The 57671-nt window shown below is 30.6% G+C and carries 55 protein-coding genes and 1 pseudogene (2 of these 56 running past the window's edge); 13 read left to right on the top strand and 43 right to left on the bottom strand.

Annotation, left to right across the window (positions count from 1 at the left end):
- Nucleotides 1-2312, top strand: partial view of a carbohydrate-binding protein gene (locus tag Q1A73_RS19440; RefSeq protein WP_299608988.1) — the 3' portion only. 328 nt of this gene lie to the left of the window's left edge; only the last 2312 of its 2640 coding nucleotides appear in the window; the start codon falls outside the window, past its left edge; the stop codon is at nucleotides 2310-2312.
- A 69-nt stretch (nucleotides 2313-2381) separates the two neighbouring features.
- On the opposite strand, the gene Q1A73_RS19445 is transcribed toward Q1A73_RS19440, so the two are convergent.
- From Q1A73_RS19445 to Q1A73_RS19470, 6 genes are all read right to left on the bottom strand, one after another.
- Entirely contained in the window at nucleotides 2382-3077 is a 696-nt protein-coding gene (locus Q1A73_RS19445; protein ID WP_299608990.1) for an ABC transporter ATP-binding protein, read from the bottom strand.
- 5 nt (nucleotides 3078-3082) lie between these two features.
- Entirely contained in the window at nucleotides 3083-4558 is a 1476-nt protein-coding gene (locus Q1A73_RS19450; RefSeq protein WP_299608992.1) for a DUF5687 family protein, read from the bottom strand.
- Nucleotides 4559-4650: 92 nt separating this feature from the next.
- Complete coding sequence (locus tag Q1A73_RS19455) at nucleotides 4651-5316, bottom strand: hypothetical protein (protein ID WP_299608994.1); 666 nt, start codon at nucleotides 5314-5316, stop codon at nucleotides 4651-4653.
- A 27-nt stretch (nucleotides 5317-5343) separates the two neighbouring features.
- Nucleotides 5344-5964 carry a hypothetical protein gene (locus Q1A73_RS19460; RefSeq protein WP_299608996.1) on the bottom strand — a complete coding sequence of 207 codons (621 nt, stop codon included), beginning with the start codon at nucleotides 5962-5964 and terminating at the stop codon, nucleotides 5344-5346.
- Nucleotides 5965-6002: 38 nt separating this feature from the next.
- Nucleotides 6003-6752 (bottom strand): hypothetical protein, encoded by a 750-nt coding sequence (locus tag Q1A73_RS19465; protein WP_299608999.1) that lies wholly within the window; start codon nucleotides 6750-6752, stop codon nucleotides 6003-6005.
- Nucleotides 6737-7075: a PadR family transcriptional regulator gene (locus tag Q1A73_RS19470; protein ID WP_299609002.1), complete on the bottom strand. Its 339-nt coding sequence runs from the start codon at nucleotides 7073-7075 to the stop codon at nucleotides 6737-6739. Before Q1A73_RS19470 ends, Q1A73_RS19465 begins: the two co-directional genes overlap by 16 nt.
- 201 nt (nucleotides 7076-7276) lie before the next feature.
- Between Q1A73_RS19470 and Q1A73_RS19475 the strand changes: the two genes are divergently transcribed.
- The 3 genes from Q1A73_RS19475 (at nucleotide 7277) to Q1A73_RS19485 (ending at nucleotide 9377) form a co-directional block, all read left to right on the top strand.
- Complete coding sequence (locus Q1A73_RS19475; RefSeq protein ID WP_299609005.1) at nucleotides 7277-8329, top strand: ferredoxin--NADP reductase; 1053 nt, start codon at nucleotides 7277-7279, stop codon at nucleotides 8327-8329.
- 70 nt (nucleotides 8330-8399) lie between these two features.
- Entirely contained in the window at nucleotides 8400-8849 is a 450-nt protein-coding gene (locus Q1A73_RS19480; RefSeq protein WP_299609007.1) for a BLUF domain-containing protein, read from the top strand.
- Nucleotides 8850-8969: 120 nt separating this feature from the next.
- Nucleotides 8970-9377, top strand: coding sequence for a hypothetical protein (locus Q1A73_RS19485; protein WP_299609009.1), 408 nt, complete (start codon nucleotides 8970-8972; stop codon nucleotides 9375-9377).
- 4 nt (nucleotides 9378-9381) lie between these two features.
- Here Q1A73_RS19485 and Q1A73_RS19490 read toward each other — a convergent pair whose 3' ends face one another.
- Complete coding sequence (locus Q1A73_RS19490; protein WP_299609011.1) at nucleotides 9382-9822, bottom strand: response regulator; 441 nt, start codon at nucleotides 9820-9822, stop codon at nucleotides 9382-9384.
- Nucleotides 9794-13849 carry a CheR family methyltransferase gene (locus tag Q1A73_RS19495; RefSeq protein WP_299609013.1) on the bottom strand — a complete coding sequence of 1352 codons (4056 nt, stop codon included), beginning with the start codon at nucleotides 13847-13849 and terminating at the stop codon, nucleotides 9794-9796. The genes Q1A73_RS19490 and Q1A73_RS19495 overlap by 29 nt, the downstream gene beginning before the upstream one ends.
- Nucleotides 13850-14129: 280 nt before the next feature.
- Between Q1A73_RS19495 and Q1A73_RS19500 the strand changes: the two genes are divergently transcribed.
- The 4 genes from Q1A73_RS19500 to Q1A73_RS19515 are packed head-to-tail and all read left to right on the top strand — an operon-like array spanning nucleotide 14130 to nucleotide 17893.
- Nucleotides 14130-16349, top strand: coding sequence for an ATP-binding protein (locus Q1A73_RS19500; protein ID WP_299609016.1), 2220 nt, complete (start codon nucleotides 14130-14132; stop codon nucleotides 16347-16349).
- The gene (locus Q1A73_RS19505; protein ID WP_299609019.1) at nucleotides 16339-16743 is read left to right on the top strand and encodes a response regulator; all 405 of its coding nucleotides are present in this window, start codon (nucleotides 16339-16341) and stop codon (nucleotides 16741-16743) included. The genes Q1A73_RS19500 and Q1A73_RS19505 overlap by 11 nt, the downstream gene beginning before the upstream one ends.
- A gap of 11 nt (nucleotides 16744-16754) precedes the next feature.
- Nucleotides 16755-17294 (top strand): response regulator, encoded by a 540-nt coding sequence (locus Q1A73_RS19510; RefSeq protein WP_299609022.1) that lies wholly within the window; start codon nucleotides 16755-16757, stop codon nucleotides 17292-17294.
- Complete coding sequence (locus tag Q1A73_RS19515; RefSeq protein ID WP_299609024.1) at nucleotides 17294-17893, top strand: biliverdin-producing heme oxygenase; 600 nt, start codon at nucleotides 17294-17296, stop codon at nucleotides 17891-17893. The genes Q1A73_RS19510 and Q1A73_RS19515 overlap by 1 nt, the downstream gene beginning before the upstream one ends.
- On the opposite strand, the gene Q1A73_RS19520 is transcribed toward Q1A73_RS19515, so the two are convergent.
- From Q1A73_RS19520 to Q1A73_RS19530, 3 genes are all read right to left on the bottom strand, one after another.
- Nucleotides 17880-18959, bottom strand: coding sequence for a glycosyltransferase family 9 protein (locus Q1A73_RS19520; RefSeq protein ID WP_366141477.1), 1080 nt, complete (start codon nucleotides 18957-18959; stop codon nucleotides 17880-17882). The genes Q1A73_RS19515 and Q1A73_RS19520 overlap by 14 nt on opposite strands.
- A 10-nt stretch (nucleotides 18960-18969) precedes the next feature.
- Entirely contained in the window at nucleotides 18970-19578 is a 609-nt protein-coding gene (locus tag Q1A73_RS19525; protein ID WP_299609026.1) for a DUF4254 domain-containing protein, read from the bottom strand.
- 514 nt (nucleotides 19579-20092) lie between these two features.
- Nucleotides 20093-21013 carry a DUF6427 family protein gene (locus Q1A73_RS19530; protein WP_299609028.1) on the bottom strand — a complete coding sequence of 307 codons (921 nt, stop codon included), beginning with the start codon at nucleotides 21011-21013 and terminating at the stop codon, nucleotides 20093-20095.
- Nucleotides 21014-21126: 113 nt separating this feature from the next.
- On the opposite strand from Q1A73_RS19530, the gene Q1A73_RS19535 reads away from it, so the two are divergent.
- Nucleotides 21127-21357, top strand: a complete 231-nt coding sequence (locus Q1A73_RS19535) for a uracil phosphoribosyltransferase (RefSeq protein WP_299609030.1) — start codon at nucleotides 21127-21129, stop codon at nucleotides 21355-21357.
- A 76-nt stretch (nucleotides 21358-21433) separates the two neighbouring features.
- Here the strand turns inward: Q1A73_RS19535 and purD are convergent, their stop codons facing one another.
- The 10 genes and pseudogenes from purD to Q1A73_RS19585 all read right to left on the bottom strand — a co-directional run bounded on the left by purD (nucleotide 21434) and on the right by Q1A73_RS19585 (nucleotide 32290).
- Nucleotides 21434-22705, bottom strand: a complete 1272-nt coding sequence (gene purD, locus Q1A73_RS19540; protein ID WP_299609032.1) for a phosphoribosylamine--glycine ligase — start codon at nucleotides 22703-22705, stop codon at nucleotides 21434-21436.
- A gap of 95 nt (nucleotides 22706-22800) precedes the next feature.
- A complete protein-coding gene (locus tag Q1A73_RS19545; RefSeq protein ID WP_299609035.1) occupies nucleotides 22801-24108 on the bottom strand; it encodes an O-antigen ligase family protein in 1308 nt (435 codons plus the stop codon).
- Between the two features lie 44 nt (nucleotides 24109-24152).
- Nucleotides 24153-24293: pseudogene (locus Q1A73_RS19550) on the bottom strand (sugar transferase); the annotation flags it as partial.
- Between the two features lie 150 nt (nucleotides 24294-24443).
- Nucleotides 24444-25424 (bottom strand): UDP-glucuronic acid decarboxylase family protein, encoded by a 981-nt coding sequence (locus Q1A73_RS19555; protein ID WP_299609038.1) that lies wholly within the window; start codon nucleotides 25422-25424, stop codon nucleotides 24444-24446.
- Nucleotides 25421-26740, bottom strand: a complete 1320-nt coding sequence (locus Q1A73_RS19560) for a UDP-glucose/GDP-mannose dehydrogenase family protein (RefSeq protein WP_299609041.1) — start codon at nucleotides 26738-26740, stop codon at nucleotides 25421-25423. The genes Q1A73_RS19555 and Q1A73_RS19560 overlap by 4 nt, the downstream gene beginning before the upstream one ends.
- Nucleotides 26741-26819: 79 nt before the next feature.
- Complete coding sequence (locus Q1A73_RS19565) at nucleotides 26820-28160, bottom strand: undecaprenyl-phosphate glucose phosphotransferase (RefSeq protein WP_299609044.1); 1341 nt, start codon at nucleotides 28158-28160, stop codon at nucleotides 26820-26822.
- A 76-nt stretch (nucleotides 28161-28236) separates the two neighbouring features.
- Entirely contained in the window at nucleotides 28237-29370 is a 1134-nt protein-coding gene (locus Q1A73_RS19570; RefSeq protein WP_299609047.1) for a glycosyltransferase, read from the bottom strand.
- Between the two features lie 10 nt (nucleotides 29371-29380).
- Nucleotides 29381-30559, bottom strand: coding sequence for an O-antigen ligase family protein (locus tag Q1A73_RS19575; protein ID WP_299609049.1), 1179 nt, complete (start codon nucleotides 30557-30559; stop codon nucleotides 29381-29383).
- A gap of 11 nt (nucleotides 30560-30570) precedes the next feature.
- Nucleotides 30571-31371 carry a glycosyltransferase gene (locus tag Q1A73_RS19580; RefSeq protein ID WP_299609051.1) on the bottom strand — a complete coding sequence of 267 codons (801 nt, stop codon included), beginning with the start codon at nucleotides 31369-31371 and terminating at the stop codon, nucleotides 30571-30573.
- Nucleotides 31361-32290 (bottom strand): O-antigen ligase family protein, encoded by a 930-nt coding sequence (locus tag Q1A73_RS19585; RefSeq protein WP_299609053.1) that lies wholly within the window; start codon nucleotides 32288-32290, stop codon nucleotides 31361-31363. Before Q1A73_RS19585 ends, Q1A73_RS19580 begins: the two co-directional genes overlap by 11 nt.
- Before the next feature lie 795 nt (nucleotides 32291-33085).
- Here Q1A73_RS19585 and Q1A73_RS19590 point away from each other — a divergent pair.
- From Q1A73_RS19590 to Q1A73_RS19600, 3 genes are all read left to right on the top strand, one after another.
- Nucleotides 33086-34420: a flippase gene (locus Q1A73_RS19590; protein ID WP_299609055.1), complete on the top strand. Its 1335-nt coding sequence runs from the start codon at nucleotides 33086-33088 to the stop codon at nucleotides 34418-34420.
- Complete coding sequence (locus Q1A73_RS19595) at nucleotides 34413-35117, top strand: hypothetical protein (RefSeq protein ID WP_299609057.1); 705 nt, start codon at nucleotides 34413-34415, stop codon at nucleotides 35115-35117. Before Q1A73_RS19590 ends, Q1A73_RS19595 begins: the two co-directional genes overlap by 8 nt.
- 109 nt (nucleotides 35118-35226) lie before the next feature.
- Entirely contained in the window at nucleotides 35227-36246 is a 1020-nt protein-coding gene (locus Q1A73_RS19600; protein WP_299609059.1) for a glycosyltransferase family 2 protein, read from the top strand.
- 7 nt (nucleotides 36247-36253) lie between these two features.
- On the opposite strand, the gene Q1A73_RS19605 is transcribed toward Q1A73_RS19600, so the two are convergent.
- The 5 genes from Q1A73_RS19605 to Q1A73_RS19625 all read right to left on the bottom strand — a co-directional run bounded on the left by Q1A73_RS19605 (nucleotide 36254) and on the right by Q1A73_RS19625 (nucleotide 41772).
- Nucleotides 36254-37600 (bottom strand): exopolysaccharide biosynthesis polyprenyl glycosylphosphotransferase, encoded by a 1347-nt coding sequence (locus Q1A73_RS19605; RefSeq protein ID WP_299609062.1) that lies wholly within the window; start codon nucleotides 37598-37600, stop codon nucleotides 36254-36256.
- A 117-nt stretch (nucleotides 37601-37717) separates the two neighbouring features.
- The gene (locus Q1A73_RS19610) at nucleotides 37718-38617 is read right to left on the bottom strand and encodes an NAD-dependent epimerase/dehydratase family protein (RefSeq protein ID WP_299609064.1); all 900 of its coding nucleotides are present in this window, start codon (nucleotides 38615-38617) and stop codon (nucleotides 37718-37720) included.
- Entirely contained in the window at nucleotides 38601-39635 is a 1035-nt protein-coding gene (gmd, locus tag Q1A73_RS19615; RefSeq protein WP_299609066.1) for a GDP-mannose 4,6-dehydratase, read from the bottom strand. Before gmd ends, Q1A73_RS19610 begins: the two co-directional genes overlap by 17 nt.
- Nucleotides 39632-40774: a glycosyltransferase gene (locus Q1A73_RS19620; protein ID WP_299609069.1), complete on the bottom strand. Its 1143-nt coding sequence runs from the start codon at nucleotides 40772-40774 to the stop codon at nucleotides 39632-39634. The genes gmd and Q1A73_RS19620 overlap by 4 nt, the downstream gene beginning before the upstream one ends.
- Nucleotides 40774-41772 (bottom strand): NAD(P)-dependent oxidoreductase, encoded by a 999-nt coding sequence (locus Q1A73_RS19625; protein ID WP_299609071.1) that lies wholly within the window; start codon nucleotides 41770-41772, stop codon nucleotides 40774-40776. Before Q1A73_RS19625 ends, Q1A73_RS19620 begins: the two co-directional genes overlap by 1 nt.
- Nucleotides 41773-42033: 261 nt before the next feature.
- Between Q1A73_RS19625 and Q1A73_RS19630 the strand changes: the two genes are divergently transcribed.
- Nucleotides 42034-42852 (top strand): alpha/beta hydrolase, encoded by an 819-nt coding sequence (locus Q1A73_RS19630; RefSeq protein ID WP_299609074.1) that lies wholly within the window; start codon nucleotides 42034-42036, stop codon nucleotides 42850-42852.
- On the opposite strand, the gene Q1A73_RS19635 is transcribed toward Q1A73_RS19630, so the two are convergent.
- The 17 genes from Q1A73_RS19635 to Q1A73_RS19715 all read right to left on the bottom strand — a co-directional run.
- A complete protein-coding gene (locus tag Q1A73_RS19635) occupies nucleotides 42849-44087 on the bottom strand; it encodes an O-antigen ligase family protein (protein WP_299609077.1) in 1239 nt (412 codons plus the stop codon). The two genes, Q1A73_RS19630 and Q1A73_RS19635, sit on opposite strands and share 4 nt — an antisense overlap.
- Nucleotides 44088-44137: 50 nt before the next feature.
- Nucleotides 44138-45196: an O-antigen ligase family protein gene (locus Q1A73_RS19640; protein ID WP_299609080.1), complete on the bottom strand. Its 1059-nt coding sequence runs from the start codon at nucleotides 45194-45196 to the stop codon at nucleotides 44138-44140.
- Nucleotides 45197-45314: 118 nt separating this feature from the next.
- Nucleotides 45315-46283 (bottom strand): polysialyltransferase family glycosyltransferase, encoded by a 969-nt coding sequence (locus tag Q1A73_RS19645; protein WP_299609083.1) that lies wholly within the window; start codon nucleotides 46281-46283, stop codon nucleotides 45315-45317.
- Nucleotides 46253-47503, bottom strand: coding sequence for a polysaccharide biosynthesis C-terminal domain-containing protein (locus tag Q1A73_RS19650; protein WP_299609086.1), 1251 nt, complete (start codon nucleotides 47501-47503; stop codon nucleotides 46253-46255). The genes Q1A73_RS19645 and Q1A73_RS19650 overlap by 31 nt, the downstream gene beginning before the upstream one ends.
- On the bottom strand, nucleotides 47496-48053 hold the full coding sequence (locus Q1A73_RS19655) for an acyltransferase (RefSeq protein WP_299609089.1): 558 nt from the start codon (nucleotides 48051-48053) through the stop codon (nucleotides 47496-47498). Before Q1A73_RS19655 ends, Q1A73_RS19650 begins: the two co-directional genes overlap by 8 nt.
- Nucleotides 48054-48068: 15 nt before the next feature.
- Nucleotides 48069-48626 (bottom strand): hypothetical protein, encoded by a 558-nt coding sequence (locus Q1A73_RS19660; protein ID WP_299609091.1) that lies wholly within the window; start codon nucleotides 48624-48626, stop codon nucleotides 48069-48071.
- Between the two features lie 171 nt (nucleotides 48627-48797).
- Complete coding sequence (locus Q1A73_RS19665) at nucleotides 48798-48977, bottom strand: hypothetical protein (RefSeq protein WP_299609093.1); 180 nt, start codon at nucleotides 48975-48977, stop codon at nucleotides 48798-48800.
- Between the two features lie 111 nt (nucleotides 48978-49088).
- Nucleotides 49089-49835, bottom strand: a complete 747-nt coding sequence (locus Q1A73_RS19670) for an oxidoreductase (RefSeq protein ID WP_299609095.1) — start codon at nucleotides 49833-49835, stop codon at nucleotides 49089-49091.
- The gene (locus Q1A73_RS19675; protein ID WP_299609097.1) at nucleotides 49817-50734 is read right to left on the bottom strand and encodes a Gfo/Idh/MocA family oxidoreductase; all 918 of its coding nucleotides are present in this window, start codon (nucleotides 50732-50734) and stop codon (nucleotides 49817-49819) included. Before Q1A73_RS19675 ends, Q1A73_RS19670 begins: the two co-directional genes overlap by 19 nt.
- Nucleotides 50731-51447 (bottom strand): acylneuraminate cytidylyltransferase family protein, encoded by a 717-nt coding sequence (locus Q1A73_RS19680; protein ID WP_299609100.1) that lies wholly within the window; start codon nucleotides 51445-51447, stop codon nucleotides 50731-50733. Before Q1A73_RS19680 ends, Q1A73_RS19675 begins: the two co-directional genes overlap by 4 nt.
- 2 nt (nucleotides 51448-51449) lie before the next feature.
- Nucleotides 51450-52496 carry a nucleotidyltransferase family protein gene (locus tag Q1A73_RS19685; protein WP_299609103.1) on the bottom strand — a complete coding sequence of 349 codons (1047 nt, stop codon included), beginning with the start codon at nucleotides 52494-52496 and terminating at the stop codon, nucleotides 51450-51452.
- A gap of 45 nt (nucleotides 52497-52541) precedes the next feature.
- Nucleotides 52542-53213, bottom strand: a complete 672-nt coding sequence (locus Q1A73_RS19690; protein ID WP_299609106.1) for a PIG-L family deacetylase — start codon at nucleotides 53211-53213, stop codon at nucleotides 52542-52544.
- Nucleotides 53214-53216: 3 nt separating this feature from the next.
- Nucleotides 53217-54098, bottom strand: coding sequence for a formyltransferase family protein (locus tag Q1A73_RS19695; RefSeq protein ID WP_299609108.1), 882 nt, complete (start codon nucleotides 54096-54098; stop codon nucleotides 53217-53219).
- The gene (gene neuC / locus Q1A73_RS19700; RefSeq protein WP_299609111.1) at nucleotides 54099-55271 is read right to left on the bottom strand and encodes a UDP-N-acetylglucosamine 2-epimerase; all 1173 of its coding nucleotides are present in this window, start codon (nucleotides 55269-55271) and stop codon (nucleotides 54099-54101) included.
- Between the two features lie 50 nt (nucleotides 55272-55321).
- Nucleotides 55322-56323 carry an N-acetylneuraminate synthase gene (gene neuB, locus Q1A73_RS19705; RefSeq protein ID WP_299609114.1) on the bottom strand — a complete coding sequence of 334 codons (1002 nt, stop codon included), beginning with the start codon at nucleotides 56321-56323 and terminating at the stop codon, nucleotides 55322-55324.
- The gene (locus Q1A73_RS19710) at nucleotides 56323-56964 is read right to left on the bottom strand and encodes an acetyltransferase (RefSeq protein ID WP_299609117.1); all 642 of its coding nucleotides are present in this window, start codon (nucleotides 56962-56964) and stop codon (nucleotides 56323-56325) included. The genes neuB and Q1A73_RS19710 overlap by 1 nt, the downstream gene beginning before the upstream one ends.
- A protein-coding gene (locus Q1A73_RS19715) for a LegC family aminotransferase (protein ID WP_299609120.1) crosses the window boundary here: on the bottom strand, nucleotides 56961-57671 show its 3' portion. It continues 429 nt past the right edge of the window; the window shows 711 of its 1140 coding nt (coding positions 430-1140); its start codon lies beyond the right edge, outside the window; it ends in the stop codon at nucleotides 56961-56963. The genes Q1A73_RS19710 and Q1A73_RS19715 overlap by 4 nt, the downstream gene beginning before the upstream one ends.

Consider the following 57671-nt stretch of genomic DNA (forward strand, 5'->3'; position numbering starts at 1 on the left):
AGATCAGGATGAAATCTAATGTAGCACTCATTGGAGAAAGTAGAAACGGAGTGAAATGCGTTATCAAAATCAATAACAAAAACGGATTTAGATTCGATCGCGTTAAAAATTCAGGGATCTATCGTCTAACTATCGAAGGAGGTTGGGGAACACCAAAATATAAATGGAACTATGGTATTTCCAAAAACGATGAACTCAGAAATGTAGACAATATTTCGATTAAAATTGTACGATCTGAAGACTGTTGGATAGATGAAGTAAACATCTACAATTCTGGTAGAGATCCTATTAGAGTTCCTTCGAACCATATAACCTTAAGAGATTTAGATGTTAAAGGTGCTCACAAAAAAGCAGGAGGTGCACAAGGATATTTCTTTATTCAAGGAGCTTATAATTTAATCACAGGTTGTAAAGTAACGCACCTGAGACATATATCGCTTCAAGGAAGTAATGTAGAATACAATGTGGTTTATGATAATGACTTTAGACAAGAAGTAAGCTTTCATAGTGGTGATGCTGGAAATAACCTTATCGAAAACAATAGAATTATACTTCCTAGTGACATGTCCCCAGTAAGCCGAGATGAACTGCAACCTAATGATCCTAGGGAAATTGCGACTAATAAACCTGTTTATTTTGCTATTATGGGACCTTGGTCTACTCAACATGATAATTCTAAGAAGCCTAATTATATTATCAATAATTCCTGCGAACAACGAAACCATAATTATGGATCTTCCACTCCTTGGTCAGAGAGAGGAGTTCTTTATAAAGGTCCTAAAAAACTAGGGTTATCTATTAATGAAAGGATTAACAACTTTCCAACAGTAAATCCTTCACTTAATCCAAAAGGTAAAACGTTATATCCAATTATCTTAGGAGATGAAAATGAAGCTCCTGATGTTGAAATTATATCACCATCTAATAATACAGTCTTTAGGAAAAATGAGAAAATTACTATAACTGCAACAGCTTCTGATGATAAAAAGATAGAAGGAGTAGAATTTTATGTGAATGGAAATGCAATTGGAAGCAAAAATAAAGCACCATTTCAAATAGAACATATCTTATCCGTTTCCGGAACATATACATTGACTGCAAAAGCTACAGATAATGATGGTTTAATGACAACTTCTGATGCTATTAAAATTACTGTAACAGAAAGTCCTGAAATAACAATTCCTGGAGCATTTGAAGCAGAAAACTATGATACTAAATCTGGAAGTGTTAAAATAGAAAACACGCCTGCATCAGATGGTCAAAATATTGGATTCATAAGAAACAATGATTATGTCGAATACAACGTAAATGTTACAGCATCTGGAGAGTACAATATCGATACCTATACTTCGAGTAATGGTAGAGGCGGAGAAATACAGATATATGAAGCAAATAAATTAGTTGGAAGTATAACTGTTCCTTTTAGTGGTGATTGGCACTCTTATAAAAAACAATCGACACAAATAAACCTTCAAAAAGGCACTAAAAAACTGAAATTATTATTTAAAGGAACTAATGGATATCTATTTAATGTTGATAAAATAAATACTACATTCTTAGAACCTTTAGAAACAACAATTGCCTTATCTCCTGTTGATGACGCCTATTTACAATACACTTCGCGCTTTAATAACAATATTATCAGAATCGAAAAAGGAAAAAGAATTGGTTATCTTAAATTTAATCTTTCTAGTATTGGTGGAAACATTAAAAATGTAAAATTAAAATTTAATGTAGCAGAAGATAGCGGTAAAGGAAATCTAAGAATATACAAAGGAACCTCTAATCAGTGGAGCGAAGAAACAATTTCTAACACTAATAAACCAAAGCTGTCAGACCCACTTGGTAGCATTAATGGAACTTTTGATATCAATACCTCTCATACCATTTCGTTAGATCCTGGAGCTTTTGACAAAGGTCCTATTTCATTGATTTTACTATTAGATTCAGGGAACGATTTTGCCTTTGCTTCTAAAGAAAATCAAACCAAAGGCAAGCCAGAACTGTTAATCACGTATATCAAAACATCCACAAATCATTCCAATACTATTTCAGAAGAAGACCAAAAAGGGAATACAGAAATCGAGGTATTTCCTAACCCCACACGAGATATGCTTACAATTTCGGGTGGTAAAACAAACAAGCTTATTAAAATATATAGTATGTCTGGTAAGATTGCTAAAGAAGTTGTACTTAGAGAAGATCGAAGAATAATAGACTTATATGGATTACCTTCTGGTTATTACCACATACATGTTGTTGACATAAATAAAGGCACATTACTTGCCAAATCAACTATCATAAAAAACTAAACTTTTAAACAAAAGATCCGTTTGGTTTATATAGATATTAAACCAAACGGATCTTATATATGAGGCTTTTTATTTATTAAAATGCTCTTCCAATTCTTTCAAAGTTTCTTCTGACGTCACCAAGTCCTTTACTACTTCTCCTTTATCTAACACAACAATACGTTCACATACCTCTGTAACATGCATTAAATCGTGACTAGAAACTAACACCGTTACATTAGGATCTGCTGCCAAGTCTTTAATTATTTTCTTTAAACGAATCTGTGTTGTCGGATCCAGATTCGCAAATGGTTCATCCAAAATAACTACTTCTGGATTCCCAATAAGCGCAGCAACAATTCCTGCCTTCTTTTGATTACCTTTGGATAGGTCTCTTAAATATTTTTTTTGACCTAGAATTTCTCCATGAAAAAAGTCTTCAAAATTAGCCAGTAAAGCATCTACATCTGCTTTATTTTGGCCTCTCAATTCTCCTATGAAATAAAAATATTCTTCGGCAGTAAGATATCCTATTAAAAAAGTTTCGTCGATAAAAGCAGCAGTATTAGATTTCCATTCTTCGCTCTCACTTACTTTAATTCCGCTATTTTCTATATATCCCGTTGTGGGTCTGATAAGATCCAATAAAGCACTAAACAAGGTAGTTTTTCCGGCTCCATTATTTCCTACTAATCCAAAACTGTCACCTTTAGGTATTTCTAAATTTTCGATATTCAATACGGTATTAGCTCCGTATTTTTTTGTTATATTATGTACTCCTATCATCTTCCTTATTTTTTTTGTTTATACGCCCAAATGGTTGCGTATTTTTCTGTTTTGTAAATTTTTTCGATTTTGTCAAAAACCATATTTCTAAAAGCAAAACCTGCTATCCCTGCTACGGCTACTAATGCATAACCCGCATAAGGATTATAAGCATAATGACCTATTGCATACAGAACTACAGGTAATGCCAACTTTGGTAATGAAAGCATCAATGTTTTCATATTAAAAGATTGCTTATCTCCAAACGCCTTTTTATTACTGGTAAGATCTATAGGTGTTTTTACATAAGCTCCAGCCAACAATACTACATGAGCATTCAATCCCATATTATAAATTCCACCAACAATAACCGCCAAATAGGCTTCCCATCCAAAATACAGGTAACCCGAAGCCAAAATGACAGAAACAAATGTTGCCATTACCATCAGCCACCATTTGGAGGATAAATATTCTCTATATTTAATATTCTGGCTCATCATCAATGGATAATAAGAACTATCCCAACTTGGAACAAATTGACCAAAACTCAATAAAAATCCACCAGACACAAATATTCCTGCAAATATTCTCCATACTGGACCATCGTATGCTTCTACGGCACCTGTAAAAAATAATAGCCCGTAAAAAAGAAATAGCACACTAACAATTACGGTAGATCGCGCTCTTTTATTCCTTTTGATCAATTTAATGTCATTTTTAAGAAATATAGCTGTTTTCCCAAAACGATCTAACCAATCCAGATTTTCTGTCTTTACATCTTTAGATTTTGTAGCCAAACCTTCATCTAAATATAAACCACTTACAAAAGATTTGAATGCTGTTATATAAAGAATGACTGCTGCAACTATCGGTAATATGAACAAGTACAAAGTATCAGATAATCCTTGGAAAAATGGTGCTGTATATACGGTGATATCAAAATATCCAAAATAATGCAATCCTCCTAAAATCGCCATAACGCTTCCTATCCCATAGATCAAATTATCCTTATTATTTAATAAGATATTTAGAAAGTTATTGGCGTAAACAAGTCCAATTAACCCTAGATTCCAGAGTAGTACATTAAGCACAGGAGCATCTCCTTTAGAGATTAGTAGTATGGAAAATGGAACAAAAAAGAATGCATGAATGATATTAAAAAAAGATAGCATCGTCTTGCCCATTCCAAAAGACACAATTTTACTTTTATTAAACGGCAAAATAAGTAGCGGTTTAATATTTATTACTGGCATTTTTTGTAATGCATACCTAAAAATAAGATCAAATGCCCACCAATAGATCAAAAATTTATTTACTACCGTAAGAGGATTTTGGCATAATTCCTTTTCGGCATATTTGTATACCAAAAAACTTCCACCCATCATCATAAGGATAAAGTATACTGCCCAAAATCCCATAAAGATTTTCATCCAAACTCCAGATGAAGCAGAAGCAGATCTCCAGAAAGATTTCCACTGTAAGGATATAAAGTGTTTAAACATAGTTGTATTAGTTTTAGAAGAAGTAGGAAATACTTCTTACATTATTTAGTAAACAAAAAGTAAATTTTGTTACAAGTTTGAAAGAAAAATCCTTAAGCTTTTACCATTGGATAGTCAGAAATCACCTCATTAACAAGGTGTTTCTTAAGCTTGGCGTATGCTAATATTGCTATCACAGAAAAGCTTAGTATACCACTCAATACTAGAACATTATTATATTTATTGAAAAATGTAATAATTACCCAAAAAGTTATTGTAGGAACCGCCATAATCATTTGAAGATATTCTAATATTTTGATAGTTAAAAAACTATAACCTTTATTATACATCTTTTTTAAATATCTATTAGTATTGTATGAACCTTGAAATATTAAAGAGATATTTAGTAGTTGTGCAATCAGGCTATAGGTGCTCTGTTCCACCTCAAAAGTTTGAAACGTAACCACAAATCCAATAAAAATACAAATGGTAAGAAGTATTTTCGGAAATGAAAAATAGTTTTTTAATCCATTCGTATAGATTCGAAAAAACTTTCTTAGCAACACTTTCTTCTTTTCAGAAGTAATCTGTTTTAATCCTTTTTTACCATCAAAACCTTCAAGAATTTCTTTTGTTTTTTCCTCAAAAGAAACAACGTTTTCTTCCTCCAAAGCAATAGCGAAATGATCCACTAACTCTGTCTGAACATCGTAATATTTGACTCCATTCTTTTTTATAATACGATACAATTCTTTTATATGATACTCTTCCAATTTCATATACTTACTTTTAGTCCTTTCTACTATCTATGCCAATTGCATACGTTTTTTATAAAAAATTACTAGTGAAATCATTGTTTTTAAACTTCCAACAAAAAATAGTGTTAGCACTCCAAGATAAATGTAGTAGAATGTTGAAGGTTCTTTTAAATGAGGAATAAATTGATAATTAAAAGAGAAGAATACCGTTATTAAAACTCCAAAATTTCCAATAAATGAAAACTTCTTTTTCCCAAATACTATCAGCGGTATAAATGCTACTAATACTAATAAAAATGTCGGAAATAAAGAACCCCAAACACTATCTATATAAAAATACGAGTAAATCTCATTAAAAATCCAAAAACAACCTATACTACCTAAAAGTACCTGCCATGTCACTAAATTCTTCAGGAGTTTTATAGAGACACTTTTAAATATCTTCCAATTAAATGGTTTGCTTCCTTCTTTCACCAACGATGCCTTATGTGCTACCATATATTCTTTAAAAATGTGATAGAAATCTCTGGTATCTCCCTCATTCATTCTATGCTCAATTTCTGAAGCGACGTGATCAACCATTTCAATTCTTACATCTTCATAATGTATATCCGAATTCCACAAATATGTATCTATAAATTGTATGTCTTCTAATGTTAGTTTTCCCATGTTTGTCAGTTTTTATTCTCTAAATACGATCAGTTTTCTTACGCTGCTGTTAACATTTGATATTGTTTGTCATATTGTTTTATGAATTTTCGATACCCTACAAGACTGATCCAAGTGTAAAACACAGCCATAAGTGTTAAACCAAGATATATACGTTGATATAGTAATGTTTTGACAAAATCTTCATCAAGTTGTTCTACTATGGTTAAAATATTAGGAAAATATAACATCAATCCTACCCAAGAAGAATAAACAACCAAGGCAAGTGATGTATTCTTTCTTCTTTTATATTGTTGTATCCAAACATAAATACAAGGGATTAAAGTTAATATCACTCCACCCAACATGATCCACTTTATTTCAAAGTATTCTGAGAAAGAAAAAAGTATTCCCGTACAAAGTAAGAATGGCAATACAATCTTATAGTTTCTTAGCACATCTTTTACCGTTTCTAAAGTTGTTCTTCTTATTTTTTTTGTGATATGCTTTCTTTTTTCAATTAGCAACTTTTTATAACCTCGACTATCTTCATAGATAGATTTCCCTGATTTGTTCGCTCCTATATCCCAAGCATAAAAAGACACTTTATTCCCAAAACTCTTATGTACTTGTTCCATTGCAGATTCAAAAGAAATACCTTCTTTCATTTTCTTTTCTACTTCGCAAACAATATGATCCAATAACTCTATCTGTACATCCCAATATTTAATTTTATGATGTACAAGATAATTCTCTATAAACTGAATTTGATTTTTTGTTAATCCTCCCATACTTAGCTTATACTCCACTTTGGGTTAATAATTGTTTGCATCGTACGAATGTACTCTTCTAATTCTGTTAACCGATTCGCCGTTTCTTTGGTTCCTTTTTCGGTTAATTTGTAATATTTGCGCAATCGATTATCTACTTTCTGCATTTCTACATCTAGTAAACCTTCTGCTTCTAACTTATGTAATGCTGGATATAATGCACCTTCGGTGATGTTTAATTCTCCCTTAGTAATTTCTTTTACTTTTTGTGTAATCTCATAGCCATACATCTTATCACTTTCTTCTAAAAGCTTTAAAATAATGGTGTTTAAACTACCTTTATATAATTTAGAATTGCCCATAACACTATTTATTAGGCATCAAATATATACATAATTTTCTTATGCATAAGTTTTTTAGGTATATAAATTTATCCCAAAACCACTCTATGGTGTTTTGCATTTAGTATTTTTGCGCAAAAATTAATATTGAGAAATTAGAATTCTAATATGCTCATCTGAAAAACCTTAAAAAGTTTTCGACTTACTATTTACTTTATTGCTATGTCAGATTTTCACACACTAACTATTAAAGATATTACTCGCGAAACTCCTAAAGCTGTTTCTATTGAATTTGATATTCCCAGCACACTGTCCGATGCCTATAATTTTATCGCAGGACAGTATATTACTATTAAGACTGTTGTAGATGGGAATGAGATAAGAAGAGCTTATTCTATATGTTCGGCACCCAAAAGTGGATCTCTTCGTGTAGCAGTAAAAGAAATTGAAGGAGGTACTTTTTCTTCGATCGCTAATAACAAACTAAAAATTGGTGATACTTTAGATGTACATACTCCAGAAGGTTCTTTTCTATTGGAATCTAATCCAACTGCTCAAAATCATTATGCAGCTTTTGCAGCAGGAAGTGGAATCACTCCAATCATGAGTATGATCAAATGTGTTCTAGAAGAAGAACCGAATAGCAGCTTTGTATTAGTATATGGTAACCAAAATCCAACGGAAACTATTTTTCATAAAGAACTTTTAGCCTTACAAGTCAACTATCCTGATCGGTTGTTTGTAGAGTTCTTTTATAGCAGAAGCCAGGAAGATGGTGCTCGTTTTGGAAGAATAGAAAAGTCTACGATCAATTTTATCACTAAAAATAAGTTTAAGGACACTACGTTTAAAAGTTTTTACCTCTGCGGTCCAGAAGCTATGATCAACACAGTTACTGAGGTTTTAACTGAGAATAATATTGCCAAAGAAGATATACATTTCGAATTATTTACCAGCAGCACAGAAACAACAGAAATCGAAGCTGATTTAGATGGTCAAACTAAAATTACAATATTGGTTGATGATGAAGAATCTTCTTTCGTGATGGATCAGAAAAAAACCATATTAGATGCTGCCTTAGAAGAAGATATCGATGCTCCGTATTCGTGTCAGGGAGGAGTTTGTAGTTCTTGCATATGCAAAATAACCGAAGGTAAAGCGGTAATGGGTAAAAACAGTATACTTACCGATGCTGAACTAGAAGAAGGATTAGTATTGGCATGCCAGGCATATCCAACATCATCTACGATAAAAGTTGATTTTGATGATGTTTAAGAGTATCTTTATATAAAGATCTTTACTCGGTCTTTTTATAACATTAAACCACAAATTACATCATCTTTTTATGGCTCCATTGGCTTGTGTCCTGTATTTAAGTATTGAAAACGAATCTTTTAATGAGACCTCTTTACATCAATTAGTTTACAAAGCGCAAGAAGAGAATAAAAATCACGGTGTCACGGGATTTCTCTACTACAAACAAAATCACTTTTTTCAGTATGTAGAAGGGAATCAATTGGATGTTAATAATTTATTAAACAGTCTAAAAAAAGATACACGACATAAAATTTTAGAGTGTATTTATGATGATCAACTTCATGCAAGAAGGTTTCCGAATTGGAATATGGGCGATCTAAAAACCAATCAGTTAATGCAAATCAAGTTTGAAGATCTAATCATCGAAAACTTACTGTACAGAAAGGTCCGTAACAATTCTCCAATTGCGATTGAAAACCATAATCTTTGGAAGCTGATTGATAATTTAGCTTTCTTTCAAAATTCGGATCTGCAATAATGGTATAATTGCATTTTATCGGTAATATTTGTTTTTTATCGGTATTTTGTGTTTCTTATATTTTCCCTTTCTTGAAAAAAGGATACAAAAACTATCTTTCTGATAATAAAAGTAGTACAGATGTTTATCGTAATTAACAACAATAAAATATCCAACTTTTTTCTAGCTCAACATATAGAAAAATCCCAAAATATATCAAAAGGGTTGTTTTTTGAAAACACCGAGGATGCTTGTGATTATCTAACTCCTCTACACACTATTATTTCAAAGCCTATCTATATATTCATTAATAAGGATATGCCCCATATTAATGGTTGGGAGTTTCTAGAAAGATATGCTTTCGTAGAAAATAACAACTACAATATTCATATTGTTTTAATGACAAAGAATGAACTTGACATTGAAGAAGAGATAAAAATAAATAACTATCCTAACGTTATAGCAAGGAACATTTCTGAAATCGACAATCTATTTATAGATGATTTTGTTAGCAAAATGCATAAATCATTTTTATTAAAAACAGTGTAATTTTCTACGCATCTACAGTATGGAAATCTGGGTTATTAATATAAAAATCATAAACTCTTTTTAATGTACTTTCCTCCAACGGTTTCTCAATAAAATCATGCACCAATTCTTCTTTCTCGAAAGCTTTTACTCGATCTTTTTCCCAATTAGAAGTTGTAAGAAATGCCAATAGTATATCTCCTCTATTTTCTTTAGGTAATTTAGCATATTCTTCTAAAAACTCAAAGCCATCCATCTTAGGCATATTGATATCCAAAAAAATAACGTTGGGTCGAGGAAACTCATCTTCACTACCCTTGAATTTTCCAGTTCTATTTAAATAATCCAGAGCTTCCAAACCATTATAAGCTTCAAAAACCTGATTAGCAACTCCACTAATTTCTATCAGTTTTTTATTATAAAAATTAGTGGATTTACTATCGTCTACCAGCAGTATGCAATTCATCTTTTTCATATTTATTATCTAAAGTTAACTTAGCAATGGAAAAATAAAAGGAAGAACCTTTATCTGTAGATGACTTCACCCATATTCGTCCATTATGATTATCTACTATCCTTTTGCAATTTGCTAATCCGATGCCAGTACCTTCATACTCTTCCTGGCTGTGTAAACGTTTAAAAACTTCGAATATCTTTTCGTGATATTCTTTTTTAATTCCAATTCCGTTATCCTTTACAAAAAACTGATAATCTCTTCTTTTGAGCTCAGAACCTATCTGAATGATCGGGGCTACATCAGGTTTTCTATATTTTAGACTGTTCGAAATTAAGTTCTGAAACAATTGCCGAATCTGAATAGCATCACACGTAATTTCGGGGAGTTTTTCTACCAAAATTTTTGCTTTATTATCATCAATTGTTTTTTGTAAATCCTGCACAATTTCTTTTACGATTTGATTCAAATCTACTGTTTCAAAACTTAGGGATTTGTCATCTAACTGGGAGTACTGTAACAGATCATTGGTAAGTGTGATCATCCTACCAGAAGCATTTTCTATAAAATCTAAATAGGTGTGACCATTTTCATCCAGAACCTCACTATACTCTTGCTTAAATAATTTTGTAAAACTAGTCACCGTTCTAAGCGGTTCTTTAAGATCATGACTTGCTAAATACGCAAAACGTTCCAGCTCTACATTAAGCTGTTTCATTTTGTTTTCGGACTGTTTCTTGCTATGTATATCGATAAGAGTTCCTACAATCTTTTGTATATCTCCGTTAATTTCTTTTTGCGCTCGCGCATTTACTCTATACCATCGATATCCATCATTTTTCGTTTTAATTCGAACATCCTCGTCTAATCCTTCTTGCTCCTCTACCTGTTCCTCCAGACTCTTTCTAAACTTAGTAATATCTTCTGGGTGAATGATATTAATAAAAGAAGAAAAAGATGGTTTTAATGATTTAGCATCATATCCTAATAGCTGGTAGAATTCTTTGGACCACCAAGCCTTATTTTTTATAAAATCGCTCCATTCCCATAAGGCTGCGCGATTCCCTTTTATCGCTAACTGTAATCTAGATTCACTGACCATCAGCTTCGATTGCAAACTTTTTACCTTATTAATATTCTGAGCTAATCCTAATACAGATATTACATCGCCATTTTCATCACGTTCGTTGACCTTATCAGTAGCATAAATCCATATAGGTTCCTTAGAAATCTTATGTTTTATCCTATACTCAACTTCCAAAATCTCACCATCATTTAGTGACTTTAGCCTTTTATGGTGCTTTTCAATCGCTTTTAAATCATCTGGATGAAATAATTTTTCCGCTAGATTCGCACCCAATTTTCTAATTTCATCTTCAGTATATCCGGCAATCTTAGCAATACTATCGCTTGAGAATATATTTTGCTTTTTTACTAGGTCATAGATATAGATAATCCCTGGATTGGTATCTATCAGGTGTGTTAAAAACTCATTGGCTCTTGCTGTTTCCTTTAATGCAGTTTTGGTTTCATGGATATTTATAAAATTAATCACCACTCCTCTAATCACATGTTCTTGATTTCTATACGGGAAAATCTGCATAGAAAACCAGGTGCCATCGGCACTTTGTACTTCTCTTTTATAAGATTGCAGCGTGTTTATAACTGTCTTAGACAATTCCATTAAATCTTGTCCTCCTAATGTACCAGAAAAATGATGGATAGGTCTACCAATATCTTCTACCCTTAGTTGAAAATGTTGATGAATCGCTGGCGTAAACTTCCTGATATTAAAATTACGATCCAGAAACACTGTTCCGATATTTACATTTTTAATCAGGTTTTCGATATCAGAATTAGATTCCAATAACTGCGTATTCTTTTCTTGTAGTTCAGCATTTACAGTATGTAATTCTTCATTTAAAGATTGTAATTCTTCATTGGTGCTTTGTAACTCTTCATTCGACGCCATCAACTCCTCATTGGTTGCCTGCATCTCTTCATTCGTAGTTTCGAGTTCTTCTATGGTGGACTGAAGATTCTCTCTGGTTTCTGTCAATGCCTCTTTTAACTCTTCTACCTCTGCTGTTTTAGCAAAAACCGATGGTACTACATTTTCTCCTAAATCGTTTAATTCTATTCCTTTCTGTTCAAAAAATAAGATCAGATAGCTTTTTTTATATACCGAACCTAAGCTTAACTCCTTAACAACAAGTTTAATTTCTTTTAGGATATCCTCTTGCAAAATTTTTACGATTCGTTCTATAGAGTTGGAATTATTATCACTCTTCCCTATTTTTCTGATCATAGTGGTTAGAGGGATTGCCAATTCGTCCGGCAACATTTTCATCAAATTATTGGTAAATCCTTCCTCTGGAAATTCGATATATTTTTTCAATTTCCCAGAAGCTTGTATAATTTCAAAACCTTCATCAACGCAGGCACAAACCACACCTAAATCTTCCATTAACATAGAATTAATGGACTTGATCATTTTATCAAACACCTTTTCCTTTTTACCAGCATTACGTGAGTCGATAGCATTGACACCTATTTTCCAAATATCATTATTGTACTGACTTACGAGTCTGCCTGGTTTTAGGTTTCTATATATTTTCCATTTCGAACTAACCTCATCAAAGTTTTTATCTAGTAATCCAATATTTTCAGAATTTCCTATGAACAGATATCCCTTTTCATTTAAAGCAAAATGAATACTGGTTAACACTTTTAGCTGAATTTCGCTATTCATGTAAATCAACATATTACGACAAGACACCAAATCCATTTTATTAAAAGGAGGATTTTGTAATATATCATGCTTAGAGAATATGATATTGCTTCGTATTGCAGGGTTGATTTGATAGGAGTTCTCTGTTACCGTGAAATATTTATTTAATAATGCTTGAGGAATCTCCGAAGCGATACTTTCTTTATACACTCCTTTAGAAGCAATATCTACAGCTTTTTCATTAATATCAGTTGCAAAAATTTTATACGAGCCTTTTTGTTTTGTTAGATAAAAATACTCTTCCAATAGTATGGCTATAGAATAGGCTTCTTCTCCAGTAGAACAGGCAACCACCCAAACCTTAATTGGTTCATCACTACTTTGTTTTGCTCTAACAATATTAGGGATCACCTTTTGTTTCAGCTCATCAAATGCCTCTTGATCCCTAAAAAACTTCGTCACTCCAATTAAAAATTCTTTTGCTAATATAAATTTCTCTTCAGGATATTCGTAGAGGTAATTAATATAGTCTGCAACTGTCTTATTTTTAGTAATACTCATTCGTTTTGCTGTCCTTCTAAACAAGGTTGGCTTTTTATACGAGAGAAAGTCGTACCCTACATAACTTTTGATCATTTTCAGAATTCGTTCTAAAGATTGAGCACCTTCTATATGATCATCGACTGAATTTAAATTAAAATTATCATGAGCTACAAAATCCACCAATTCTGCTGGCATTTCTCCAGGAGATAACACAAAATCTGCTAACCCTTGAGAAATGGCACTTCTTGGCATTCCATCAAACCTGGCACTTTCCGGACTTTGTACAAACAAGGTTCCTCCTACCTCTTTAATAGACTTTGCACCTTTGGTGCCATCCGAGCCTGTACCCGATAAAATAAAACAAATTGCCTTATCCCTTTTTTCTACAGCTAATGATTTAAAGAAAATATCTACCGAAAAATTCATCTGATTGTTTGGTGGTCTTTTTGTAAGCACCAAATAACCATCTCTAATGATAATATTTTTATTTCCTGGAATAAGATATACGTGATCTGGTTTCACTTTCTCATTTCTCTGAGCTTCCGCCACCTTCATTTTAGTATGTCGCGAAAGGAGTTCGGGCATCAAACTCTTGTAATCTGGAGATAGATGTTGTACAATCACAAAGGCAAAACCAGTGTCGGACGGACAATGATCAAAAAATTCTTCCAATGCTTTTAAACCACCTGCAGAACTTCCAATACCTATAATAGGAAATGATTGATTAGTACTCATCTCATTTCCTTCATTCTCAGATTTTACCATAGAAAATAAATCGACAAAAATTAATGTTCAAAAAATCGGGGTAAGTATAGTAATTTAGATCAGAGATCTTACCCTAAGATACTAACTTTTATCCTAAAATTTTATTAACATTTTAAGATTTACGGATAAACCTTACTATTATTGATGGATAAGCGTTTATAGAGAATTAAATCATTTATTTTCTAAAGCAGGAAAACAGAATCATAAGGGAATTTTCCGTCAACATAATTTGTTTTTTTATTTCAAGATTATTCATACTTTTAAAAATAATTTATCAAAAATGTCAACTTTTTCTCCTTCACAACTTTATCCTAAAAAAATTGACCTTACCAATTGTGATAAGGAACCTATTCATATTATAGGAAACATACAAAAAAGAGGGTTTCTCCTGACTTGTAGTTTCGAAGAAAGGAAATTGTTACGTTATAGTAAGAATATAGTCGATTTATTTTCCATTGGTGTAGACGTTCTTTTTAATGAACCCATTGAATCTTTATTCGAAACTCACAATATCGATATCCATGTTATACTAAACAAATTAGAAACAAAAGATGTTGTACACCAAGAAGTCCATATTAATAATGCACCGATAACTCTAATTACTCATAAAAATACTACTGAGTACATTATCGAATTAGAGCCAAATTCAATTGAATTAAATCCTTTTGAATATCAACTTCAGTTATCGGAAATAGCGACAAAAATTAACACAGAAAATAATGTCTCCGAAAAATGTAACTCAGCTGCTAGATTGATCAAACAATACCTTGGATATGATCGTATTATGATCTATCAGTTTGATGCGGATTGGAATGGAAGCATTATTGCCGAAAGCAAAGAAGAACATTTGGAAAGTTGGTTAGGATTGCATTATCCATCAACAGATATACCGCAACAGGCACGTAAATTATTTCTAAAGCAAGGGGTACGGATTGTTGATGACGTAAATTCAGTTCCTACTCCAATTATCACAAATGAGAAAAATACTGAGCTGCCTCCTTTAGATTTATCCAAATCAGAACTAAGAGCAGTATCTCCCATACATATTGAGTATCTCCAAAACATGAAAGTTGGTGCTACTCTAACAGCTGCCATTGTATTTAATGACACTCTTTGGGGACTTATTGCTTGTCATCATTACAGCCCGAAGTTTATCAATTTTTACCAGCGTCTTAGTTGTAAATTCTTAGCACAAATTTTCTCCACGAGTCTTCAATTAGACGCTAAAAACAACGTTTTAGACCAAATACAAAAGAGTTCTATTACGCGAAGTGTCTTAATAGATCAAATTACCAGAGAAAAAGACATCGTATTAGGATTATCCAGATTTGATATTACTCTTAATGATCTTACGCACTCTACTGGAGCTGCTATTTGTATCGATAATGATATTACGTTAATTGGTACTTGTCCTGAAATTGAGCAAATAAGAGATCTTATCAACTTTATTAGTGAACAAACAACTGAAAATTTTTATCAAACTAATTCAATTAGTAGAGCGTTCGAAACAGCTAAAGCGTATAAAAATATAGCCTCTGGAGTACTATGTCAATTTATATCTAAAGCTAAAAAAGATGCGCTCATTTGGTTTAAGCCAGAAGTTATTCAGAATGTAGATTGGGCTGGTAATCCAGATAAAGCTGTTTCTATTGATGAAGACGTTCGCTTGTCGCCTAGAAAATCTTTTGAAAAATGGTCTATAGAACAAGAAGGAATCTCAGAACCTTGGACCGATAACGAAATAGCGGCAGTGAAAAGTCTTAACAAAAGTATCTCTGATATTATTATTGAAAAATATAATGAGGTTAAGGAGTTGAATGCTCGCCTAAAAATGGCGTATGATGAATTAGAATCCTTTAGTTATAGTGTATCTCATGATTTGCGTGCTCCACTAAGAGGTATAGATGGTTTTGCACACATCATCAAAGAAGAATATTTTGATAGTTTGGATGATTTTGGAAAAAACTCTGTAAAAACGATTATCGATTCTGTAGAAAAGATGAATACTTTAATCGATGATATTCTAGAGTACTCTGGTCTTGGGAAAAAGCCTGTAGAATATAGATATTTTTCACTTATAAAACTTACCAAAGAACTGTTAGTAGATCTCAAAAATATATATCCAAATGTTCAGGTGGAAATACAGGATACGATGCCCGATTTAAAAGGTGATAAAACAATTACTACCCTCTTAATCAAAAATTTATTAGAAAATGCCATGAAATATTCCTCTAAGAAGGAAAAGCCTTTGGTAAATATTGGCCACTTAAAAGATACAATTTATTACATAAAAGATAATGGAATAGGTTTCGACATGAAACATCAAAAAACCATTTTTGGTGTATTTAATAGATTAGTAAATGATGAATATAGTGGTTCGGGTATTGGCTTAGCCATCGTTAAACGAGTAGTGGATAAACATAAAGGTAGAATTTGGGTAGAAAGCAAACTCAATGAAGGAACTACGTTTTACTTTAATTTAGAATCTCATGATGAATAAACAACATCACATACTTTCGGTAGAAGATAATCCAAACGATGTCATGCTTATGAAGAGAGTTTTTGAAAAAAATACTCCTGACCATAAAGTACATTTTACTCCTAGTTCTGATGAAGCCTTAGACTATCTAGCGTCTAAATACCAAGAGGAAAATCTTCCAAACTTAATCTTATTGGATATAAAACTTATTAGAGGGAATGGATTGGATTTATTACACGATTTAAAAAAAGATAGTAGATACCAGCACATACCTGTCGTAATGTTAAGTTCTTCGGATAGAGAAGATGATAAGCAAAAGGCAAAAGCATATGGATGCGATGATTATGTAGAAAAACCACGAACATACCTAAAACTAAAAGAAGAGTTGCCAAAAATAGTAGATAAATGGAGTTAAAACTATAAACGATGATCCAAGAAAAGTTTAAAATATTAGTTGTAGAAGATAATATCAATGATGCTTCTCTCATAGAGTATCATTTAAATAAGATTTTAGAAAAACCTGATATTCGCAAAGTTGATACATTCGAAAAATTTACACAAGCGGTACATTTTTTTGATCCAGATGTCATTATTTGTGACTACAAACTAAATGGTTTTACAGGTATGGAAGTATTGGATTATGTAAATAAAGAAACAACTATACGTCACTTTATATTTGTAACTGGAACTATTTATGACGAGGAGTTAGCCGCAGAAACAATTCTTAGCGGTGCTACGGGTTATATCCTAAAAAAACATATAAAATCCCTCTCTACAAAGCTTTTACCTTATTTTCAAAAGATTGCCAATAGTAAAAAAACAGAAACCTTACCTCCTGGTCATGAAAAAACACTAGAAGCCATGCAAATGTTTATCGAAAGTGCTAAACGAGATAACGAAGCCATTATGCAAGGATATCTAGAAATGAAAAAAACATTAGAGAAATATAAATATCTAAAAAATTAATGCTGTCATTTTTAAAAAAAGAAACCGATCAGCTTCATAAAGAAGTAGAAAAAAATAGTTTGGCCCGATTTATATTAGATCAATCCATTACTGTAGAAAAGTATACTCATTTTTTACTACAGAATTATTACAGTTATCTGGAAATAGAACAACAGCTAATAGCAAATAAACAATTAGCTCCTGATACATTGTTATCTTTTATTTCTAATGAAAAAAGCGATGCTTTGCACAAAGATATAGCCTATTTATCGGATCATGATCTATTGAATGATGAAGAATTTTCATTTTCTGTGTCCTCGACTGCGGCGCTTATTGGAGCGCTATATGTGATTGAAGGTTCTATGCTAGGAGGTTTATTAATTTCTAAACGCTTGAAAAATTGTAAGCATTTAGAAGAGGTAAAAGAGTTTCATTTTTTTGGAAAAAACCCAGAACAATCGTTAACCCGTTGGAAAACCTTTACAAAAGTAGTAGAAGAATTATCATTCTCTGAAGAACAGCAACAACAAGGTGCATTAGCTGCTAAAAATGCATTTATGTGTTTTAAAAAATATCAGAATGTGGATTATGCACCGTCAACAACAATTACAAGTTTTTGATCGCTTCAACCACCGTTTCTGGTTTAATAGAATACATTACCTTTTCGTATCCTGGAGGGAACTTATTGCCATAGATAGAAGTAGGAATTTTATCGTATTTGGCAAGATTAGGCAGTATTGCATTTTCCAAAGGTTGCCCAAAAGGCATAAAACCAGCAAAAGGATGTGTTACTCCCCAAAGTGTGATGGTAGGAATTCCAAACATAGCTGCTAGATGTGCATTACCACTATCCATAGATAGCATTCCATCCAGATTACCGATAAGTTTTAATTCATCTTCAAAAGACAACTTACCCGCCACATTGATCACATTTTGGTACTTACTTTCGATATTATTTAAAATCGCGATTTCCTTTTTACCACCTCCAAACATTAGAATCTCATAGGTATTTTCACTATCCAGTTTTTCTATTACTTCAATTAGTAGTTCTAATGGATATACCTTACTTTGGTATTGGGCAAACGGTGCTATCCCAAGCCATTTTTTAGCAGAATTCTTTGTGAGCTCAACTATTTCTGAGGTTAACGCAGCTTTTTCTGGAAAGGAATGATGATCTAAATCAATAGGATATCCCAACTTTTCAAAAACGTCTGCATATCGTTGATGGGTTGTTTTTAGTTGCTTGAACTCTTTGTTTTCAGATCTGGTCAACGCTTTTTTCTCAGCTCTTCCCTTATCTATCTGTACTACTTTGATTCCTCTTAACGCAAAGAAGTTTTTTAACACATTAGATCTTAGCACATTATGCAAATCAGCCACTGCCGTAATTCCTGTCCTTCTAAGTTCTTTAGAAAGCTTTGATAACCCAAAAATTCCTTTGTGTTTTCCAGTAACATCTGCATGATATACGTCTACATTTTCTATATCTGAAAAAATAGGTTCGAAAAATTTTCTTGTAAGTACGGTAATTTTAACATTAGGATATGCCTCACAGACAGCTCGTAATACAGGAACTGTCATGGCTACATCTCCCATAGCAGATAATCGAATCACAAGAATATGTGCATCAAAGCCCTTCTTAGAAAGGGCTTTGTTATTTTCTTGTATGTTCTTTTTTTTGCTCAAAAAAAGGATGTTATTTTTCTCCTCGTAATACAGGATTTAGCTCATCGTCATTATACATTTTCATCTGCTTGTATACTTTCATATACTTATCACCATTTTCAATATCATTTAGTAAGGTATCGATTGCTGTAGAAAGATCTACTTGTTGTTCTAATAATACATCATACTTTTTCTGACACGCTTCTTTATGCGAATCAGATGCTCCTTCTCTTACTGTTTCCTCATGCATATGATATACCTTTAGTGCCAGAATTGATAAACGATCTATTCCCCAAGCTGGACTTTCTGTATTAATAGTAGCATCTTCTTTAGCAACTACTTCTTTATACTTTTCTAAAAAATAACTATCGATATACTCCACCATATCAGTTCTATCCTGATTAGAAGCATCAATCTGTCTTTTCAGCTTTAAAGCTGCTACTGGATCAATTTCTGGATCTCTGATAATATCTTCGTAATGCCATTGCACAGTATCGATCCAACATTTGCGATATAACAAATGTTCTATTTGCTCAGATTTGCTATCGTAAGGATTAGAGAATTCTTGATCCACACGATCCTCCACATGATACTTTTCTATAACTTCTTTAAAAATCTTATTTGCTTTATCTGTAAACATGCTGTTCTATTTTTCTAAGATATGTAAATATTCATTAGTCGCTGAGGCCTTATGATTTCTGTTTTCGTTATTATTAAATCACATTCCCCATAACGCTTCATTATTTGTCTTATTTTTCGGTGCCACCATCAATAACCCTTGATTATTATAACTAAGGAAAATATAGTCGAATTTAGCATTTTTAATTAGCTATCCATAAACTGCTATTACTTTCCTTTTTTACAATAGTTGGATCTTGGATATGATCACAAACCTGTTTTTCCAACGGGCACAAAGGTATCATATTTTGCAATAGTATTTAAAATATGGCAATTTGATCCATATTGCCTAAATTAAATGTTGGATATCGATTTAAAATATCTACTCCGATCTTTTAAGTCAGCACATTACTGTCTTGAAATTTAGCAACATTCTCCAAGATAAACTCTTGAATAGTAAAGATTTAAAACATTATACTTTTGTAAACTTTATGATAGGTGCAGAATATATTGAGCGAACATTTAATAAGCATCACTCAAAACAATAGGATAACAAATGGCAACAGAAGAAATATCCAAATATTAATTTCTTTTACAAGTTTACCTTGATCCATCTCCAGATAAGTAGTACCAATAATTGCCAATGGAGCTGTCACGAATACTATTTCTGAAGTGTTTTTATTTGGAGCGATTGCTATGATTGCCAAAGCGATTATCCATTGTGATATAATTAATCTTAAAATGGGTTTCAGTTTTGTCGACTTTCGGTTAAACCTTAAAAAATATATGGTAAAGAAAAACAAGGCACATATAGTAATAACTCCTACAGAAAAAACGCTTTGTTGATTGACATAATTGCTAAAGGAAAATGATATTGGATCTACATAATCGAAAATCGTAAAAACATTGTCATAAACTAATAAAGTAAAGCAATTAGAAAGCACATAAGTAGCTATTAAAGAAATTCCAGGAATAAGCCAATTCCGATAATTTTTGGGTTCAAAAAACAAAATACCTAAAAATACAAAAATCATAAAACCAATGCTCCAAAAATAGGCCACAGATGCTAAACTTATAAAGAGAGAAGCATCTAAAATTTTAGATTTTATATGTTTCCCATTTCTAAGGCTAAGTGTACTTCTAATACCTAGAATTACCAATAAATTAGCTAATAAAATATAAGGGTTGATCAGCGAATTGGGTAATAACGCAGTTAGAAAAGCAAAAAGCAATATGGTGTTTGTACTTTTTTGAGTTAAATCGTTTTTCTGAGTAACTAAGTTTAATACTAGCATTGCCAAAATATAGACAACACTACCACCAAAGAACATTAGAATACTGATATAATCTAGACTAAAATTTGTTTTATAATACGCTGTTACGTATAGCAAAAACATGTATAAGCCTACTATTATGAAATTTATCGGTTTTGATTTACTAAAAAAGCTTGATAACACTACTATTTTTTATATTTTTGCGTCAGACAATACATTATTGTTTTTAACTATAATATTACTAATTTATAAAAAGTTTTTTGTTAGCTTTTTATAATGAAAATGAAGATCATATTATGAAAGATTTTTTTGAAGCTATACAATCTTTATTTGTAGATGTACTTTTTGCACCTCTTGACGCCCTTAGAGCTTTAGAATTAGAAAGTTGGACTGCAGCTAATATTATAAACTGGTTATTTATGCTAATCGGTTTTGTAGCTTTTCTTTACTGGATGAAGGAATTGAAAAAATTTAATGACAACAATGAAGAAGATAGAGACCCAAAAGCTCATTCATTTTTGGATTAAATTATTTACATACGAACTAAAAAAGCTCAATGTTTATTTACATTGAGCTTTTTTTGTGCATTTTCTTCTACTTGTTTTATAGATCGAATCCTAGATCTTTTCTATAGTACATTTTTTCGAAATTAAGTTTTTCAACACTTTGATATGATTTTTCCAAAGCTTTTCTAAAATCATCATCAAATGAAGTTATCGCTATTACTCGTCCTCCATTTGTTACTACTTTATCATCCGCTATGGTAGTACCGGCATGAAAAACAATAGAATCTTTTATTTGCTCAATACCTGTAATTTCTTTTCCTTTTTCATATGCTTCTGGATATCCTCCGGAAACTGTCATCACCGTAGTAGCGCTTCTTGGATCAATCTCAACATCTATTTTGTCTAATGTCTGGTTGGACACATGATTAAAAAGAGAAACTAAATCAGTTTTTACTCTTGGTAAAACCACTTCTGTCTCTGGATCTCCCATTCTTACATTGTACTCGATTACCTTTGGATCATCACCAACCTTTATCAATCCTATGAATATGAATCCCTTATAATCTATTTCTTCTTTAGCAAGACCATCTACAGTAGGTTTAACTATTTGTTCCTCTATTTTTTTCATAAAAGAACTATTTGCAAATGGAACTGGAGAAATAGCTCCCATACCTCCAGTATTTAATCCAGTATCTCCTTCTCCTATACGCTTATAATCCTTTGCAGTTGGTAGCGTGATATAGTTTTTACCATCCGTTAAGACAAAGACGCTTAACTCAATTCCATCAAGAAACTCTTCTATGACTACTTTTTCGCTTGCTGCTCCAAACTTCTTATTTGTAAGCATGTTTTCCAGCTCTGCTTTAGCTGTCTCGATATCCTGAAGAATAAGTACTCCTTTTCCAGCCGCAAGCCCATCAGCTTTTAAAACATAAGGAGGTTGTAGTGTTTCCAAGAATTGTTTTCCTTCGTTAACGGTATCCGCTGTAAAGCTTTGATATGCCGCAGTTGGAATATTATGTCTAAATAAAAATTCCTTGGCATATTCCTTACTTCCTTCTAATCTTGCTCCTTCTTTAGAAGGACCTATAAGAGCAATGTTTTTAAGATCATCTTCTTCCGCAAAAAAATCTGCTATCCCTTGTACTAATGGATCCTCTGGACCTACAACAACCATTTCTATGTTCTCTTTCAATACTAGGTCTTTAATTGCTTTAAAATCAGTTACAGCAATTGATACATTTGTTGCGATAACTGCAGTTCCTGCATTACCTGGTGCTACAAATAACTTCTTACATAAATTACTCTGAGCAATTTTATAAGCAAAAGTGTGTTCTCTACCTCCAGATCCTAATACTAAAATATTCATTGTTTATGGGTTATTGTTTTGGCTAATTTTTACAGGCCTCAAAAATAGTTTATTAACTACTGTCTTACTAATTATTTTAAAAGCTATTTTAATATTTATGACGCTACCAAATTATTACGGATGATCCTACTACTAAGAATACTTCTCTTCTTAAGTAATAATGGCATAACAATCGAAAAAAATACAACTCCATTAAACCGAACCAGCATAGATTCAAAAACTAATGAAATAAGAAGAATCAGAAAAACGGAAAACTCATTTCGACTTCTTCTCATTCGAATCGCAAGGACAGCAAAAATACCACAGAGTACCATGACTCCAATGATTCCAGTTTGTAAAAATGTTTGAAGAAATTGGTTGTGAGCATTGTACTTATTTTCTAAATTATAAGTATAATTCAGCTCATTATACTTTTTAATCAAAACATCATTAGCATCTCCTATACCATACCCCAATAAAGGTGCTTCTTTTATCAGTTTAAAACTCGCATCCCATGATAATAACCTTGCTTTCTCGGAAGTAGAATTAGAATGTACGATAGAATTACCAAAACTTTTAACCTTTGCATAAAAATCAAATACTCTAGGGTTATTAAGAAAAACCATTATTCCCAAAAAAAACATGATGATCATAGTATGTTTTCTACTTCTATCAGGAATATTAAAAATAAGTAGTAAACACATCATAAATAATATCAAATAAGCTGCTATGGAAGCTAGTAGAAAAAGATACAAAAATAATATTACTACGATCGTTGTTCTAAGTCTCGTTTCTAAACTCTTTTTTAAATAAAAACTCAATACCAGTAATATATATAGCGAGAGATAACTGGGGTTTATTAATTTAGAAAACTCGTTCTTTATCAAATAGTTCCATCCGTTCAATATTGCATCTAAAAACGACGTAAGATCCTTTATAGATACCTTAGCAATTAAGCCTTCTTTGATAATGGATGCGGAGTTGTTTAAAGCAATTGATAAATTGATAAAAAAAGAAATAATCAACCCTAAAAGTAAAAAATCAAATAATTTTCTGACTGAGGAAGCATCCTCTTTTACAAAAAGAAAAATCAAGGGAAATAAGAGTAATGAGACAGATCTTTGCAATACGTCTAATCCATATGAAAGATTATCTGTATAAATCAAACTTAGCACCATGACTATAAAGTACAATGGAAAAAGTAATACAATTTTATTATCTAAGTCAAACTTTCTTCTCGACCTAAATATATTTACAACACCAAGTATGATTGAAACTATAAAAAAAGGAGTTGGAAGGTTAATTCCTAAAGGTAGTAGCAAAAATGCTATATAAAGACTGTTCCAGAAAATTGTAAGTACAATATCATCATCATGCTTATAAAACATTTCTGAAAGCTCTATTATCTTTTTGCTAAACCTCATTGTTCCAATCTCATCAAATGATAACAACTATTTTTAATACTTATTTAATACGCCTTTTCCTGACCTTTAATTAGATTAGCGATCATGTCTAAAATTATTTTAGAATCCAGTAATAAGGACCAATTTTCTATATAAAATATGTCGTACTTAATACGATTCACAATATCTTCATCATTATCCACCTCATCTATTTAAAAGACAAAAACAGGTATAATAGTTATTCACAATATCATTTAGAAAGAAGAAGGAAAACGTTAATACGATGATTAGATCAATTACAAGAAGAATTGGCCTTATTAAATATTAGTATCCTCTTCTTTTGTGGTGCATGTATATTAGGAATAAGATGAAAAATCCTTATGCTCACTTCGATATAGCTCTTCTTCTGAAAGACTTTTAAAATATCCCAGTGTACGTTTCATTCCTTCTGATCTATCAATTTTAGGTTCCCAATCTAAAATCTCTTTTGCCCTTGAAATATCTGGTTGTCTTTGCAAAGGGTCATTAACTGGAAGCGGTTTATATATCACCTTTTGGTCCGTTCCCGTTAGTCTGATTATCTCTTCGGCAAAATCCTTTATGGTAATTTCATTAGGATTACCAATGTTGACAGGAAATACATAATCGCTAAATAATAATCTATAAATCCCTTCTATCAAATCATCTACATAGCAAAAAGAACGAGTTTGGGAGCCATCTCCGAAAACTGTTAAGTCTTCTCCGCGCAATGCTTGCCCAATAAAAGCCGGAACAACTCTTCCGTCATTCAATCTCATTCTAGGACCATACGTATTAAAAATCCGTACGATTCTTGTTTCTATTTTATGATAGGTATGATATGCCATTGTTATTGATTCCTGAAATCGTTTAGCCTCATCATACACTCCACGAGGTCCAATGGTATTTACATTACCATAATAATCTTCAGTTTGAGGGTGAACCAGTGGATCTCCATACACTTCGCTTGTAGAAGCAATCAATATTCTAGCATTTTTTTCTTTAGCTAATCCTAAAAGATTGTGTGTTCCTAATGAACCAACCTTTAGTGTTTGTATAGGGATTTTAAGATAATCTATGGGGCTTGCAGGAGATGCAAAATGCAAGATATAATCTAAATCACCAGGAACATGAACAAATTTTGAAACATCATGATTATAAAACTCGAAATTTTTAAGTTTGAATAAATGCTCGATGTTTTTTAGATCTCCAGTTATTAGGTTATCCATAGCAATCACATGATAACCTTCTTTTATAAATCGATCACAAAGGTGCGATCCTAAAAAACCCGCTGCTCCTGTTATTAAAATTTTTTTCATGATATAACTTTTACATCCCTTCTTCCAATCGAGAAGTATGTGATTTCTTCTTTTTCCATATCCATAAGATCATATAGATTTCTTCCATCAAAAATAACAGGATATTGTAAGCTCTTCTTTATCCTATCAAAATCCGGAGTTCTAAATATACTCCACTCTGTACATATCACTAAAACATCCGCTCCTTCCAATGCATCATACATAGATCTCGAAAAAGTAATCTTATCTCCATATTTACGAGCGACATTATCCATAGCTTCTGGATCAAAGGCTCTTACATTTGCACCACTATCCAATAAACTTGATATAATATCTAATGAAGGGGCTTCTCGAATATCGTCCGTTTCTGGCTTAAAAGCAAGACCCCAAATAGCAAAGGTCTTCCCTTTTAAATCACCATCAAAATAGGATTCAATCTTTGGAAGTAACGACAACTTCTGCTTTTGATTAACATCAATAACAGACTCCAAAATCTTAAAATCATATCCATCCTCTTTCCCCGATTTATGCAAGGCCTTTACATCTTTTGGAAAACAAGAACCTCCATAACCAATACCAGGAAATAAAAATCGCTTTCCGATCCTAGAATCAGTACCCATACCTATACGAACTTTATCTACATCTGCACCTACCTTTTCGCAATAATTAGCTATCTCGTTCATGAAGGTAATCTTAGTTGCCAAAAATGAATTCGCAGCATACTTTGTAAGCTCTGCAGACTTCTCATCCATAACTATGATCGGATTCCCCGATCGTACATATGGTTTATATAATTTCTTCATAAGATCCGTAGCTCTCTCCGAAGAGGATCCTACTACTATCCGTTCTGGCTTTAGAAAATCATCAACTGCAAATCCCTCTCTTAAAAACTCCGGATTGGATACTACATCAAAATCACACTTGGAATTTTCTAATATCGCTGCTCTAACTTTCTCCGCTGTACCTACTGGAACCGTACTCTTATCCACTATGACCTTATACTCTGAAATGAGCTTACCTATCTCATTAGATACTCCAAGTACATAAGATAAATCTGCAGAACCATCTTCATCCTCTGGTGTAGGTAACGCTAAAAAGATGATATCTCCATGATCAATACCTTCTTTAAGTGAGATGCTAAACTGCAATCTATTTGCCTTTATATTTCGCTCGAAAAGTACATCTAGGTGAGGTTCATAAATTGGAACCTCGCCATTACGCATCCTTTCTACTTTGTTTTCGTCTATGTCTACACAAACTACCTCATTACCCGTCTCTGCTAAACACGTACCCGTTACTAAACCAACATAACCTGTACCTATTACTGATATTTTCATGTATGAATAAAATTAGGATCAAAAATCGTGTTTTCCAATGATTTTTCAAGCCTTTTAAATAAAATATTATTTAATAATTCTAATATGCTTTTTCCTCTCCTCGAAAAATATTGATAATTGTTTGTACGATTATATAAATATCTAGTAGTATGGACCAGTTTTCTATATAAAATATATCATATTTCGTTCTGTTAACAATATCTTCTTTAGTTTCTATACCTCCTCTATAACCTTTCACTTGAGCTAATCCAGTTATCCCTGGTTTTACTAAATGTCTAACCATATATTTCGAAATTGTTGTACCATACAATTCATTTTGCTTCCATAAATGTGGTCTAGGACCAACAACAGACATATCTCCGAACAATACATTAATAAACTGAGGTAATTCATCTATACTGGTTCTTCTAATAAATTTTCCAACTCTAGTAGTGCGAGGATCATTTCTGGTAGCAGAATCTTCAGAAATTGAATTTAAATGCATTGATCTAAACTTATAACAAAAAAAACCCTTTTCTTTTATTCCAGGCCTATTTTGTTTAAAAAATACTGGACCTTTACTTTCTAGTTTAATAATGATTGCTAAAACTGGAATCAACCAAGAAAGAACACCAATCATTACTAATAAAGCTAGAACAAAGTCAAAAAGTCTTTTTACCCAACTTTTTACTGGATCATCAAGTGGAATTTCTCTTAATGAAATTATTGGAACTAAATCATAGTAATTGAGATGTAAATTTTTTGAAAATATCTCTTTAGTATCTGGAATAAACTTCAAGTTTTTCATTTGAACATCACAAAAGTCAATGTACCTTTTTACCATCTCATCATTTAACTCATCTAATGAACAATAGATTTCATCAATCTCCCTGTTAATTATATAATCAAAACTTTGTTCAATAGTACCTATTTTATTTTTTATCTCTTGGTTTGTGAAAAAACCTTTGTATCGATAACCATATCCTGGCATCGTATTAAAAAAATTAGTTAGTTTTTTTGTAGATTCATTTGCTCCTATTACGACGACGTTTCTGTAATTACTTCCTGTAATTATTCTATACTTTTTAAAAATTTCATAAAGAAAAATTCGCCAAACATTTAATGTAACAAAAAGCCAAATAAAAAAGCTTAAAATACTAATCCAAGGGATATCAGATTTAGAAAGGTATAAATAACTTGTTATTAACAAAACTAAAATTACTGTTTGCTTAAATAACAGAGCTATAATATCAATAATTTTGGTAAAACGATACACCTTATAAAACGAAAGGAAAAATGACAGCAATATCCAAAATAAGATAAAAAAAACCAGATCTCTAATACTCTTAGTTAAAAGGAAAAATGACAATAAATATATAATCAATAAATCAACACAGTATAGTATAGGGCGGATGTATTTAGAATATCGATTTTTATTCATGGAATAATATATATAGCTATTAACGTGCTATTAATTCTTCAAACGAATAAAAGTAAATAGAATTATCTAATTACGATTAAATACGTGCATATTTTTGGTATATCTCTTCGATTAAGCCAATATTCTCTTGTAAATTATATCCTTTTTGAAACAATTCTTTAGAGCTCTGTTCCATTTCACTTCTCAAATTTTCATTTGTATACAAAAGGTGAATCTTTTTTGACATTTCAACAATATCATTATTTTTAATTATATATCCATTATACCCATCTATTACTAAGTCTCTGTTTCCATCACAATCAGTAACAACACATGCCTTTGATAACGCTAAACTCTCTATAATTGAATATGGCAAACCTTCATATCTAGCTGTAGAAATATACAATTTAGATTTAGAAATTATTTTAAAAATCTCTTGCCTCTCTATCCATTTTACAAGAGTAATATTATTCTCTAGGTTATATTCTTTGATCAATCTTTCTACTTTATCCAAATTAGGATAATACTCTCCAACTCCCATCAAAACCAGGTGGATAGAAGGCATATCATTTCTTAATTCTTTGATAACCTCAATCATCATTTCTATATTCTTTTGATATGATGGACGACCAACAGTACATATATAATCATCTGGCCAACTTACTGAATACTTAACATCGTTTTCTAGATTTCTAATAGGGTGTATAGAATTGCTAAACAATTCTGTCTTATTTTTTTTATAACCTACTTCTTGTAGACCTCTTTCCAATTCGGAATTGGAAGATGCCACTAAAACCGAGTTTATGTTTTTTAAAAATTTTTCGATTGATAAAATCATCCATCGCTTAAAACTATTACTTGTGCTTAGATAAGAATATGCCTGCGGAGTGTGTAAGATAGTTACTTTATAAAATATAGATGCAATTCTTGCGATTAGTCCTCCTTTTGCACTATGAGCATGAACTATATCAGGCTTTTCAAGTTTAAAAATTTTTACCGTGTAAACAATAGATCTAATATCATTAATGATACTGATATCTCTTAAAATAGGAATCTTGTAATCCTTTACCTTTTTTTTATCACCATCTAAGTATATTTTAGAAGTATCTTTATAACCGTGAATAACAAAGTTGTCATAAGTTTTAACATTCAAGTTTTCAAGAATTAGTCGCAAGGACACATCTACTCCTCCAATAGAATTTAACACATGACCAACTTTTATTTTATTCATAATCTTTAATTTAAATAATTTTCTTCTGCTTTTTCAAAAGCAAAATCAGAAAAATGCCAAAACAATATACTCCTACTTGCCGATGTAAATAATTTTCCACTAACCCTAGAAAAACAAACGCAATTACTAACGAAATTGAAAAAAAATCACGTTTGTTTTTCCACAAAGTGATTCCAAAAACTAAAACAAAAAATATTAAGCCTAAAACTCCTGAGACTAACAAAAAATCTAGAAATTGATTATGTGTATTGTATTTTATAAACAAAAACCACTTTCTCTTTTCTTCATGGTTTATACTTCTTTCATAGCACTGTAATAATTGCTTCTCTTGTGAGTCAAACGATGCCAATCCACTGATGTAATTGTAGCTGTCTTTCTTAGTTATATTATAAACACAAGGCCAAATAACCATTCTAGGCTCCCAAATTGCCAAACTTTCTATAAACGAATTGTTATGGTTTTTATAAAAAAAACGATTCTGTAAATTCTTATTTACCATAAAGAAACCAGCAATCAACAATACTCCTAAACTTAATATCACTAGAATTCTTCTTCTATCCAATGTTTTAACTATATACAGAAAAGCAACTAAAACGATAGTGATTAAAGCAATTCTTGCGGCGATCATAAATACAAATACCAATAAAACTGAAATATTAATCAATATTAGTTTCTTATAAGATTGTAGAAGGTCTAGAGAAAGTATAAAACTTAAAACACAGAAAAAAGCAATATATACTCTTTCAAGAATTAAAACTTCATTAATTTCTTTTCCTGAACTAAAATTAAAATTTCCTGAATTATGGATAAATATAAAAATAGACCCTAACGAAATAATGACAGCCAAAAAGACACCTAGTATCAAAGCAATTTTTAGTTCTTTTGAGTATTTCTTTAATGGTACAGACAAAATAAAGAGGGCAATTGGAAGGAAAAATTTTCCATGTTGGGATATTTCTGATTTAATATTGCCGAACACCAAAAAATTAAAAGTAAGATACAGCGTTAATATTAAATACGTATAAACAGTTTGGTTTTTGAAATCTTCTATTTTACTTGCATTAAAGCAGAATGGAAATAAAATAGATAATGCAACTAAAATTATATTCGGCAACGATGTTGCTACATCGCTAAAAGGAAGCGAAAACAAAAGAACACAGAATAGCCCTAAATATACTTTAATAACCAACGACGACTGTCTCACTTTCTTATAATTGATTTTATCCTATTACTAACTGTTCTGGATACTAGCAGTAATAAAATGTTTCTAAATAACCCATAATTAGAGTACCAACCAATATAGTAATTACTCAAAATAACTTTTATCCTACTTTTTACTTGTTTTTTCCTTTTTAGGGATGAAATTGAGTTTGGATCTACTATATAATCCATCAAAACCTCAGGATAATTCTCTGCTTTATATTTTTTTACAATACTCATAAAAAAAGCATAATCCTCTGCTGCTGGATAAGTTAAGGGGTAAAACCCTATTTCATGTAAAATAGAAGTTCTGAAAATTACAGAAGGATGAATAAATGTAGTATTTAAATACATCTTTTTCTTTATCTCCTCATGAGTAACAGGATGTCTTTCTATATATATAAAATTTTCTTGATCATCTATTATATTTGACCATGTACCCAGCAATTTAACTTCGTTATTAACTTCTAAATATGTTATTTGTTTTCTGAGTTTGTCTTTATGAAATCTATCACCACAATCTAATCTCCCTATGTATTTATAATCTAGCTCGATAATTTTTTCTAATCCTGTGTTTAAAGCGATCTCTATACCACCATTTTCTGGAAGTATATCATACATAATTTTACCACGATCTCCATATGTTTTTTGGACTTCATCAATCGGCAATACTTCTCTTGCACTTCCGTCATCAACAATCATAAGATCTACAGGAAATGATTCTTGTATAGAATTAATTGCGCTAATTAACCCTAACCGATTTTCGAAATATGGAATCAAAACAACTATTTCAGAAGGCATTTATCTTATGTTTTTCATTTAACTTATAAAAAAAGCAAAGTAACGCTAAGCATAACCAAAAACCATACATTCTAAATGAATCGATTTGTAACCAATTTAAAACATATCCCCCTAAAGAAACTGTTATAATCGTACTAATTACTTTATTTTTAGGATCTTTTCTAAGTCCCCTAGCCTCATAAAAAAAAGAATATACAAAACCTAAAAATAGTAATAACCCAATTGTTCCCGTTTCTGCCATTATCCTTGTATACAAATTATATCCAGGAGGAAAAGATTTCACTCTTTCATTAAGGTATTTTTGATCAAACTCCCAATTGTCTTTTACTGCCCAATACGGATATTTATATTTTGCATGATACGCCTGTTGTCCATAACCTATGCCAAAAACAGGGTTTTCTTTATAAATTAACAAAGATGTATACTGTATCCCTAAACGTGATTGATTAGAATAATTATATTTAACATTCGTAAAATCTAAAGAAGTTGCTTTTTGAGACACAAATTTTTCTAAAGTCTTATAATTTACTACCGACAAAATCAATACCGAAGCTATAGTTATTTTTACACCATTCATAATGAGATTATGATACTTCTTTAAGTGAAATATTTGAACTAAAAAAAGTACTAGTTGAAATAAAATTACCACTAAAGATGTCCTAGATCCAGATGCAATCGCTAAAAAAAGAACTAAAAAGGAAGGTATAAATCGTTTAAATCCTTTTTGCGTTATAACATAGGAAAACATCCAGCCTGCAACCGTAATTAAGTACATTGCCAAAGCAGGTGGTTCATAAGTAATAGAGCTTAAACGATGATTGTTATAATCTAAACGAGGATTAACGAAGGGAATATAGTCGAATAAAGCTATAACAGAAATTAGTTGAGTAAATCCAGCTCTAAGAATTAGAATTTCCAAGAAACTATATGTGGACACTAAAATTAAAGAAACAAAAAAAGTATCCCTAATTAAAGTGATTATTTTATGCTTACCTACGAAATGAATTACATTATAAAAAAATGTAAAAAACAATACGCTAGTGATTATTAACGAAATAAATTGTCTAAAAAATCTAGTAACCCCAGGAGTTTGTTTAAAAAAGTTATCGCTAATTGCAGGGAAATTTATAACCAATCCCACACATAAATATCCTATAAAAATCAAAAAAAATTGATACGTTAAATTCGTCTGCGGAAATTTAAATGAACTTTTTAACGCATATATCCCTAAAAAAAATACACCAAACAATAAAAAAACAGAATTAGAATCATTTCTGTATTCTCCCAAAACATTTAATCGAAAACCAGAACTAAAAGGAATAAGAAAAAGGCCAGCAACAAATAAATATATTAGTATTTTCTGAAGATTAGGAATCATTTATTTGTTACCCATTAAATTTTAATTAAAAAAGATGATTATCTACCTAATCTAGTGTTAAATTTTACTTGATAAGCTAATTTAATTTCAATTTTACTTAATCTAATCATTTATTATAGATCAATAATAAGAATAATTTCATTTATTAAGTATCATTTGATTTAAAAATAACTACATTTTCATTACGTTATTTTAATTAGAAAGAAAATATTTCACTAAATAAATTTCATAATAAGTACAGGTGATTTCTATATGAATATATTTGTTACTTTATTAGGCAAAATCTATTTTAAAATATTTCAAACATATCATTTACTTTTGGAAAGTAATTAAGCAATGATTAAAGCTATTTTTAATAAAGCAAATACTTTTTTTAAAAACAAATTTACTAATAGTGCTATATATTTATTAGTAGAGAAAGTAATTCGATTAATAGGTAATTTTATTATTTTCTCGGAAATAGCTAAATACTTAGGACCTTCTAATTTTGGTATTTATAACTATTCTCTAGCGGTTTTTGTTATTTTACTTACTATAGCTAATTATGGTATACATAGTCTTTTAGTAAAATACCTCTGTCAAAAAGAGGAACAAAAATACGACCTTTATCTAGGATCAGCCTTTGCTATAAAATTCTCAATCGGATTATTCTGTTTAATTTTCATATGGTGTTCGTACCCTTTATTTTTCGAAGATGATATAAAGGGTCAGCTAATTTTTATAGTTTGTTTAGGACTAGTCTTTCAATCATTTTCAGTAATTGAATGTTGGTTCGAAGCTAAAGTTGAAAATAAAGTAGTCTCAATCATAAAAATAATTTTCTTTCTTATTTATGCATTCATTATTATTTTATCAATTAAACTTGGTATTTCATTAGTTACGTTATGTTATCTATATGTATTAGAAATCGTATTGCGATCTATAGCTCTAGTTATTTCTTATCAAAAATCTGGCAGAAATATTTTTAATTTTAAAATAGATCGAACAATAACAAAGGATTTGCTAAAAAATGGTTTACCGCTGTTATTATCCAGTATTGCGGGAATAATATATTTAAAAATTGATCAAATAATGATTGGTGAAATTTTAAACGACAATGAGCTTGGTTATTATTCTGGTGCAGTTAGGTTTGCCGAGGCAATTTATTTCGTTCCCTGGATCATAGCGAATGCTATATTTCCAAAAATTATTGAAAATAAAAATAAAAATATCAAACAACATTATATAGAGTTTCAGAAATTTGCTAGTTATTTTATCTATTCTTCTTTTTTCATTGCTTTATTTTTATACAGCATATCTTATTATTTAATTCTATTTGTATTGGGTGACGATTATACAGCTTCTTTACCGATATTAAAAATTCATGCTTGGTCTATTATATTTATTTCATTAAGATGTTTGGTTAATAAGTGGTTCGTATTAGAAGGAATGTACAACAAATTATTCTTACTAGAAATATTCGGAGGACTTACCAATGTAGCACTAAATATTGTTTTAATCCCGTATATAGGCATCTCAGGTGCCGCGTTCACCTCTTTATTCTCCTATGCATTAATTTCATATTTTGGCCTACTATTTTTTAAAAAATCAAGAAAGGTTTTTTATATTTTTACAAATTCAATTTTCAACCCTTATTATTTCATAATTAGCAAACTTCAAAATCGTGATTAAATACTTAGCCAGCAAATTCCTGGATCAATCAAAAAAAGCAGATGAAATAATCTGGGCGCATGTGTACCATGATAGTATTAGAGGAAGAACATATCTAGAAAACCTAAACCTAAATATTGGAAGATGGGCCGGTAATTATGCCTTTTTTTATATTCTAAATCGAATTCTACATGATTTTAAGCCTAAAAGTATTTTGGAATTAGGTCTGGGGGAATCTTCAAAATTCATAATGACTTGTTTAACTAACTTTCTAAATGATACCAAACATACAGTTATAGAACATGATCCTAACTGGATTGCCTTGTTTAAAGAAAATAATAATATTCCTATCAATACTTCATTCATGCAATTAGATTTAGTTGAAAAAAAGTTTAATGGACATACTACAAATGTTTATCAAAATTTTTTAGAAGAAACTAGAGAACAAAGTTTTGACTTAATAATTATTGATGGACCCTTTGGTTCTAAAAGATATTCCCGAAATAATATTTTGTCATTAGTACACAATTTAAATGATAAAAAAGAATTCATTATTATTTTTGATGACACTAATAGATTAGGGGAAAAAGAAACTTTTACATTACTAATTTCTAAACTAAAAGAAAAAGGCATTTCTCTATATACTCAGGAATATAAAGGATCTAAATCGGTATCCATTATAGCGACAAAATTTTACAAATACGCAACTTCCTTGTAAAAACACCCATTATTTTATACAAACAAATCATATTTATTGAAAACCTCATTTTCAAAATATTGAAAATCATATAGTAATCTATAGTATATTTGAACAAGTATAAAATTATATGAACTCTTATAGTAAAATTTCTGATAAAGAGGCTAAGGTGTCCATAATAGTTCCTTCGTATAATTCCAAAAATTTAATCCTTAGAACCCTTAATTCTGTAAAAAACCAAACATATACTAATTTGGAATGTATCATCGTCGATGATCATTCTAGCGATCAAACTATTTCTGTTGTTAAAGAGTTTATTAAAAATGACACTAGGTTTTCAGTTTTTCTGCGTAAAAGTTCAAAAAAAGGAGCTAACTCTTGTAGAAATGAGGGATTAAATTATTCTACAGGAAAATTTGTGATTTTTCTTGATGCCGATGATACTTTATCTGCTAATTGTATAAGGGAAAGATCTAAAAAAATGCTCCGAAACACCAAACTTGATATGGGTATCTTCAATACAGTAATTGTAAGGAAAAGACACATGTTGTTTACCCGATATAGTTTCAACCCCTTAAAAGGTTTTTTAAGCGGAAGTTATCCTTGGCAAACTATGAGCCCTATATGGCGTAGAGACTTTCTGGTTTCTATAAAAGGATTCGACGAAAATTTTCCTAGACTTCAAGATGTAGAACTACACGCCAGGGCTTTGTTAAATAAAGACTTTAAATATAGGTATTTTCCATTTACAAAAGTAGATTCCTTTTATATAATAGAAAACAACAATGAGAGTGTTTCTCAAAACAAAAAAGAAAGACAAATTTCAGGTTTTATTCTATACCTAGAAAAAATGCTAGTACTTATTAAAACCAAAAAACATAAACAGTTTCTAAAAAAAATGTTTTATCTACTCTTATTAGAAATTAGTGATGTTACTATCCAAACTAATATTCAAAATAAAGTTAATGAAATTGAAAGAAATCTATGTTTTAATTTTTTTGAAAAAAAAAGAATAGAACTTTTTAAACATATTAGTAAAAGAAATGTTTTCAGACAAAAACACTTATTTGAGATTCTTTTTATAAATACCTCCAGAATTAAGGATTATCTTAATAGGTTGTTATTTACACTAATTCACAGATTTATATAAATTTTTATTAATATGCTTTTTCTTCACCTTTAACAGCATTAAACACAGTGAGAAAAATAATCTTTATATCCAATAATAAAGACCAATTTTCAATATAAAAAATATCATATTTAACTCGATTTACGATATCTTTATCTGTTTCTATTTCTCCTCTAAAACCGCTTACCTGAGCTAAACCAGAAATTCCAGGTTTTACAAAATGACGCACCATAAATTTATCCACTTTCCTGGAAAAGTCCTCATTATGTTTTACCATATGTGGTCTTGGACCAACTACTGACATATCACCTTTTAGGACGTTGATAAACTGTGGTAATTCATCTATACTAGTCTTTCTTATAAACTTTCCTATTCTTGTTACTCTAGCATCTCCTTTTGTTGTCTGCTTTCCACTTGTACTTGGTTTCATGGATCTATACTTATAGCAATAAAATTCTCGATAATCCAATCCATTTCTTTTTTGCATAAAAAAGACTGGTCCTTTAGACTCCAATTGAATTAATAAAAATATCAATGGTGTCAACCATGATAGAATAAAGATTAAGACTGCTAATGACAAAAGAATATCAAAACCTCTTTTTGCAAATTTATTGATTGGATCATCCAAAGGTATCTCACGAAAGGAAAGCACGGGAACATATCCATAATAATCAAAACTCAATTTCTTAGTAAATATATCCTTGTTATCTGGAATAAATTTTAATACTTTTAAATTATTATCAGTAAAACCAACTATTTGCCTTAATTGTTTGTTAGTAAGTTCTGCAACAGAACAATATATTTCATCTATTTGATTATCTAAAATGTAATTAAAACAATCATCGAGTTTAAAACCTTTATCCCTAACACAAAATTTCTTTTGAAACTTATAGCCAAAATCACTTCTTTGTTCAAAAGTCTCTATTAGTTGATGGGTTTTTTTATTATTTCCTATAACAACAACGTTTCTAAAATTACCTCCTAAAACTTTCCTATACTTATTTAACAAGAACAACAAAAGGTATTTGACAAAAGCGATTGTAATAAAGGATATTAGAAAGTACTTTCCTAAATCCAATCTACTTATTCCAGGCTGTTTAAAAAAACCTATAAAAGCATAAAGTACCAAAGTAAAAATTAAGAATTGTCTTATTAATGAAGCGAATGTATGAATTACCTTAGAAAATCGTTTTGTTTCATAAAAACCGGTTGCAAAGGATAAAATAACCCAACAGACTAAAACATATACATGGAAGAAAAATAGTGGTTTAGAATTAATTCCAATTAACAGAATCAATAAGTTAAGAATAAATATGTCAACTAATAAAAATAATGGTTTTATAAAAACAGAAAAGCCCTTTTTTGACGATTTCATTAAATATAGATCTTAATAATTGATAAGGTAATTAGATTATTTTATTAACTAATATAATATTATTTGATTCGATTTTTGAGATATACAATTCCTATTAAGAATTACATATCAAAATAATTATGATAAATACATCTTTTTTAAGGTTTCTTTCAAACTGTAATCACTGGAAGTGTTGTTAACAATGAAATCATTAAGCATTTTCGTAGAACCTCTTAAACTTTCTATTTCATTTTTACGAATATATTTTTCGTTTATTTTTACCTCGATTTTGTGATTCGTAATTTCCTCTAAACAGTTAATTATTTCTTGTATGGTATATGTTTTGGAGGAGCAAACATTTATAATAATTGATGATTCTTTTGACAATAACAATTGATGATAACATTTTATCAAGTAATTTACGTCATTAAACTCTCTATATACATTAATATTCCCTAACTCAATAATCTTGGCCTTATTTTTAAAATGCCTAATAATCTTTGGGATCAAAAAATTTTCCGCCTGACCCACGCCGGTATAATTAAAAGGTCTTGTAATAATTATGTTAAGACTATGAAAATAATTCTGTACCATATTTTCCATAGCTAATTTGCTATTTCCATAATGATTTACTGGTTTAGGACAGAGATCTTCTGAAAGAATAGGAGCTATACTTCCATAAACAGCTGCACTACTTGCTATAATTATTTTTTTAGGAAAAATTTTAGCTTCTAGTACTGACTCTAGAAGATTTAGAGTTCCAAAAACGTTTACTTTATACATTTCATTCTGATTCTCACCAGCGACAAAAGATATAGCTGCTGTGTGAATAATATAATCAGGTCTTACATCTGTAATTACAGCGTTTATTTCTTCTTTCTTTGTTATATCACAAAAAAAATGATTTGAATCATTACTTTTGGAAAAAGTAGTACCATATACATCATAGCCATTTTTTTTATAAAACTCTTCTAAATGTTTACCAGTAAAACCTGTTATTCCAGTAATTAAAATTCTGTTATTAGAAAGACCCTCCATCTTTATTTCTTTTGATATCACTTTCAACCATCATTTTCGCAAGTTCTTCGAGTGTAGTTTTAGGTTTCCATCCTAAATTTTTCTCAGCTTTAGAAGCATCTCCAATTAACAAATCTACTTCTGCCGGTCTGTAAAACTGTGGGTTTACTCTTATTAAGGTTTTTCCAGTTTTTATATCAATCCCTTTTTCATTTTCTTCTTTACCAGTCCACTCAATATCTATATCCACTGTATTAAAAGCTAAAGTTACAAAGTCTCTAACAGTTTGGGTTTGATTAGTCGCTAATACATAAGTGTCTGCTTCTGGTGCCTGCAACATTCTATACATTCCATCTACATATTCTTTAGCATATCCCCAATCTCTTTTTGCATTAAGATTTCCAAGTTCCAGTACATCCTGCATATTCAAATGTATTTTGGCTACAGAATCTGTTATTTTTCTTGTTACAAATTCTTTTCCTCTTAATGGAGACTCGTGGTTGAACAATATTCCGCTAGTAGCAAATAAATTATAAGATTCTTTATAATTTAAAGTAGCCCAATGAGCAAAAACTTTTGCTACTCCATATGGACTCCTTGGGTGAAAAGGTGTTTCTTCGTTTTGTGGAATAGCATGTACTTTACCAAACATTTCGGAAGTTGAAGCCTGATAAAACTTGATCTTTGGATTAATTGTTCTTATAGCTTCCAGTAAATTCATTGCTCCGATGCCAGTTATGTTAGCAGTAGCAATTGGCTGCGTAAACGAAACTCCCACAAAACTCTGAGCAGCAAGGTTATAAATTTCATCTGGTTCTACATCTGCTATAATTCTATAGGCACTTGATAAATCTATCAAATCATACTCGATTAAATGAAGATTTGGATGATTATCTATTCCCAATTCTTCAATTCTCCAAAAATTGGTAGAACTAGTCCTTCTATATGTTCCATATACTACATAATCTTTATTTAATAAAAGCTCTGCTAAATACGCCGCATCTTGTCCAGTTATTCCTGTAATTAATGCTTTTTTCATTCCCTTCTTTCTTTAATGATTTGATTAAATGTTTCTTCAATATTTTTTCTAAACAATGTTTTATCAAATTTAAGGGCAAAATCCCTTATATTTATAGGGTCAAAAACATCATAATTTTCTTCTAAAAAATTCAAAGCATCTACTACAGAGTCTACAGTTTGACTTTTGAAATAGACTCCGGTATCTTCACTTGTTAACTCTTGATCTATAAACTTTCCCTTTATTGTTTCTAATGAGCCTCCTTTACCAAAAGCTAATACTGGTGTACCACAGGCTTGAGCCTCTACTGGTATAATCCCAAAATCTTCTTCAGCCGCAAAAATAAATGCTTTGGCTCTTTGCATATGATCTTTTAGAACTTCAAACTCTTGATAACCAAGTATTGAAACATTATCCCCTGCTTTCTCTTTTACTTTTTTAAATTCTGGTCCATCCCCTATTACAACCAACTTTTTCTCGGGAATCTTGGCAAACGCTTCAACAATAAGATCTATTTTTTTATAAGGAACAATTCTAGACGCTGTAAGATAGAAGTCTTCCTTTTCTTTTTTTAGCTTAAACTCATCTACATTTACAGGTGGATATATAACCTTATAAGATTGTCTACGATAAGTTCTCCATACTCTTTTTTCAATATATTTTGAAATTGGGATAAAGGCATCTACTCTATTAGCTGTTCCTAAATCCCATCTTCTAATATAGTGTAAAACTGATTTAGCAAAAAACGCTTTGATTCCTTTGGTAAGATTTGCTTCTTTAAGATATTGATGATACAGGTCCCAAGCATACCTTATAGGAGAATATATATAACAAATATGCGTTTGGTTTGCATTGGTTATAACTCCTTTAGCAACTGCGTGTGAAGAAGAGATAATTAAATCATACTCTGATAAATCAAATTGTTCTACTGCATATGGAAATAACGGAAGATAATTCTTCCATTTAGTTTTGGCTTTTGGTAATTTTTGAATAAACGAATTAGTTACTCTATCAGGATTTATCCCTAATTTTTTAACGCTGTTTTCATCAGAAACCAAGACAAAAATATCCGCATCTGGATAAATCTCTGTAAATACTTTAAAACAACTTTCGGATCCTGCAATAACAGTTATCCATTCATGTACTATTGCTACTTTCATTATTTAAAATCTTCAGGTGACATGGATTTCCAATGCTTTATGGCATTTTTAAAATCATACTTAAATTTAAAACCATTATCAATTAAATATTGTGGTTTAATGTTTGTTGGAAATCCTGCTTTTCTAACTCTAACAGGATGAATATCCGATTTTTTCCCTATTAACTTAAATAATATTTGCACAAAAAAAGCAATTATAGTCAAAATACCAACTGATAATTTAATTGTTGGTTTTTTGATCTTTAGTTCTTCTTTTGCAATAGTAACCATTTCATTTAATGGTACCACAGGGTTTTCTGCGTAATTATAAACAATGAATTTTTCATTTTTTTGAATGGTAAATATCATACTTTCTATCAATCCATATACATAACCATATGCCTTAATCACCTTTCCTCCATTTGGTAATACAAAAGTTCCTTTTTTAAGTGCTTTTATCATTCTAAACACGTTGCCTGGATCTTTTGGGCCAAAGATAACACTAGGTCTAACAATGATCAATCTTCGTGAATCATCTTCTGCTAGCCATTCTTTATGTATTTTCTCTGCAAATCCTTTTGAAATTCCGTAAGCTGTTTCAGGATATAATGGAGATGATTCTATTCTTTGATCTAAGGATTTACCATAAGGGGCTATACTACTGGTAAAGAAAATGTTTTTTATACCTGTTTCTCGCGCAAATCTATTTATATTTTCCGCACCTGGGATATTCGTGTCGAAATATTCTTGAAATTCGTGCCCAGGTTCTCTATGCACAGCTGCGAAATTGAAGATCCAACTTTGATCTTTATTTATCCCTAAAAACTCAACATCTACATTATCCCTCACATCAATATGACGAAATTCTACAAGTTTCGCATCTATTTCTTTATCAAAGCCTTTTAACTTCTTAATATCCGCAACAATATATCTGCCAAATTTGTTTTGTTTTATTAATTCGCGAAGCAAATGAGTTCCTATGTAACCAGAACCTCCAAAGATAATTGCAACTGCACTCATGAAAAACTTTTATATGCAAATATATTTTAATTGAACATTCTTTGATCATAATTAATAAAGTTTTTATTAATTAGCTATATGTTTTAAATCTTTTGAAAATAGCTTTTGTAAAATACATGTCACAAAAATGCATTTATTAACTATATGAAATCATTACCTAAAGTACTTATATTCCTTTTGAGTGTTTCAATAAGTGTTGGAACTATTTTATATTTTTTCTTTCCCGATACCACGTTCAAAATTGCTTCACAGCAAAGGGCTATGGCATCAAATCTTATAAAAGGACAAAAGACTATAAAGGGATATAACATTACATTTTATTCTAGCATTTCAGCATCTAAAAAAGACACTTTAATTTTATTACACGGATTGGCTGATCGAAAAGAAGGATTTTTGAAAATGGTAAAATATTTATCCAAAGACTATCACATTATAATCCCAGATCTTCCAGGTCATGGTGATAACATTAAAGATGAAACTTTAGATTATCGCATACAAAATCAAATCTATTATCTCAAAGATTTATTTGATCAGTTAAAATTAGATAAATATCACATTTGTGGTATATCAACTGGAGGATTATTTGGCATCTATTTTTCATCATTATATCCTAAACAGGTTAAGTCCTTAACAATAGTAAATACACCTTTTATAAACGATTCATCTAATCCGTTTTTTAATAAATTCCTAGAAGAAATAGGTGAAAACTTAAACATAATTTCCTGTTTAGATTTAGTGTTCTATAAGCGCCCAAAATTTTCTTGGCCGATTACTAATAGACTACAAAAACAACTTCGAAAGGATTTAGAATTTCTAACACGAAAAAATATAATAAAAAATATTTTTATTTTACCTAAATCCATACTTTCCTCATTAAGGACTCCAGTGTTGATATTACACAGTCCACAGGATAAGTTATTACCTGTGGAAGATGCGAAGAAATATCATGAAATTATTCCAAATTCCATATATGGTACTTTAAAAGAATCCGGTCACTATCCACAATATGAAAAACCTTCATTTTTATCTGCAGGAATTCGTGGACAAATAGAAAGAAATTCTACTAGAAAATTGGACTAACTATTAAGTAAGTACTCTTCACTTCTAGATATAAGAATCACAAAAGGAGAAAATACAGCAAATAAAATAATCCCTTTTAAAACATACAAAACAGACTCAGTATTAGTTCCCACGAGAAAAATTAAACAATGAGAGTATACTAATAAATAATTAAATTCGAAATATTTTTTTATATTAAAAATTGGATATACTATTAAAAAAAGCAATGATAAAAAACCTAAAATTCCCATATCCAAATAATTTTTCAGAAATTGATTATGAAGATCATGTTGCTTGTAATTTATCCTAGTATCCTCGATTTTTTCTAAATAGAGTTTTAACACTTCATTACCTTGTCCAACACCTTCTCCCCAAATAAAGTAATTATTTTTTATTTCTTCCATTGCTTTTGGCCAAAGAAAAAACCTTTCATCTTCTGATATAGACTGGACTTTTGTAACAAAAAAAGAGGAATTATTAATGAAAAGTAAAAGACCTAATCCACTACCAATAACAATGAAAAAGATCTTAATTTTAAGATTTGTTTGATTCCTAAAACGATGGAAATAAATAACCAACGCGAAAATATGAACTAATAAATTAATCAACAACGGTGTTCTTGCTGACAACAATAATAAAATACAATTAAACAAAATTATGGTGAATATCGAAAAATACTTGTTAACCTCAATTTTAAAATAAGAATTACTTAGCAAAATGGCATTACCAAATATTAAAAGATATGACCAATATGTTGGGTGTGCATTTAACAAATGTGGGAATTTATATTGAAAATAACTAGGCTTTGATATCTCCACCCAATCAGACCAAATAAAATAAAAATGAGATAATTTAATTAATGAGAAAACACAAACCAATATAAGAGCAATCAAATAAGTTTCTAAAAAAAAATTTATTCTTCTAATATTCCACGAAGAAAAGAAGATAATAATAGGAATTAACATAATTGCTATCTGTCTTTCAATTTGTTTTAGTGCTAAAGAGATATCACTCGATATTATTGTATAAAATATATAAACTAGTATATAGATCAAGTAAGGTAATAAAAGACTTTTTGTCTTATGAACATTCTCTTTTTTACTCTTTTCAAAAAGGAATAATATCCCAGAAAGTATTATAAATAATGGAACAATATTTTCACCAACAAAAACAGCAACTATAGGAATTAAACCTAATACAAGTGGTAAAAAATAACGGGTATAGTATGTTTTCTTTAAATTTAATCTTACAACCATTAACCTTCCTTTATTACTATTAAATCCATTTTAATTGATCATTATTTCATTTATTCACTTGTTAATTTATTCTGTTTAATAAACATTACAAGCATCATTGCATAAATCCAACCCGTTTGAGCGGCAAATAACATTGGGTTTACCATTAGTTCCAAATGTATAAAGAAAAAAATGCCAAACAAGGTTAATTTATTCCTGTTCCTGTTTTTAATAAAAAGCCAAAATAAATGCACTACCATCATGAGATACAATATGCATACTATAATTCCATTCCGATATGCCAAATCAATAAATACATTATGAGAAGATTCAAAATCTAATTCCCCTAATATGACAAAATTAATACTCCCTACACCATGTCCGAATAGAATTTGTGAAAAATTAGAATTTCCTATACGCTCAATCATATTTCCCCAAACATCAATTCGACCCGAAGAAAAAGTTTCAATACTTTTTTCTCCTGTAAAAAAGCTTAAAAACCTATCGTTAAATTGTTCAACAAGAACTTCAACTTTATCAAAATAAAATATGGCAAAGACACCAACTAACAAAAGAAATATAGTAAACTTTGTTAACGCCTTTAAAGTCTTTCGGTCTGTATCGTAGAAAGCTACTGCAAATAACGTAACTATCACACCCAAAAGTGCTCCTCTTGACAATGTAAGGGTAATAACTAATAGCCAAAATAGACATAGGATTAATTTCAGAAATCTTTTCTTTATATAAAAAAAACTTATTATTAAGGCAACTCCAATGAATATTGCAAAATTATTAACTCCACTAATAAAATAAGCTTCTATCCTTTCTCCTTTTATTGTGCTAAAACTAAAAATATGATTAGGTTCTTCTATAAATATTCGGAATACAGATAAAACAATTATTAACAAGAACAACTTTAAAAAGAAGTCCAAACTTATTCTGTCAAAAAAATAATAGAATATTATAAACGCCAGTATATTTTGAAGGTACAATATAATGTATACTGACTGCATTTTAATAATTTCCTGATTATCAAAAAAAATATTAACTATAGTGGTAAAAATAAAGAATAAGCCAAACCCAAGGGCTAGAAGTGTATTTGGTTTTTTTAGGATATTTGCATCAGTCAAAAATAATAAAAGAAAAAAGTTTATAAATAATAGAGTCGTGGATATATATAAATTACCGACCCCATTTAACACGATGAAATTCAACGGAATGCTTAACATCATTATTGATGTTAATACTCTAGATATCGATTTCGTTTTCAAAATTTATAGTGTTCTTAAATAATTTATATATATCCTTACTCCATTTCAGTTTTTCAGACTTAATTGCAAATGTCTCTATGTCAAAAATTTCTGCATCCAACAACGCCGTAGATGAATAGCTATATGCAAAGGAACTTCTGTTAAAACCTTCAATTAGATTATCAATATATTCACAATTTTGCATAAGTTCTACTCTATGATTTTCGGTAGCTGCAGGGTGTTCTTTAATTAAAACTTTTGTGTATTTTTTCGATAAGTAAGTAAGAGTTTTAGTGTTCAAGTAATGCTCTTGTTCAGCGCTACACAATTTTGCTTTTGCGAGGCACTGTAAAAGAAAAATAGCGGTATCATCTTCCTTCTTTGAAGTTACTTTTTTTTCAAATAATTCTGACTTAAGAAAGCTTAAATCAACTTTGACTTCGTGATCCTTCCATTTATATTCAGTCATCAAAAAATCTTTATAAGCTTCGTTATATACTATATATTGATCCACTATTTTACCTCCAAAGCCAACCCCTAGTGGGCAAATTTTAAAAAAGAACCAACAAAATTTATTTATTAATAGCCTAGAAAATCTTTTAGGAATTCTAGACATATCAAAAATACCATGTTGTAAAGCTATTAAAGTTATCTCTGGGAAATCATATCTCAATCTTCTCGCAATATTGTGAGCAATATAACCCTCTGAATTAGATAAGTACACAACTTCGATATTAACTTCCGTATTTACCTTCTCAATCCAAAATCTAAGCTTATTGTACTCTTTATTTAGAATTTCTCTATAGTATATTCTTTTAAAAACATGAGAAAAAGAAGCCCCAAGATTCAAGCCTTGAAAATCCTTTAAACAAAAATTCTTATACCCATACTTATTAATTAAATGAGTATATCGCTCTTGCATATGTTCTTCTATTACTATAAAAACTCTGTTTTTATTTGACTCCAAACTTTATTTCCTTTAAATGTAATAATTAGAAAACCAACAAAATAAGTTAATAATAATGCAACTGCTGCACCTTCTATTGAAAAGAACCTTATTAATATCAAATTTAATATGACATTCAAAACAAAAGTTGCAGCTGTAACAACCATCAATAAATTATCCTCACCTGAAACATAAAGCACAAGTCTAGGAATCAGTGTTAGATTAAGAAAAAAGAAAGCACCCAACAAAATGTATAAAACATTCAAATTATCTACAATATCGTTTTTATTAATTATATTTAATATAATACCTATTGAAAGGACTTCTCCAATTGAAAGAATTATTGAAGATACAAAAGTTAATAAACTAAATTTATACATCTTGTTTAGCAGTACTTTATTTTTATTCTCGTGTAATTTAACTAATTCCGGCAGATATACTATATAAAAACCGCTAACGACAAAAACATGTATTAGTGATGCGATAGAAAATAAAAATCCATAAATTCCTACTTCTGTGGTCCCTAAATAGTATTCTATAGCAAACTTATCAAAAAACTCAAGTCCTTTTGTACAAATCATCAAACCAATAAAAGGTTTTAAAAAACGAAAAATCTCTTTAAAATTATTTCTAGACAATCGGACTATCTTAATCTTTCTTTTTAAAAGAATAAACTTGTAAAAAAGAAAAGATGTAGAAATTAATAAAATAAAATAGGAAACAAACATTAATAGTAAAGTAATCTCGATTGTTAAAGTACCTGTAGATAAATAATAAAAAACAATAAGTAGCATAAGGGTCAACGACTTTATGACCAACAAAAGGTTTGCCTTTCCAATTCTTTGAATCATAATCAAATATCGATAGACTTCTTGATTAAAATAATCACAGAAATTAATAAAAAGAATAATCAAAATATTCAATGGATTTAATATTTCATGTGGTAATAAAATAAAAAGCCCAATAAATTGAACAGAAAAAGTTATGGGTAATAAAGTCATAAAAAAATTAACATGGGTACTAATTTTTTCGAGATTATTTTCACCTTTTGCAACCTCTCGATTTCCATACATATAGTATTCCATTCCAAAAACATATACAGAGATAAGTGTAAAATATGTAACCAATTGGTAAATTCCGTACTCTGATAACGTAAGTGTTTTTGCTAAAAAGGTCACTAATATAAACTTCGTTGCAATTGAAATCAAACGAGTTAATATACTTTCTAAACTCTTATTCACCAGAATATGTATTTTTAATAACTTTGGCTGGACTTCCAATTGCTATAACATTAGAAGGAATATTTTTGGTTACAATACTTCCTGCTCCAATTATTGAATTTTCTCCTATAGTAACTCCGGGAAGAATTATACTTTTTGCACCCACCCAACAACCTCTTTTAAGTGTTACACTTTGAGCTTCAAAATGTCCCTGCTCAATGACAGGTGTATTTTCTTTACCGTAACGATGATTTGCTACATAAATATGAACATCTGAACCAATTAAAACGCCATTTTCGATAGTGATCTTACCTTGATCACTTTTACGCGGGTCAGCAAATAACATTGTTCCAGGTCGAATAACAACTTTGTCTCCTATACTAATTTTAGAACAAGTAATTGCATATGCTCCAGCTCTAAATTCAGCACCATTTCCAAAATAATCAAATTTATTCTTACATAATTTAATCATCTTGCTTTTAAAATATAGTTTCCAATGTGTAAAAGGACAGTCTGGTCCTAATCTATCAGCTTTAATATCAAATCTTATTTTATTTATTATTTGAATCATCTAAAAAAATTAAACTTAAAAATCATAATCTAATAAATATATGCGATCGCCATTTTGTTTAATTATGGGAAGTATTTTTTTCGACCTTAATATTGATTTAATTCTCCAATTAATTGCTGGATCTCCATTATACCCATATTGACCAGTATTTATTTTATCAATATATAAATCTGGCACATCAGTTTGTGAAACATAGTAAACTTCATTATTGAACATAAATTTTACTGCATTGTTCTTAAAATCAAAAGCTAAATTACTAGTCTTTTCTTTTAGTAAACTCTTGTCAACCGGGTAAACATGTAGGAAAAATTTACTATTTTTCTGAACTTCACTCAATTCTCCTTTTTTTACATAATAAATTTTATCTTTATTATTTATAGAAGTAATATAAATACTATAAATACTATCATTATAAATTGGGGTTTTTTCTAATAGCTTTACATAAGGTGATAGTTTAGGTTTTACAACTTCTTTTTCTCGTTTTTCTTCTTTATCTATTTCTTTGCAACCATTAAAAAGAAATATGCTGATCATCAGGATAAGTGAAAAACAAATACTTAACTTTATTTTCATAATATTTTGATTTCTAGATTATATTCTATTAGGGTATAATTACCGATATTTTTTCTGAATAGTTACCAAAACTATTATTATTACATAAAGCTCTCACTGTAAATTCATAAACTTTTCCACTCTCTAATGAAGATATAGGTAATTTATATTCACCGATTCCTGGTTGAGTAACTATAGTTGTCCATTTACAAAACCTTCTTCTCCATATTCATAATTGGATTCAAAACCTTGCGTATCAACCCATTTTAGCACTACAAAATCTCTTCCTATCGCCTCCACCCCGATATTTATGTTTGCCGGACAATCAATAATATTATCTTCTGTATAACCTAAAAAAAGTGTTATTGCCAAAATATAATAAATTTTTCATTTCTTTGATTTTAAATTATACTAGTTTGTGTCATTAAGACTAAAAATGTTACTCCATATAACATCTTTTTTTAGAATTAAAACTACATATACCTAAATTGCAGTCCAGCCCCCATCGACCATCAAATTATGGCCTGTTATAAATGAAGCTTCTTCTGATAGTAAAAAAGTAATTGCTGGAGCTATCTCATCTGGCTGACCCATACGTTTTAACGGAGACTTGTTTTCGTATCTTTCTATAAAAGATGGATGTTGATTGTCTTTGATACCTCCTGGGGATACACAGTTTACTCTTACATTATGCTTCCCATAATAGGAAGCCAAATACCTAGTAAAATTAACAATTCCCCCTTTTATAGCTGAATAAGCCGCAGGAGAAGTGCCTCCGTATCCTTCGTAAATAGTAAAATCATTACCCACTACACCATAAATTGAAGATATATTGACTATAGATCCTGATTTCTGTTTTTTCATTACCTTTAAAACTGCCTGGCAAATAAAAAACACACTATTCATTTGCATATCTACATTTTGTCTCCAGGAGTCCAGGGATACTTCTTCAAACCTATTACCCCAATCTTTGGTTCTTGGATATGCATTATTAACCAAACCATCAATTCTACCATATTTTTTAATTACAGTATCTATAAGTTCTAAAATTGATGTTTCAGAAGTAATATCGCATGCATAATCATCAGTTTTTTCATTTGTTATCACATTGATATCTGCGTTAATAACGATTGCTTCATTATTTTTTAAATGTTCTAAAACAGGCTTGCCTATTAAACCACTACCTCCAGTAACAATAATTATTTTTTCTTTTAATCTTCCTCCAAACATATTTTTAATATTTCATAAGCTTCATTTACTGTATTGAATTGTTTTTTTGTAGCAAGGACATGATCCATAAAGAATTGTAATTGATATTCATACGTGTCCATTATAGTTTTTTCTGAATCAAAAATAATATCACTGTTTTTATAAACTTTATTTTTATAGATATCAACTAAAATGGTTTCGTCTTCAAAAACAATTTCTAAAGTTCTTTTAGGGTCTCTTCTAAAATAATTTAAAATAACACTAGTGTTAAAATTATCGTACCCTAATATATAATTGGCATAATCATATGCGCTTATTTCTAAAGAAGAATGATTCGAAAACACTTTAGAAACTCTCTGGGGTTTTCCAAACATCCAATACACATAATCAATTTCATGAATCAAATCTATATGTACACCCCCTCCCAACTCTTTGTTAGCACTGTAGGTAGTTTTATAATCTCTCCCGACTCTCCAGTCTGGTAGATAGGAGCCACAATATATATTGACCTCGTTAATTCTTTTGTTTTTAAGATATTCTTTAATAAACTGTAAGCAGCCCAAAAACCTAAGATTACAAGCCACATAGGTTATAATTCCCTTGTTATTAATTTCTTCAATAATTTGATCGGCGTCCTTTCCTATTTCAGAAAAAAGTGGTTTTTCAATAAATAATGGAGTATTGAAAGGAATAAGGCTTTTTATAGTTTTGAGATGTATAGAGGTGGGGTTCGAAATAATTGCAAAATCTATAATTCCTATTTCTAATTCGTTGATATCATAAACATCATTTATTCCTTCCTGTTTTTGAGCCGTTTTTAATGATCGCAATGCATACAACTCAGCATCAGGCCGTAATTTTCTAAGAGCGCGAATATGTTTTTGAGCAATAGAGCCTAATCCTATGATCAAAATTTTCATATTTCAAAGTCTAATTTATTATGTGAAAGCAAAAACTCCATTATTTCGAAATCCAACGGCTCATCTAAATCAAAGCAAATATGATCCATTAAAAATAATAAACTTTTGTCTGTAATAGCAGATTTCAATCCTTGTTCAAAAAAAGATCTACGATAAAAATAGAAAGAAGCATTCATATCGTAAACAATTGGTGCTGATTGTCTGGATTTACTATCGCTATATTTAACTAATTTGCAATAACCATCGTCTTGTAGTTCGACTACATTATAATAGGGATTCTTATTTGGTTTTGAAACCGAAAAGATATTTAGTGCATCAGTTCTATTGATAATAGTTATAAAAGCCTCCTCCAAATCTTCTATAGTTCTTAATGGTGAAGTTACATCAAGATCTAAAAGAAAATCATACTTTTTTTGACGATTGCTTTCCTCATACTGCAACACATGATGTAATACGTCCATTTTACCAATTGTATCTCCTCCTAAATATTCAGGTCTTATATATTCTGTATTTAGCCCACATATTGAAGCCACATCCTTAATTTCATGACTATCTGTTGACAATGTTATATCAACATTATCATGTAAACTTGCAAATTTCTCAGCGTGCTTTATAGAATAATCGATAAGATATTTTCCATTTAAGTGCTTAATGTTTTTGCCAGGTATTCCTTTAGACCCTCCTCTAGCGCAGATAGTGATTAAAATATTCATTTCTAAAATTTGATTTTTTTAATATCCTGTTGTGCTTTTTCAAAATCTTCGTGTTTTCCAACATCTAGCCAATATCCAGCCAAGGGATAGGAGATTACTTTCGAATCTTCTTCAATCAGTTTCTCCATTAGGTCAGTAGCATTAAAAAATGTGTTATGCGGTAAATGTTTTAAAACTGAGCGTTTCATCAAGTATATTCCTCCGTTAGAATAATAGGTATAAGTGGGTTTTTCTTTAAAGCTGATGACATGCCCATTACTAGTTTCTAAAACTGCATATGGAATATTAACCTGATATGGTATTGTAACTACAGAAAGATCCGCATCTTGATCAATAAAGTCTAAAAAGAAGCTCTCATAATCTAAATTTGTAAGAATATCAGAATTTGTAATCAAAATATAATCATGTTCAAAATTTTGAATTTTTGACACCGCGCCTACAGTTCCTAAAGGTTCGTCTTCCCAAACATAATCGATTTTAGTATTTTTAGAATTACCGTTCCCGAAATACTCCTCTATTTGTTCTCCTAGATATTTAACCGATACCCAAAAATCATCTATACCATAAAGAGCCAACCGATCTAAATTATGTTCCATAATAGGTTTATCTCCGACTTTTAACAGCGGTTTAGGAGTAGTTTCGGTTAGTGGTCTTAATCTTGTCCCTTTTCCGCCAGCCATAATAACTGCGTCTATCGGTAAATAAGAACGTAATTGTCTAAAATTAATAACATTGACTACTTTATTCTTTTTATTAAGAACAGGAAGTATTTTGAAATTACCTTCTCTATATTCTATAATTTTCTGGATATTCTCTTCTCCCTTTTTAATAAAACGAGGATTCTCCTGGATAATACTATTTACTTTATCCTCTATAGTTACACCTTTTAAAAGACCTCTACGCACATCTCCATCTGTCAAAGATCCAATAAGTGTTTCATCTTCATCTACTACAAATAAAATTGCATCTCCAGCTAGTTTATCCAATCTTACTAATGCTTGCTTAATCGTGCTCTTTGTTAATAGTAAGTGTTCTTTATAATTTCTCATAGAGTTTGTCAATATAATCTTGTAATATTAAATTTCACAACTTTCTTATTTATCAATCCATTTTAAGACTTGAAATGCTTCCGCAAACTCTACACCTATAGTAGCTCCTCTAAAAGTGGATAAGGCATCCATATTTCTTAAACTTCTAGGGAATGGGTGTTCTCCCAGTTCTGAACTATAAATTTTCATCAGTTCATTTTTTTTGTCTCTATACTTACTTATATCAACAAAATATGTAGGCATAAAGACGTTTTCAGGCAATGTAGGTCCAAATTCAGTTTCCGATATACATTCATACATCAATACTCTTTTTACAAAAGGATATCTAAACGATTTAGTGCATGCCATTACAGATCTAAAAGTAATGTTATGATCAGAGTGTGCATCAGAGCGATTTAACAGATAAATAATCTCCGGTTCAGCTTCATTAAATATCTTACTCACCTTAGGTATCATTTTTATCAAAGATTCATCGGTAAGACTCATGGTTGGGTAATCCAATCTATAAATGGTATTTATACCTAATTCTTCCTTTACTTTTTGGATTTCTTCTTCCCTACTATCCACTCTTTCTTTTGTAAATCCTTGAGATGTAAACACACTGGTTGTAATTAGCCAATCAACCTGATCTCCTTTTTCGATATGTTTTAATAATGTTCCTCCACACCCTAAAATTTCATCATCTGGATGAGCAGAAACAACGATAACTTTCTTCATTTTTTATAAATATGAATTTAATTCGGGTAATTGAGCAAAATCATGTTTTGTAAGCCAAATTGTTCCGTCGCCTGTTTTTACCAAAATTTTCTGATTGTCTACTTTTAAAACCTTTCCGGGTTCTATGTTTTTCTTATATCCGTCACCTATCTCAGTCTTCCACACCTTGGTTTCTTCATCACCTATTTCGATGTGCGCACCTACATATGGTTTAGTAAGTCCTCGCACTAAATTATAAATAGCCTCACTGGACATTCTAAAATCAATCATGCCATCTGATCTCCCTCTTTTTCTCCATAAATTAGCCTTAGAATGATCTTGTTTTATTCTTTCATAGGTGTTAGCCTCTAATTTAGTATGAAATTCTTCTATTTGATTTAATGCTGTTGCAGTTAACTTATCATATAGTGACTGAGCATCATCAGTTATATCTATTGAAACCCTTTTTTGAGACAATATATCTCCATCATCGGCCCCTTCTTCCATAAAAAAGAATGTTGATGCCGTTTGCTGTAAGCCTAATACTAATGCCCAGATAATAGGATGTCTACCTCTATTCATTGGCAATTCTGCTGGGTGATAACCTACCACGCCCATAGGGGCTAGATTTAGTAAATCTCTTTTTAATAGATTAGACCAACCAAAACAAAATATGATATCTGGCCCCAAACTTCTAATCCATGAAAGTGCCTCGGGAGAATTTACATTTTTTATAGTTCTATAATTTATGTTATGCTCCTTACAGACCGAAATCAAATCTGCAAAATCGGCATTAAACTTTGATTCTGATCTTGTAGCTACACCAACTATATCAGCTCTTAATTCAATTAACTTTTCTAATGTTATTTTAGAAAATTCTACGGTTCCTATAAAAAATATTTTCATCTATTCCATTTTAAAGTCAATATCATAAAATGATTTTTTAAGAATATTTTGCAAATCTACTTCTTTTAATTTCTCAACAATTTTTTTTGATGCTCCTCCTTCTCCATAAGGGTTTACAGTTTTTGCGGCTATATCCTTAAATTCCTTAGAAAGTGATTTTTTTAATGCTTCCTTAATACTTTTCACATCTGGTTTGCAATCAATAACACTTTCAGCTTTTATTCTTCCATTTTGTCGATCTCCTACATTAATGGTTGGTATTCCGAAACTTGGTGCTTCTGTTAAACCGCTGGAAGAGTTTCCTAATACCGCATCCATATATTTTAGTGCAGATAAATATCTTAGTTGACCCAACGAAATAAATGAGCACGCCTTTTCTGGATTCTTGGCTACGTAATCATCAATAAGTTTTATGATAATTCTTCCATCCGTATCAGCATTAGGCTTTGTAAAAATAAAATTTGTGCTTTCTAATTGATCCAAGGCAGCCAAAAGGTCTAAAAACTGTGTTTCTGCTGTATTATTTTCAAGAGTTACAGGGTGAAACGTAATTAAAATATTATTAGTGTTTAACTTAAAATCTATCGACTTTTCAAACTCTTCTCTTGTTAAAAGGTCTAAATAATAAATGTTATCTAAACCTGGTGTTCCTACGTTAAATACTTTTTCTGGACGCTCACCAAGTTGTATCACCCTTTTGCGATACTCTTCTGTAGCCGTAAAATGAATTTGAGACATTTTTGTAATTGAATGTCTTATTGGTTCATCTATAAGTCCTTCAGTAGCTTCACCTCCATGCAAATGGGCTACTGGAACTTTAGCAATCATTGCCGCGGAAACCGCAGAAAAAATTTCAAATCTATCTCCCAACACTATAATAACATCGGGGTTTAACTCTTGATAGGCTTCTGAAAAACTGATTTGAGCTAACCCCATTGATTTTGATACACCAACTGGGGTATCAGATGATAGAAGAATTTCTATCTTTTTATCGATCATAAAACCCGATTTCTCAATTTGTTGGTAGGTAAGCCCAAATTCTGGAGAAAGGTGCATTCCCGTAGCAATTAGTTGTAATTGAACCTCAGTATCTTCCTCTAAAAACTTTAGCAACCAGTACATCAAACCAAATTCTGCTCTAGTACCAGTAATTACACATACTTTCTTTTTCATATTGTTAACCATCTTTTCATTCCAAGATCGATCATTTTCGAAATTTTATATTAAATTAATTCGTCTTCACTATAGTCTCTAGATGCTGTAGTGCCAATTATCGAATCCCATCTCATAGGAGAAATACCATTTCCTGGCCTTTTTACCGTAATATTATTTTCGGTTAAGATTTCCCCTTTTTTTATATCTCTACCTGCAACTATGCTTTTTCTAACTATAGTTTTATTCTTTATTTCACTAGAACTAGGTTCTTTTCTGCCATGACCCATTGCTTTTTCTATGTTTCTTATTCCTTCGACCATAGCTTTTAACTCATTCGGTTCCAAAGAAGCCTTATGATCAGGTCCTTCCATGGTTTTGTCTAAAGTAAAATGCTTTTCAATAACAGTTGCACCAAGAGCTACGGCAGCAATTGGTATTTCAATACCTAAGGTATGATCAGAATATCCAATAGAAACCTCTAGCTGTTCTTTAATGGTATTCATAGCACTCAGGTTAACATCTCGCATTGGTGTAGGATATTCGGTATTACAGTGTAATACCGAAATTTTGGATTTATCAGCTCCGGCATTAAGCATTACATTTACAGCTTCCTCAATTTCACTTAGATCTGCCATCCCAGTTGAAATGATGATAGGCTTACCTAAGGCCCCTATTTTTCGTAAATAAGGCAAATTGGTTATTTCACCTGAGGGAACTTTAAATAAATCTATATCTAATTGATTCAAAAAATCTATACTCTCTAAATCAAAACCTGTAGATAAAAATTTTATGTTTTTTGAATCACAATACTTTATCAATTCAAGGTGCATTTCTTTACTAAGCTCTAACTTTTGAAGCATTGCTAATTGAGATTCCGAAGCATTACCAGTGTTTTCTTTTTGATATGCTGCTTTTTGAGCATTTTTGCTCACTAATTTTTTAGAATTAAATGTTTGAAATTTCACATAATCCACCCCAGCAATGGCTGCGGCATCTATTAATTTTTTCGCCAAATTAATATCTCCATTATGATTAACACCGGCTTCTGCAATAATTAAGGTTTTTCTCATTACTCTATATTTTTTGCGGGAATCCCTATCATACAACTATTATCCAAAATATCTTTTGTAACAACCGCTCCTGCCCCAATTTTGTTTTTTGAACCAATTTCTAAATACTGAAGTATTGTAGCATTAGTACCTATTAAATTTTCATCACCTATTGTTACCCCTCCAGATATAACGGAACATGGGTTTATTACATTATAAGAACCTATTTTACAATCATGCCCTAAATGAACACCTCGGTTAATATAATTGAAAGAACCTAGAACCGTGTCGACGGTAAAGACACTATGAGTGGTGATTACATTACCCATACCCAAAGATATACTTTCATCAATTTGAACACTGGGATGTATTATATTTGGAAATTCAAAAATATCCTTGTCTGTATATTGTACCACTATCTTTTTTAGTTTGTTTATATCTCCTAAACCAAAAACAATTGCCACTTTTTCATCAGATTCATGTAATAAAACAGATTCGTTAATAATATCATGCTGAGCACCTCCTATTTGTAAAAATCGTTCTGTAGTTATATCTACAAATCCTTTAAATTCGTAAATGTGATCAACCTTATTGAGTTCTTTAACTAATAAATAAATTTCTTTTGCAGCTCCTCCAGCTCCTATTATATATAACGGTTTCATATTATAACACTACTTGGAATATTAACTACACGTTCTTCGAACCACTTTGAGTTTTCAAGATTACCTATTTGGGCGGTTTTAAACATAGATAAACTATTCATAAGCTTCCAAATAGGTCTAGTCATTACCCCGTTATCGTTTGTTTCTTTTAGAAAATCATTTCTTTCTTCTATATTTTCTAACAGAACAGCATTAAGCCAATAATTAGAAATAGAATCTTTCGGTTCTTTGAGATATTGTAAAGACTTGTTACTAAAAAACGCTGCATATTTATCCGATAGGATTCTTTTCTTTTCTAAAATTAATGATAATTCTTCCATTTGAGCACAACCTAATGCGGCATTAATGTTAGGCAAGCGGTAATTATAACCAATCATATCATGTTCATAATCCCAAGCATGTGGAATTTTTGCTGTGGTTGTAATATGTTTCGCTCTCTTAGCAATATCTGCATCATTTGTTACCAACATTCCTCCTCCTCCGGTTGTTATTGTCTTATTTCCATTAAAACTAAAAGCTCCTAAAAGGCCAAAAGTTCCTGTGTGTTTGTTTTTATAGTAGCTTCCCAAAGACTCTGCAGCATCTTCTACCACCGCAATTTTAAATTTATCACAAACGGCGATAATATCATCTATTTTTGCTGGAAACCCAAAAGTATGCATCGGAACTACAGCCTTTATTTTTCTTTTAGTGACCTTATTTACGCA

The sequence above is a fragment of the uncultured Aquimarina sp. genome (genome assembly GCF_947492115.1).
Lineage (GTDB): Bacteria > Bacteroidota > Bacteroidia > Flavobacteriales > Flavobacteriaceae > Aquimarina.

What these genes read in the sequence shown, in the direction of transcription:
- Q1A73_RS19445 (WP_299608990.1), bottom strand. Translation starts at nt 3,077, where the DNA reads ATGATAGGAGTACATAATATAACAAAAAAATACGGAGCTAATACCGTA.
- Q1A73_RS19450 (WP_299608992.1), bottom strand. Translation starts at nt 4,558, where the DNA reads ATGTTTAAACACTTTATATCCTTACAGTGGAAATCTTTCTGGAGATCT.
- Q1A73_RS19455 (WP_299608994.1), bottom strand. Translation starts at nt 5,316, where the DNA reads ATGAAATTGGAAGAGTATCATATAAAAGAATTGTATCGTATTATAAAA.
- Q1A73_RS19460 (WP_299608996.1), bottom strand. Translation starts at nt 5,964, where the DNA reads ATGGGAAAACTAACATTAGAAGACATACAATTTATAGATACATATTTG.
- Q1A73_RS19470 (WP_299609002.1), bottom strand. Translation starts at nt 7,075, where the DNA reads ATGGGCAATTCTAAATTATATAAAGGTAGTTTAAACACCATTATTTTA.
- Q1A73_RS19475 (WP_299609005.1), top strand. Translation starts at nt 7,277, where the DNA reads ATGTCAGATTTTCACACACTAACTATTAAAGATATTACTCGCGAAACT.
- Q1A73_RS19480 (WP_299609007.1), top strand. Translation starts at nt 8,400, where the DNA reads ATGGCTCCATTGGCTTGTGTCCTGTATTTAAGTATTGAAAACGAATCT.
- Q1A73_RS19485 (WP_299609009.1), top strand. Translation starts at nt 8,970, where the DNA reads ATGTTTATCGTAATTAACAACAATAAAATATCCAACTTTTTTCTAGCT.
- Q1A73_RS19490 (WP_299609011.1), bottom strand. Translation starts at nt 9,822, where the DNA reads ATGAATTGCATACTGCTGGTAGACGATAGTAAATCCACTAATTTTTAT.
- Q1A73_RS19495 (WP_299609013.1), bottom strand. Translation starts at nt 13,849, where the DNA reads ATGGTAAAATCTGAGAATGAAGGAAATGAGATGAGTACTAATCAATCA.
- Q1A73_RS19500 (WP_299609016.1), top strand. Translation starts at nt 14,130, where the DNA reads ATGTCAACTTTTTCTCCTTCACAACTTTATCCTAAAAAAATTGACCTT.
- Q1A73_RS19505 (WP_299609019.1), top strand. Translation starts at nt 16,339, where the DNA reads ATGATGAATAAACAACATCACATACTTTCGGTAGAAGATAATCCAAAC.
- Q1A73_RS19510 (WP_299609022.1), top strand. Translation starts at nt 16,755, where the DNA reads ATGATCCAAGAAAAGTTTAAAATATTAGTTGTAGAAGATAATATCAAT.
- Q1A73_RS19515 (WP_299609024.1), top strand. Translation starts at nt 17,294, where the DNA reads ATGCTGTCATTTTTAAAAAAAGAAACCGATCAGCTTCATAAAGAAGTA.
- Q1A73_RS19525 (WP_299609026.1), bottom strand. Translation starts at nt 19,578, where the DNA reads ATGTTTACAGATAAAGCAAATAAGATTTTTAAAGAAGTTATAGAAAAG.
- Q1A73_RS19535 (WP_299609030.1), top strand. Translation starts at nt 21,127, where the DNA reads ATGAAAGATTTTTTTGAAGCTATACAATCTTTATTTGTAGATGTACTT.
- purD (WP_299609032.1), bottom strand. Translation starts at nt 22,705, where the DNA reads ATGAATATTTTAGTATTAGGATCTGGAGGTAGAGAACACACTTTTGCT.
- Q1A73_RS19545 (WP_299609035.1), bottom strand. Translation starts at nt 24,108, where the DNA reads ATGAGGTTTAGCAAAAAGATAATAGAGCTTTCAGAAATGTTTTATAAG.
- Q1A73_RS19555 (WP_299609038.1), bottom strand. Translation starts at nt 25,424, where the DNA reads ATGAAAAAAATTTTAATAACAGGAGCAGCGGGTTTTTTAGGATCGCAC.
- Q1A73_RS19560 (WP_299609041.1), bottom strand. Translation starts at nt 26,740, where the DNA reads ATGAAAATATCAGTAATAGGTACAGGTTATGTTGGTTTAGTAACGGGT.
- Q1A73_RS19565 (WP_299609044.1), bottom strand. Translation starts at nt 28,160, where the DNA reads ATGAATAAAAATCGATATTCTAAATACATCCGCCCTATACTATACTGT.
- Q1A73_RS19570 (WP_299609047.1), bottom strand. Translation starts at nt 29,370, where the DNA reads ATGAATAAAATAAAAGTTGGTCATGTGTTAAATTCTATTGGAGGAGTA.
- Q1A73_RS19580 (WP_299609051.1), bottom strand. Translation starts at nt 31,371, where the DNA reads ATGCCTTCTGAAATAGTTGTTTTGATTCCATATTTCGAAAATCGGTTA.
- Q1A73_RS19590 (WP_299609055.1), top strand. Translation starts at nt 33,086, where the DNA reads ATGATTAAAGCTATTTTTAATAAAGCAAATACTTTTTTTAAAAACAAA.
- Q1A73_RS19600 (WP_299609059.1), top strand. Translation starts at nt 35,227, where the DNA reads ATGAACTCTTATAGTAAAATTTCTGATAAAGAGGCTAAGGTGTCCATA.
- Q1A73_RS19605 (WP_299609062.1), bottom strand. Translation starts at nt 37,600, where the DNA reads ATGAAATCGTCAAAAAAGGGCTTTTCTGTTTTTATAAAACCATTATTT.
- Q1A73_RS19610 (WP_299609064.1), bottom strand. Translation starts at nt 38,617, where the DNA reads ATGGAGGGTCTTTCTAATAACAGAATTTTAATTACTGGAATAACAGGT.
- gmd (WP_299609066.1), bottom strand. Translation starts at nt 39,635, where the DNA reads ATGAAAAAAGCATTAATTACAGGAATAACTGGACAAGATGCGGCGTAT.
- Q1A73_RS19620 (WP_299609069.1), bottom strand. Translation starts at nt 40,774, where the DNA reads ATGAAAGTAGCAATAGTACATGAATGGATAACTGTTATTGCAGGATCC.
- Q1A73_RS19625 (WP_299609071.1), bottom strand. Translation starts at nt 41,772, where the DNA reads ATGAGTGCAGTTGCAATTATCTTTGGAGGTTCTGGTTACATAGGAACT.
- Q1A73_RS19630 (WP_299609074.1), top strand. Translation starts at nt 42,034, where the DNA reads ATGGCATCAAATCTTATAAAAGGACAAAAGACTATAAAGGGATATAAC.
- Q1A73_RS19635 (WP_299609077.1), bottom strand. Translation starts at nt 44,087, where the DNA reads ATGGTTGTAAGATTAAATTTAAAGAAAACATACTATACCCGTTATTTT.
- Q1A73_RS19655 (WP_299609089.1), bottom strand. Translation starts at nt 48,053, where the DNA reads ATGATTCAAATAATAAATAAAATAAGATTTGATATTAAAGCTGATAGA.
- Q1A73_RS19660 (WP_299609091.1), bottom strand. Translation starts at nt 48,626, where the DNA reads ATGAAAATAAAGTTAAGTATTTGTTTTTCACTTATCCTGATGATCAGC.
- Q1A73_RS19670 (WP_299609095.1), bottom strand. Translation starts at nt 49,835, where the DNA reads ATGTTTGGAGGAAGATTAAAAGAAAAAATAATTATTGTTACTGGAGGT.
- Q1A73_RS19675 (WP_299609097.1), bottom strand. Translation starts at nt 50,734, where the DNA reads ATGAAAATTTTGATCATAGGATTAGGCTCTATTGCTCAAAAACATATT.
- Q1A73_RS19680 (WP_299609100.1), bottom strand. Translation starts at nt 51,447, where the DNA reads ATGAATATTTTAATCACTATCTGCGCTAGAGGAGGGTCTAAAGGAATA.
- Q1A73_RS19685 (WP_299609103.1), bottom strand. Translation starts at nt 52,496, where the DNA reads ATGAGAAATTATAAAGAACACTTACTATTAACAAAGAGCACGATTAAG.
- Q1A73_RS19690 (WP_299609106.1), bottom strand. Translation starts at nt 53,213, where the DNA reads ATGAAGAAAGTTATCGTTGTTTCTGCTCATCCAGATGATGAAATTTTA.
- Q1A73_RS19695 (WP_299609108.1), bottom strand. Translation starts at nt 54,098, where the DNA reads ATGAAAATATTTTTTATAGGAACCGTAGAATTTTCTAAAATAACATTA.
- neuC (WP_299609111.1), bottom strand. Translation starts at nt 55,271, where the DNA reads ATGAAAAAGAAAGTATGTGTAATTACTGGTACTAGAGCAGAATTTGGT.
- neuB (WP_299609114.1), bottom strand. Translation starts at nt 56,323, where the DNA reads ATGAGAAAAACCTTAATTATTGCAGAAGCCGGTGTTAATCATAATGGA.
- Q1A73_RS19710 (WP_299609117.1), bottom strand. Translation starts at nt 56,964, where the DNA reads ATGAAACCGTTATATATAATAGGAGCTGGAGGAGCTGCAAAAGAAATT.